The organism is Paenibacillus sp. 1-8, from assembly GCF_056316205.1.
This window is the reverse complement of record NZ_CM149995.1, coordinates 4,657,804-4,715,474: the sequence shown is the minus strand read 5'-3', so window position 1 is coordinate 4,715,474 and position 57,671 is coordinate 4,657,804. Positions and strand designations below refer to the sequence as shown.

At 49.8% G+C, this 57,671-nt stretch carries 38 protein-coding genes, 13 tRNA genes, 4 rRNA genes and 2 pseudogenes (2 of these 57 only partly in view); 53 read left to right on the top strand and 4 right to left on the bottom strand.

What is annotated here, in order from left to right:
• From AC0WRU_RS21750 to rpsI, 12 genes are all read left to right on the top strand, one after another.
• Positions 1-143: the end of an adenylate kinase gene (locus tag AC0WRU_RS21750; RefSeq protein ID WP_134912318.1), read on the top strand. The gene continues 502 nt to the left of window position 1, outside the view; only the last 143 of its 645 coding nucleotides appear in the window; the start codon falls outside the window, past its left edge; it ends in the stop codon at positions 141-143.
• 5 nt (positions 144-148) lie between these two features.
• Positions 149-688 (top strand): M24 family metallopeptidase, encoded by a 540-nt coding sequence (locus tag AC0WRU_RS21745; RefSeq protein ID WP_476126276.1) that lies wholly within the window; start codon positions 149-151, stop codon positions 686-688.
• 9 nt (positions 689-697) lie between these two features.
• A complete protein-coding gene (locus AC0WRU_RS21740) occupies positions 698-1,006 on the top strand; it encodes a KOW domain-containing RNA-binding protein (protein WP_134912322.1) in 309 nt (102 codons plus the stop codon).
• A 2-nt stretch (positions 1,007-1,008) separates the two neighbouring features.
• Entirely contained in the window at positions 1,009-1,224 is a 216-nt protein-coding gene (infA, locus tag AC0WRU_RS21735) for a translation initiation factor IF-1 (protein WP_006212898.1), read from the top strand.
• A 119-nt stretch (positions 1,225-1,343) separates the two neighbouring features.
• Positions 1,344-1,457, top strand: coding sequence for a 50S ribosomal protein L36 (rpmJ, locus tag AC0WRU_RS21730; protein WP_003333770.1), 114 nt, complete (start codon positions 1,344-1,346; stop codon positions 1,455-1,457).
• Positions 1,458-1,478: 21 nt separating this feature from the next.
• Complete coding sequence (rpsM, locus tag AC0WRU_RS21725; RefSeq protein WP_007432560.1) at positions 1,479-1,847, top strand: 30S ribosomal protein S13; 369 nt, start codon at positions 1,479-1,481, stop codon at positions 1,845-1,847.
• A gap of 19 nt (positions 1,848-1,866) precedes the next feature.
• Positions 1,867-2,262: a 30S ribosomal protein S11 gene (gene rpsK / locus AC0WRU_RS21720; protein ID WP_013312144.1), complete on the top strand. Its 396-nt coding sequence runs from the start codon at positions 1,867-1,869 to the stop codon at positions 2,260-2,262.
• Between the two features lie 135 nt (positions 2,263-2,397).
• Complete coding sequence (locus AC0WRU_RS21715) at positions 2,398-3,342, top strand: DNA-directed RNA polymerase subunit alpha (RefSeq protein ID WP_014278300.1); 945 nt, start codon at positions 2,398-2,400, stop codon at positions 3,340-3,342.
• Positions 3,343-3,376: 34 nt separating this feature from the next.
• On the top strand, positions 3,377-3,742 hold the full coding sequence (gene rplQ, locus AC0WRU_RS21710) for a 50S ribosomal protein L17 (protein WP_013312143.1): 366 nt from the start codon (positions 3,377-3,379) through the stop codon (positions 3,740-3,742).
• Positions 3,743-3,891: 149 nt separating this feature from the next.
• The gene (gene truA, locus AC0WRU_RS21705) at positions 3,892-4,677 is read left to right on the top strand and encodes a tRNA pseudouridine(38-40) synthase TruA (protein ID WP_476126275.1); all 786 of its coding nucleotides are present in this window, start codon (positions 3,892-3,894) and stop codon (positions 4,675-4,677) included.
• A gap of 183 nt (positions 4,678-4,860) precedes the next feature.
• On the top strand, positions 4,861-5,298 hold the full coding sequence (gene rplM, locus AC0WRU_RS21700) for a 50S ribosomal protein L13 (RefSeq protein WP_025685926.1): 438 nt from the start codon (positions 4,861-4,863) through the stop codon (positions 5,296-5,298).
• A 20-nt stretch (positions 5,299-5,318) separates the two neighbouring features.
• Positions 5,319-5,711, top strand: coding sequence for a 30S ribosomal protein S9 (gene rpsI / locus AC0WRU_RS21695; RefSeq protein ID WP_013312140.1), 393 nt, complete (start codon positions 5,319-5,321; stop codon positions 5,709-5,711).
• Positions 5,712-6,076: 365 nt separating this feature from the next.
• Here rpsI and AC0WRU_RS21690 read toward each other — a convergent pair.
• Positions 6,077-7,776 (bottom strand): annotated as a pseudogene (locus AC0WRU_RS21690) (NAD-dependent malic enzyme).
• A 310-nt stretch (positions 7,777-8,086) separates the two neighbouring features.
• Here AC0WRU_RS21690 and AC0WRU_RS21685 point away from each other — a divergent pair.
• The 4 genes from AC0WRU_RS21685 (at position 8,087) to AC0WRU_RS21670 (ending at position 12,013) form a co-directional block, all read left to right on the top strand.
• Positions 8,087-8,779 (top strand): phosphoadenylyl-sulfate reductase, encoded by a 693-nt coding sequence (locus tag AC0WRU_RS21685; protein ID WP_476126274.1) that lies wholly within the window; start codon positions 8,087-8,089, stop codon positions 8,777-8,779.
• A 51-nt stretch (positions 8,780-8,830) separates the two neighbouring features.
• A complete protein-coding gene (sat, locus tag AC0WRU_RS21680; protein ID WP_476126273.1) occupies positions 8,831-10,000 on the top strand; it encodes a sulfate adenylyltransferase in 1,170 nt (389 codons plus the stop codon).
• A gap of 69 nt (positions 10,001-10,069) precedes the next feature.
• Complete coding sequence (gene cwlD / locus AC0WRU_RS21675; protein ID WP_476126272.1) at positions 10,070-10,846, top strand: N-acetylmuramoyl-L-alanine amidase CwlD; 777 nt, start codon at positions 10,070-10,072, stop codon at positions 10,844-10,846.
• 60 nt (positions 10,847-10,906) lie between these two features.
• On the top strand, positions 10,907-12,013 hold the full coding sequence (locus AC0WRU_RS21670; RefSeq protein WP_476126271.1) for an Mrp/NBP35 family ATP-binding protein: 1,107 nt from the start codon (positions 10,907-10,909) through the stop codon (positions 12,011-12,013).
• 33 nt (positions 12,014-12,046) lie between these two features.
• Here the strand turns inward: AC0WRU_RS21670 and gerD are convergent, their stop codons facing one another.
• Positions 12,047-12,787 carry a spore germination lipoprotein GerD gene (gene gerD / locus AC0WRU_RS21665; protein ID WP_476126270.1) on the bottom strand — a complete coding sequence of 247 codons (741 nt, stop codon included), beginning with the start codon at positions 12,785-12,787 and terminating at the stop codon, positions 12,047-12,049.
• A gap of 106 nt (positions 12,788-12,893) precedes the next feature.
• Positions 12,894-13,673: a polysaccharide deacetylase family sporulation protein PdaB gene (gene pdaB / locus AC0WRU_RS21660; protein ID WP_476126269.1), complete on the bottom strand. Its 780-nt coding sequence runs from the start codon at positions 13,671-13,673 to the stop codon at positions 12,894-12,896.
• Positions 13,674-13,773: 100 nt separating this feature from the next.
• Here pdaB and AC0WRU_RS21655 point away from each other — a divergent pair, with 100 nt between their 5' ends.
• From AC0WRU_RS21655 to AC0WRU_RS21520, 28 genes are all read left to right on the top strand, one after another.
• Complete coding sequence (locus tag AC0WRU_RS21655; RefSeq protein WP_476126268.1) at positions 13,774-14,388, top strand: stage II sporulation protein M; 615 nt, start codon at positions 13,774-13,776, stop codon at positions 14,386-14,388.
• Positions 14,389-14,582: 194 nt separating this feature from the next.
• Positions 14,583-14,813: a hypothetical protein gene (locus tag AC0WRU_RS21650; RefSeq protein ID WP_013312131.1), complete on the top strand. Its 231-nt coding sequence runs from the start codon at positions 14,583-14,585 to the stop codon at positions 14,811-14,813.
• A gap of 438 nt (positions 14,814-15,251) precedes the next feature.
• Positions 15,252-16,809 (top strand): 16S ribosomal RNA (locus AC0WRU_RS21645).
• A gap of 118 nt (positions 16,810-16,927) precedes the next feature.
• A 5S ribosomal RNA gene (gene rrf / locus AC0WRU_RS21640) occupies positions 16,928-17,044 on the top strand.
• 38 nt (positions 17,045-17,082) lie between these two features.
• Positions 17,083-17,159 (top strand) — tRNA-Ile (locus tag AC0WRU_RS21635).
• Between the two features lie 21 nt (positions 17,160-17,180).
• A tRNA-Ala gene (locus AC0WRU_RS21630) sits at positions 17,181-17,256 on the top strand.
• Positions 17,257-17,520: 264 nt separating this feature from the next.
• Positions 17,521-20,448 (top strand): 23S ribosomal RNA (locus tag AC0WRU_RS21625).
• Between the two features lie 104 nt (positions 20,449-20,552).
• A 5S ribosomal RNA gene (rrf, locus tag AC0WRU_RS21620) occupies positions 20,553-20,669 on the top strand.
• The 16S, 23S and 5S rRNA genes sit together here with 13 tRNA genes alongside, the layout of an rRNA operon.
• Before the next feature lie 19 nt (positions 20,670-20,688).
• A tRNA-Asn gene (locus AC0WRU_RS21615) sits at positions 20,689-20,761 on the top strand.
• Between the two features lie 5 nt (positions 20,762-20,766).
• A tRNA-Thr gene (locus AC0WRU_RS21610) sits at positions 20,767-20,839 on the top strand.
• 8 nt (positions 20,840-20,847) lie between these two features.
• Positions 20,848-20,919: transfer RNA gene (locus tag AC0WRU_RS21605), tRNA-Glu, on the top strand.
• A gap of 11 nt (positions 20,920-20,930) precedes the next feature.
• Positions 20,931-21,006 (top strand) — tRNA-Val (locus AC0WRU_RS21600).
• A gap of 55 nt (positions 21,007-21,061) precedes the next feature.
• Positions 21,062-21,136 (top strand) — tRNA-Gln (locus tag AC0WRU_RS21595).
• A 4-nt stretch (positions 21,137-21,140) separates the two neighbouring features.
• A tRNA-Lys gene (locus tag AC0WRU_RS21590) sits at positions 21,141-21,216 on the top strand.
• A gap of 11 nt (positions 21,217-21,227) precedes the next feature.
• Positions 21,228-21,308: transfer RNA gene (locus tag AC0WRU_RS21585), tRNA-Leu, on the top strand.
• A 10-nt stretch (positions 21,309-21,318) separates the two neighbouring features.
• Positions 21,319-21,393: transfer RNA gene (locus AC0WRU_RS21580), tRNA-Gly, on the top strand.
• A gap of 5 nt (positions 21,394-21,398) precedes the next feature.
• A tRNA-Arg gene (locus AC0WRU_RS21575) sits at positions 21,399-21,475 on the top strand.
• A 17-nt stretch (positions 21,476-21,492) separates the two neighbouring features.
• Positions 21,493-21,566 (top strand) — tRNA-Pro (locus tag AC0WRU_RS21570).
• Positions 21,567-21,575: 9 nt separating this feature from the next.
• Positions 21,576-21,646, top strand: a tRNA-Gly gene (locus tag AC0WRU_RS21565).
• Positions 21,647-22,380: 734 nt separating this feature from the next.
• Entirely contained in the window at positions 22,381-25,173 is a 2,793-nt protein-coding gene (gene ppc, locus AC0WRU_RS21560; RefSeq protein WP_476126267.1) for a phosphoenolpyruvate carboxylase, read from the top strand.
• Between the two features lie 189 nt (positions 25,174-25,362).
• Entirely contained in the window at positions 25,363-25,929 is a 567-nt protein-coding gene (gene sigW / locus AC0WRU_RS21555) for an RNA polymerase sigma factor SigW (RefSeq protein ID WP_025684676.1), read from the top strand.
• 149 nt (positions 25,930-26,078) lie between these two features.
• Positions 26,079-26,699, top strand: coding sequence for an anti-sigma factor (locus AC0WRU_RS21550; RefSeq protein WP_025684677.1), 621 nt, complete (start codon positions 26,079-26,081; stop codon positions 26,697-26,699).
• A 225-nt stretch (positions 26,700-26,924) separates the two neighbouring features.
• Positions 26,925-27,758, top strand: a complete 834-nt coding sequence (gene cdaA, locus AC0WRU_RS21545) for a diadenylate cyclase CdaA (RefSeq protein WP_025684678.1) — start codon at positions 26,925-26,927, stop codon at positions 27,756-27,758.
• Complete coding sequence (locus tag AC0WRU_RS21540; protein WP_476126266.1) at positions 27,755-29,224, top strand: CdaR family protein; 1,470 nt, start codon at positions 27,755-27,757, stop codon at positions 29,222-29,224. The genes cdaA and AC0WRU_RS21540 overlap by 4 nt, the downstream gene beginning before the upstream one ends.
• A 59-nt stretch (positions 29,225-29,283) precedes the next feature.
• Positions 29,284-30,624: a phosphoglucosamine mutase gene (glmM, locus tag AC0WRU_RS21535; RefSeq protein WP_025684680.1), complete on the top strand. Its 1,341-nt coding sequence runs from the start codon at positions 29,284-29,286 to the stop codon at positions 30,622-30,624.
• Between the two features lie 632 nt (positions 30,625-31,256).
• Positions 31,257-33,089, top strand: a complete 1,833-nt coding sequence (gene glmS, locus AC0WRU_RS21530) for a glutamine--fructose-6-phosphate transaminase (isomerizing) (protein WP_476126265.1) — start codon at positions 31,257-31,259, stop codon at positions 33,087-33,089.
• A 141-nt stretch (positions 33,090-33,230) separates the two neighbouring features.
• Complete coding sequence (locus AC0WRU_RS21525) at positions 33,231-33,569, top strand: helix-turn-helix domain-containing protein (protein WP_025683559.1); 339 nt, start codon at positions 33,231-33,233, stop codon at positions 33,567-33,569.
• Between the two features lie 160 nt (positions 33,570-33,729).
• Positions 33,730-34,050, top strand: coding sequence for a hypothetical protein (locus tag AC0WRU_RS21520; protein ID WP_476126264.1), 321 nt, complete (start codon positions 33,730-33,732; stop codon positions 34,048-34,050).
• Positions 34,051-34,143: 93 nt separating this feature from the next.
• On the opposite strand, the gene AC0WRU_RS21515 is transcribed toward AC0WRU_RS21520, so the two are convergent.
• Positions 34,144-34,572 carry a helix-turn-helix domain-containing protein gene (locus tag AC0WRU_RS21515; protein WP_476126263.1) on the bottom strand — a complete coding sequence of 143 codons (429 nt, stop codon included), beginning with the start codon at positions 34,570-34,572 and terminating at the stop codon, positions 34,144-34,146.
• Positions 34,573-34,869: 297 nt separating this feature from the next.
• On the opposite strand from AC0WRU_RS21515, the gene AC0WRU_RS21510 reads away from it, so the two are divergent.
• The 9 genes and pseudogenes from AC0WRU_RS21510 to AC0WRU_RS21470 form a co-directional block, all read left to right on the top strand.
• Positions 34,870-35,697: a TnsA endonuclease N-terminal domain-containing protein gene (locus AC0WRU_RS21510; RefSeq protein ID WP_476126262.1), complete on the top strand. Its 828-nt coding sequence runs from the start codon at positions 34,870-34,872 to the stop codon at positions 35,695-35,697.
• Positions 35,694-35,870, top strand: coding sequence for a hypothetical protein (locus AC0WRU_RS21505; protein ID WP_476126261.1), 177 nt, complete (start codon positions 35,694-35,696; stop codon positions 35,868-35,870). The genes AC0WRU_RS21510 and AC0WRU_RS21505 overlap by 4 nt, the downstream gene beginning before the upstream one ends.
• Before the next feature lie 335 nt (positions 35,871-36,205).
• Positions 36,206-36,481 (top strand): hypothetical protein, encoded by a 276-nt coding sequence (locus AC0WRU_RS21500; protein ID WP_476126260.1) that lies wholly within the window; start codon positions 36,206-36,208, stop codon positions 36,479-36,481.
• Between the two features lie 24 nt (positions 36,482-36,505).
• Positions 36,506-36,661, top strand: coding sequence for a hypothetical protein (locus tag AC0WRU_RS21495; protein ID WP_476126259.1), 156 nt, complete (start codon positions 36,506-36,508; stop codon positions 36,659-36,661).
• A 17-nt stretch (positions 36,662-36,678) separates the two neighbouring features.
• Positions 36,679-36,894: a hypothetical protein gene (locus AC0WRU_RS21490; RefSeq protein WP_476126258.1), complete on the top strand. Its 216-nt coding sequence runs from the start codon at positions 36,679-36,681 to the stop codon at positions 36,892-36,894.
• A 146-nt stretch (positions 36,895-37,040) separates the two neighbouring features.
• Complete coding sequence (locus AC0WRU_RS21485; protein ID WP_476126257.1) at positions 37,041-37,979, top strand: Mu transposase C-terminal domain-containing protein; 939 nt, start codon at positions 37,041-37,043, stop codon at positions 37,977-37,979.
• A gap of 253 nt (positions 37,980-38,232) precedes the next feature.
• Positions 38,233-38,832 (top strand): annotated as a pseudogene (locus AC0WRU_RS21480) (aminotransferase class III-fold pyridoxal phosphate-dependent enzyme); the annotation flags it as partial.
• 569 nt (positions 38,833-39,401) lie between these two features.
• Positions 39,402-54,410: an amino acid adenylation domain-containing protein gene (locus AC0WRU_RS21475; RefSeq protein ID WP_476126256.1), complete on the top strand. Its 15,009-nt coding sequence runs from the start codon at positions 39,402-39,404 to the stop codon at positions 54,408-54,410.
• Positions 54,411-54,563: 153 nt separating this feature from the next.
• Positions 54,564-57,671 carry the 5' portion of a non-ribosomal peptide synthetase gene (locus AC0WRU_RS21470; protein WP_476126255.1) on the top strand. The gene runs 174 nt beyond the window's last position, so only the first 3,108 of its 3,282 coding nucleotides appear in the window; it begins with the start codon at positions 54,564-54,566; its stop codon lies beyond the right edge, outside the window.

The window sequence follows — 57,671 nt, the reverse complement described above, 5'->3', positions numbered from 1 at the left end:
TAAGAACACGACTTGACGAATATAGTAATAAAACAGCACCACTCCTCACGTTTTATGAGAACCAGAATCTTCTGCGTCATATTGACGGAGAACAGGATATTGATGTGGTTTCCAAAAATATCGTGTCCTTGTTGCGGGGTTAGCTGTAATGATCATTTGCAAGTCGGGGACGGAATTAAGCTTTATGAGGAAAGCTGAGAGAGTGGATACGGAAACGAATCATTCCTTGGTGGAACACATCGAGCCCGGTATGACGACCGGTGAACTTGATCATTTAGCTGATCGGTATATTCGCAGTCAAGGAGCTGTGCCGTCTTTTAAAGGTTATAACGGTTTTCCTGCCAGCATTTGCGCTTCAGTCAACGAACAACTGGTGCACGGATTTCCCGGCAAACGCAAGTTAAACAAAGGCGATATCATCGCGAAGACTCGCCAGTTTACAATGTCGCATGCCATTCGGCAATATATTGAGAATCCAAACCGTGGTATTCCCGAACAGGGGCCGAGGCTGAAAACCGGCATGGTGCTGGCTATTGAACTCATGGTTCATATAGGTTCTCGCCATGTGGGGGCGCTGGAAGACAACTGGACGGTCGTAACGGTGAACGTGGCCTCTCGTGCTCGTAACGAGCAAGCGGTGACGGTCACAACGGACGGCATGGACATTTTCACGAAACTGAGTGCGTAGGTGATTTGAATGATTCAGCAAGGAAACCTGCAAATCGGTCAGCTGGTGAAGATTCTGAAAGGCAGAGATGTCGGACAGATTGCGGTTGTCGTTTCTATAGCGGACAGCAGGTTTGTATATATTGCGGATGGGGACAAACGAAAGTTTGATCAGTCGAAGAAGAAAAACGTTCTTCATCTGATGCCTCAGCCCAAGATTAGTAGCGAGGTTGTAAACAGTTTAAACGAAAGCGGTCGGGTGACAAATGGAAAGCTGCGTCATGCAGTGAAAACTTTCTTGGAGTCGTCCGAATACCAAGCTGAAGAGAAAGGAGACTGACTTTGGCCAAAGAAGATGTCATTGAGGTTGAAGGTACGGTAATCGAGCCACTGCCGAACGCTACGTTCAAGGTAGAGCTGGAGAACGGTCATCAAATTCTTGCACATGTTTCCGGAAAACTGCGGATGCACTTTATCCGTATTTTGACAGGCGACAAGGTGGTTGTACAGTTATCGCCTTACGATTTAACTAAAGGCCGTATTACGTACCGCAAGTAATTCATGCAGGTTTAATTAAACGTACGTCATTTTAAAAAAAACTTGTTTTGCTCGGCAAAACGATGTGAATGTTCATGAAGCGAGTTTTACCAGGGTAAAGCTTGGAGGAGGTAATCAACATGAAGGTAAGACCTTCTGTAAAACCTATTTGCGAGAAATGCAAAGTCATTCGCCGTAAAGGGAATGTAATGGTTATTTGCGAAAATCCGAAACACAAACAAAAACAAGGTTAATAGAAGGGGGTGTAGCGTAAAATGGCTCGTATAGCTGGTGTGGATTTGCCACGTGACAAACGCGTTGAGATCGCCTTGACTTACATTTTCGGAATCGGTAAAACGACTTCTCAGAAAATTTTGAAGGAAACAGGCATCAGTGCAAACACGCGTGTTCGTGATTTGACTGAAGATGAAGTGAGCAAATTACGTGAAACGATCGACAAAGAAGTTAAAGTAGAAGGCGATCTGCGTCGTGAAATTTCCTTAAATATTAAACGTCTGACTGAGATTGGCTGCTACCGTGGTGTTCGTCACCGTCGTGGATTGCCTGTTCGCGGACAACGTACCAAAACTAATGCTCGTACCCGCAAAGGTCCTCGTCGGACTGTAGCGAACAAAAAGAAATAAGAAGGGAGGATAACATTCAATGGCTAAACCGAAAAAAGTTGTACGTACAAAACGCCGTGACCGTAAAAATATCGAGACTGGCGTGGCACACATCCGTTCCACGTTCAACAACACGATCGTTACGATCACAGATCCACACGGTAACGCAATCTCTTGGGCCAGCTCAGGCGGCATGGGATTCCGTGGTTCCCGTAAATCTACTCCATTCGCAGCGCAAATGGCCGCAGAAACTGCTGCTAAAGCTGCAATGGAACACGGCATGAAGACTGTCGAAGTCATGGTTAAAGGACCAGGCGCAGGACGCGAAGCAGCAATCCGCTCTTTGCAAGCAGCTGGACTGGAAGTTAACCTGATTAAAGACGTAACTCCGGTACCTCATAACGGATGCCGTCCTCCAAAACGTCGTCGCGTCTAATGAGATTTCTCCTCTGCGTGTAGTATAAATCCGGCACAAACTGCCAAGAATGGATGTTTAGGTATACTGCATGATAGACTATGGATAAGGTGAATGTTTCATATAGGAGCGACGTTTTGAAGGAGGGATATTGCAGTGATAGAAATCGAAAAGCCGAAAATTGAGACGGTAGACGTCAATGATGATGGCACCTATGGAAAATTCGTAGTAGAACCGCTGGAACGCGGGTACGGTACGACGCTAGGAAACTCGCTTCGCCGTATTCTGTTATCCTCGTTACCGGGGGCAGCAGTGACATCGGTTCAGATCGATGGAGTTTTGCACGAATTTGCAACGGTTCCCGGTGTGAAGGAAGACGTAACGGAGATCATACTGAACCTGAAAGCTTTATCGCTTAAAATCCACTCGGATGAAGAGAAGGTACTCGAAATCGATGCGGAAGGCGAAGGAGTTGTAACGGCAGGAGATATCCGTGCGGACAGTGATGTGGAAATTCTTAATCCGGATCTTCACATTGCTACGCTCGGACCGGGTTCGAGACTTCACATGCGTATTTTCGCCAATCGCGGTCGCGGTTACGTTAAGCAGGATCGGAATAAACGTGATGACCAGCCGATCGGCGTCATTCCCGTCGACTCCATCTACACTCCGATTTCACGCGTGAACTATGGCATAGAAAATACGCGTGTCGGCCAGGTTACGAATTATGACAAGCTGACACTTGAGGTTTGGACTGACGGAAGTATTCGCCCTGAGGAAGCAGTAAGCCTTGGAGCAAAAATTTTGACCGAGCATGTGATGTTGTTCGTGGGTCTAACCGACGAAGCAAAAGATGCGGAAATTATGGTCGAAAAAGAAGAAGACAAGAAAGAAAAAGTTCTTGAAATGACGATCGAAGAGCTGGATCTTTCCGTCCGTTCCTATAACTGCCTTAAGCGCGCTGGTATCAATACGGTACAAGAACTCACTACTAAATCTGAAGAAGATATGATGAAGGTCCGCAACCTGGGTCGCAAATCTTTGGAAGAAGTACAAGAGAAGCTCGAGGAACTTGGTTTAGGACTTCGTACGGAAGAATAGTACAGCAACGTTTTTGTGAAGGAGGGGAAACTACATGGCATACCAAAAATTGGGCCGTAACTCCAGTGCCCGTAAAGCTTTGTTTCGTGATTTGGTAACCGATTTGTTCTTGTACGAGCGTATCCAAACTACTGAGGCTAAAGCGAAAGAAGTTCGTTCTATTGCTGAAAAACTGATCACCAAAGCGAAAAAAGGAGATCTGCACGCACGTCGTCAAGTGGCTGCGTTCGTTCGCCGTGAAACTTTGGATGGTGAGCAGGATGCAATCCAAAAGCTGTTTAGCGAATTGGCTACACGTTACACCGAGCGTCCAGGTGGATACACTCGTATCCTGAAATTGGGACCTCGTCGTGGCGATGCCGCTCCAATGGTATATCTGGAACTGGTTGACCGCGCGTAAACAGGCGAAGATGAGGGAAGGGTGGACAGAATCAGCTTGATTCTGAACAACCCTTTTTTTCTCTTGGAGGAGTCCTTGAGGGGCTTCTCCTTTGTTATGTACGGTTATTCCTTAAGGCCAGTGAATACCCCTGCAAAGGTGTGAGAAACATGCGGAACTTGTGCATGAAGGTGAACTATGACGGAACCCGCTATGATGGCTTTCAGACGCAGCCCAGTGGTAATACCATTCAGGACTATCTTGAAAATGCTATTTACTCATTGACGGGCGAACGTCTTAAAATCACAGGCTCAGGCCGCACAGACGCAGGTGTACATGCATATGGACAGGTATTCAATTTTCATACTGAATCACCGATCCCGATACAGCGCTGGTGTCTGGCACTCAATGCCTGGCTGCCTCGTGATATCATCGTTACGGATGCGAAAGAGGTGCCGTTGTCCTTTCATGCACGCCGTATGGCGAAGCGGAAGACGTATCGGTACAGCATTAATGCGAACCGGTTTCCGGACATCTTTCACCGTCGTACACAGGCACATCACCCGACGGGTTTGGATATACGAGCGATGGAGGAAGGGCTGGCCCATTTGATCGGCACTTTTGACTATACATCGTTCGCATCCCGACGTTCCCAGAAAACGAATCATGTCCGCACAATTTACGAAGCCTACATGACGGTAGACCATTCCTTTTCACGTCCGGGTTCGGATGATCAGGGAATTATTCATACGTATATTACGGGCAGCGGTTTTTTGCAGCACATGGTTCGGATCATTATGGGGACTTTGCTGGAAGTGGGAGAAGGCAAAAAATCGGCGGATGATATTCCTTCCATTTTGGAGGCTAAAAATCGCTCAAAGGCCGGTCCTACGGCTGTTGGACATGCTTTAACCCTCTGGAATGTGGAGTACGACGAAAACATCAAAAAACATTGATTTTACCCTTGCAGAATTGATGGTTATCCTGTAATATAAAAGTTGTGTTTTCTTAATGGCTTTCCCACAGCCCCAATTAAGACGATCACTTTCAAACAACATCTAATCCATCAATAATGCAGCAACTTAACGAACGAAGATAAATGATGATTTCTGTTAACGAACTTAAGGAGGAAACTTTTCATGCGTACTACGTATATGGCGAAGCCAAATGAAGTTGAGCGCAACTGGCACATCATTGATGCCGAAGGCAAAACGCTCGGCCGTCTGGCAAGCGAAGCGGCTGCGTTGATTCGCGGCAAACACAAGCCACAGTTTACACCACATGTGGACACAGGTGATTTTGTTGTTGTAATCAATGCGGAGAAAATCGTATTGACTGGTAAGAAAATGGAGAACAAAAAATACTATCGTCACTCCCTGCATCCGGGTGGTCTGAAAGTAACGGTTGCACAAGACATGGTTAAGAACAAGCCTGAGCGTATGCTGGAATTGGCTGTTCACGGTATGCTTCCTAAAACTCGTCAAGGCGAGAAAATGAAGCTGAGACTTAAAGCTTACAAAGGCACAGAGCATCCACATGCAGCACAAAAACCTGAAGTTTACGAACTTCGCGGATAATTAAAAGGGAGGACAGTTTCATGGCACAAGTACAATACTATGGGACAGGTCGTCGTAAACATTCGGTAGCTCGTGTTCGTCTCGTACCGGGTGAAGGACGCATTGTCATTAACAAGCGTGATATTAATGAATATTTCGGTTTGGAAACACTCAAACTGATCGTAAAACAACCATTGAACCTGACTGAAACAGTAGGTAGCTATGACGTACTCGTTATTGCTCATGGTGGTGGTATCTCTGGTCAAGCAGGCGCAATTCGCCACGGTATTTCCCGTGCTTTGCTGAAAGCAGATCCGGAATTCCGTCCAGCTTTGAAAAAAGCAGGCTTCCTGACTCGTGACCCACGTATGAAAGAACGTAAAAAATATGGCCTCAAAGCCGCTCGTCGTGCACCACAGTTCTCGAAACGTTAATATTTCGAATACAGAAGAACCTTTTCCTTATGGAAAGGGTTCTTTTTTTGCTGTTATAAATATTTTTTGAAAATATCCACATGTCGATAAGTGCTACAACTGCACTAACTAGAACCTTTGATTCATCCTCAACCCATGATGTAACCAGATAGTAAAGTGTAGGAATGAATTATAAACCCGTATGGACACAAAATAACCGCCTTGATTGCAAGGAACACTCGAAGATGTCCACGTTGTGATCAAAGGCAGTTATGTTATGCACAATCGTATTTGTTTATTTCAAATTCAGTTTACCCCGTTGTGTTCATAACCTGTGACTAAATACAACAAGAAGTGAATACTCAACATACTTCCGTATAATCGTCTTAGCTTAGCGCAGTTACACGTCTATAGTTCGGTTTCCACATGAGTTCACGAAGAGACTGCTCTATATGATCTGGTTTGACACTGGCTGTGCCGTCCTGTATAGCTGCTTTGGCCACGGCTAATGCTACAGCAAAGGATACCTCTTTCAGCTTGTGTACACTGGGGAGAAGGGCGCTTCCTGGCTTAGTGCTGTCCACCATCTCGGCTACAGCATTTGCAGCGGCGGTAAACATACCTCCAGTGATCGTCTTGGCCTGTACTGCAATCGTGCCAAGCCCCAATCCTGGGAATACAAATGCATTGTTCGATTGTCCAATCTCATAAACCGTCCCTTCATAGGTGACAGGCTCAAAGGGGCTTCCAGTAGCGATAAGCGCCCTACCTTGTGTCTAGCGGATCAGATCCTCTGGAATTGCCTCTGCGAGCGCTGTAGGGTTAGACATAGGCATAATGATAGGCCGTTCAACGTGGTTGGCCATTTCTTTATAATTTTATCCGAGAAAGCACCGTGGACACCTGAGGTGCCGATCAGTATAGTGGGCTTAATCTGACGAATAACCTCAAGCAGAGTAATTTTACCGTCATCGGACCGTGCCCATGAACGTACTTCCTCTTCGGAACGTAGATAGGGCTTTTGAAAATCGAATATATTCTCCATCCCCTCTGTTAACAGCCCTCGGTAATCATAAGTCCAAAAACGTTGGCTGCTTTCCTTCTCAGATAGACCTTGCTTCATCATAGCATCTCGAATCTGGTCGGCATTTCCAATTCCTGCAGCACCGGGGCCAAAAATAAGAATACGTTGCTTCTGCAACGGAATTCCCGTCACCTTTAACGCCGAAATAACAGCTGCTAATGTAACCGCACCTGTTCCTTGTTTGTCATCATTAAACGTAAGAATATGTTCTCCGTACTTTTCCATAATATTGCGGGCGTTAACATTCCCCATATCTTCCCAATGAAGGAGTGCCTTCGGGAACTGTCCCAATGTATGCTGTACAAACGCATCAATAAAACGGTCATACTGCTCTCCACGCACCCGCTGTTGTCGATTACCGATGTAGAGAGGGTCTTGTAGCAGTTTTTTATTGTTCGTCCCAACATCTAAAACGACAGGTAGCACACGCCCCGGATTAATACCAGCTGCCGCTGTATACACCGCTAACTTACCTATGGCGATGTTAATGCCTCCCACACCCCAATCCCCGATACCGAGTATGCTTTCGGAGTCAGTAACCACGATTAAGTCTACATCGTCAGCGCTCAATTACGTGTTGACAAAAGCCTGTGCGATGCCATCCACATTATTAATGGAAAGATATACCCCACCGGGACGTTGATACTCATGGCTGTATTCCTGAATAGCTTGACCTACGGTTGGTGTATAGACAATCGGAAGCATTTCGCTCAGGTGATCCGTAAGGAGACGATAGTATAAGACCACATTCCGATTATACAAGTCATTCAACGAAGCATTCTTACGCAGCGTGGTTGGTTGAGCGAGAAACTGCTTGTACGCACGTTCGGCCTGCTCTTCCAAGGTCAGGACCGTCGGAGGCAGTATACCTTCAAGCCCCAACTCCTTCCGTTCATTCGGTGTAAAGGCGACACCCTTGTTTAAAAGCGGATTGGCGAGTACATCTTTTCCTTTGAGCGGAGTAGCGAGCGAACCGTCTTTGTTGACGTAAAAGGCTTCCATTCAAGCGAACCTTCTTTCTATGACTAATTACTTTTAGTTACCAAGTAACTTTAGGATGATTTCCAAATGTATTGTATAAGAATATTTTATATAAAGTCAATGAACTTGGTCGGATGCGGAGGATAGGGTTATAGAATGCTTACAGGGCAACGATTCTGCATTTTTAGGGCCAAAGATTGTATGCATAAGGACCAATCCCTTGGATTGACAATGAATATGAAAGTTTTATACTATATTTATTCTTATTAGTTTAGTCGGTATTGGGATGCTGGAATTTATTTATGAATCTTCATATGGAGGCGCATTGATAATGAACTTGTTGGAGAAAGAAGAGTTGATCAAGGTCAAGGCAATTGAGCTGGAAGAGGCTACGCCTGAGGAAATTATTCAGTATGCTGTTCATACGTTTCCGAATCTTACCTTTGCTTGTAGCTTTGGGGCGGAGGATGTAGTGCTTGTAGATATGCTGCAAAAAATTAGTCCCTCCAGTGATATTTTTTATTTGGACACTGACTTTCATTTTCAAGAAACGTACGATACGCGTGATCAGATGAGGGAAAAATACAACATGGATTTTGTGCGGGTATCTCCCTTAATTACTCCGGAAGAGCAAGCGGCCAAGCATGGAGAAGAGCTTTGGAAATCAGATCCCAACACATGCTGTGGTATACGTAAAGTAGAGCCGCTGACACGTATTTTATCGCAATACGATGCATGGATTACCGGGATCCGCCGAGATCAGGCTCCTACCCGTGCAAATGCAAAAAAGATAGAATATGACGAAAAATTCGGTCTCGTTAAATTCAACCCGTTGGCGAGCTGGACATCAGAGGACGTGTGGAACTATATTCATACACATAAAGTGCTGTATAATCCGCTACATGATCGTAACTATCCCAGCATTGGTTGTGAGCAATGTACGCGTAAAGTCCTTCCAGGCGAAAATCCTCGTGCTGGTCGCTGGTCAGGCAGTGAGAAAACGGAATGTGGACTCCATCAATAACGATAAACAAGTAGCTGTCAATCTCATTTATGAACAGAAAGGAAGTGCATTATGGCTGCAATTCTTCCGCATGGTGGAACGCTTGTCGATAGAATCATTACAGGCCCAGAGCAAAAAACACTTTTGCAGGCCGCCCGTGAATTGTTTCCTATCCGTGTAAATTCGTGGACTATTTCCGATCTGGATTTGATTGGAGTGGGGGCATTTTCTCCGCTGACAGGGTTTATGAACGAAGCCGACTATCGGTCGGTGGTAGCGGATATGCGTCTTGCCGATGGTACAGTCTGGAGTATCCCCATTACGCTTGCGGTTACGGAGATCATAGCCGGGGAACTTACATTGGGTCAACAGGTCGCTTTAGTGGGTGAAACGGACGGTACCATATATGCTGTACTTGATATTGAGAGTATATATCAGGTTGATCAGGCAGAAGAGGCCAGACGTGTATTCAAGACAAATGATCCGGCGCATCCTGGTGTTAAAAAACTTTTGGAGCGACCAGCTACTTATGTAGGGGGATCTGTGCAGGTGCTGAATCGGCCAGAACCCGCGCAATTTGGTGAGTTTTATTACACACCGGTGCAGACACGCAATCATTTTGCTGAAAAAGGCTGGAAAACAGTAGTCGGGTTCCAAACACGTAATCCCGTACATCGGGCGCATGAGTACATCCAAAAAAGCGCGATGGAGATTGTCGATGCGTTATTTCTGAATCCGCTCGTGGGTGAAACCAAGTCAGATGACGTTCCGGCAGATGTGCGTATGAAGAGCTATCTGGTGCTGCTGGACAACTATTATCCGGCTGACCGTACCTTTTTGGGTGTGTTTCCTGCTGCCATGCGATATGCTGGTCCGAGAGAGGCTATTTTTCATGCCATTGTGCGGAAGAACTACGGGTGTACCCATTTTATTGTAGGAAGGGACCATGCGGGTGTAGGAGACTACTATGGTACGTACGAAGCTCAGGATATTTTCAAAAACTTCACACCTGAGGAACTGGAGATTACCCCGTTGTTCTTCGAACACAGCTTTTATTGTACCCGATGTGGAAATATGGCCTCTAGCAAAACATGCCCTCATCCCAAGGAACATCATTTGACGCTTTCGGGCACCAAAGTTCGGGAATTGTTACGTTCGGGGGTTTGCCCGCCGCCTGAATTTACACGACCGGAAGTCGCCCAGGTGTTGATTGAAGGTATGAAAGAATTTGTTCATTCCTGAGTAGTACTATTTACACGCCTCGTCCCATATAGATCATTAGTATCTGTATAGGGACGGAGGCGTTTTGTTATGCAAAAAAACAATCGTAAACACGAGGTTACACTGTGGATTCGCTATCGGACGCTGAAAAAAATACTGCTGGGCTGCTGTCTCGCCGTTCTGTTTATCACGCTGGCTCTATATGAGATACCCGCTTCGAGAGCCTGGACCCATTGGAGTCTTCCGCTTACCGGTAAAGTAATTGCCATAGATGCAGGACATGGAGGACCAGATGGAGGGGCTGTCAGCAAGGAAGGCGTCATTGAGAAGGACATTAATCTGGCGATTGCCTTTTATTTGCGAGATTATTTGCAACAAGCAGGAGCCGTTGTCGTCATGACTCGGGAGGCAGACCGTGATCTGGCACAGCAAGAAACCAAGGGCTATGCTAAAAGAAAAACGGAGGACCTGAAACAGCGTGTACGCATGATTGAGGAGCATAAAGCGGATCTCTTTTTAAGTATTCACATGAACAGCATCCCGTCGAGCCGCTGGAGTGGAGCCCAAACCTTTTACGTCCCTAATCATGCGGACAACGAAAATTTGGCCTCCCTCATTCAGGAGGAGATTAAACGCAACCTGGAGAATACAGACAGAGTGGCCAAGACGGTGAACACGGTATATTTACTCAAGGCCCTCAAAATGCCATCAGCTCTCGTAGAAGTCGGCTTTTTGTCCCATCCGGAGGAAGCCAGACGACTGAGTGATGAAACCTATCAGAGACAGGTGGCAGCAGCGATTTATAAGGGAGTGCTGCGTTATAGCGCTGGGGAAAAGGGAGCCTCGTCAGCACCTAAGGCCAGATAGTGGTATACTGTAAGTGTTTACAACTACGTAAATTCATTGAAGCAGAGGTGCTGATTATTCATGCAATCCAGAGAGCAAGTTATAGAGCTACTTCAACAGGTACGAGAGCCTCATACAGGTCATCGTTTGGTCGAGCTTCATTTTATTCGGGATGTTGTTATTAAAGAGGATCGTGTATCCTTGACCGCGATTAGTCTAAATCTAGAGGAAGGAGCACGGGCAGAGCTGGAGCGGGAAATCAGGCAGACGTTGGAAGAAGCGGGGCTGAGCCATATTCATATTCGTATTCGTGAAGCGTCCGAGCATGAAAGATCCGCCATTCAGACGGGAGAGAATACGAAGGAAGCGGCTGACCCGGTTTTAACCAAGGGACATGCTGCTGGTATGGAAGAACATGAGCTGCTGAATCCGGCATCTGGCGTACGGTTTATTGCCATTGCCAGCGGAAAAGGCGGTGTCGGTAAATCGACAGTGGCTGTAAATCTAGCGGCTGCCTTGGCTAGACAGGGCAAACGTGTGGGTTTAATTGATGCCGACATTTATGGATTTAGCGTACCGGATATGATCGGAGCCGAGGACGTTCCTACCGTAGAAGACGGCATTATTCAGCCGGTGGAGCGATTTGGCATCAAGATTATGTCTATGGGTTTTTTTGTCAGGGAGAACAACCCCGTGATTTGGAGAGGTCCCATGCTGGGAAGAATGCTCAGACAGTTTTTTAGTGATGTCGAATGGGGCAAGCTGGACTATATGATTCTTGATCTACCGCCGGGAACCGGGGATGTAGCGCTTGATGTACACCAAATGATCCCGCAGAGTGAAGAAATCATTGTGACTACTCCTCATGCAACCGCAGCCTTTGTGGCCGCCCGTGCAGGAGCAATGGCGCTCCAAACGGATCATAAGGTCATTGGCGTTGTCGAGAACATGTCCTATTATGTATCTTCTACTGGAGAGAAGGACTATGTTTTTGGCCGTGGGGGTGGGGCTATGCTGGCTGACACTCTTCATACAAAGCTGCTGGCGCAAATTCCACTGGGTATTCCGGATAATCATCCGGCAGAGGCGGATTTTTCACCATCTGTATATAAATCCGAATCGGCAACGGGAGCGATCTACAACGACATCGCCACTCAAATTACGACGTTGCACGCCGAATCTGAATAAGAAAAAAGGCTGGTTCCTGAACCAGCCTTTTTATTATTGACCTTCTTGTCCACCGCTGCCGCTATCACCACCGCCGCCATCTTGTTTTCCACCGCTTGTTCCGTCCTGACCACCACTTTTTTTCTCAACCTTGGGTTGAAGCTCTTCCTGTACGACAGTTTTGAGTAAGTTCATAACCTCAAGTCGGAAAATCGGATTCTGCATCGCATCGTGCATGACCGTCATAGATTGTTTGCGGTATTCAGGGGTTTTAGTTAAGTCCATATACATTTTGGTCAGTTCTGGCGATTTGAGCATCGCCTCAATAGATTTTTGATAAGAAGGGTCTTTAATGAGTTGCATATGAAGTTGCTTACTTTGGCTGTTGATGGCCTTGGCAAACTCACCGGCAAAGCGCGGATCAGTCATGATTTTCTCGATTTCCTTTTTGTACTCCGGAGAAACCAGAGTATCCTTGACTGCGATCTTCATCTGTTCTGCTGACTGTGTGGGCATAATCATTTTCATTCCCATACTGCCGCCGGAGCCTCCGCCAGCTCCACCGCCTTCGCTGCCTTGACCGGATTGTCCATCTTTCGATGAGCTGCTTTCCCCGGTCAAAGCTTCCTCCACTGCTTTTTTCCCGTCATCGCTTTTTAAAATATCGACAACCATCGTTTTCATTTCTTTATAGCTGTTCTGGGGTGGCGCCGAGCTCTGGTCCGAACCACAGCCGGTCAGCGCAACGCCCAGTACGCATATCATGCTGACTAATCGCAAACGAGTCCAATTCATGGCCGTATTCCTCCTTCATCATGAATGTGGATAGTATGCGAATGGATGAGGTGAAATATGTCGTCTGAATTTTGGTTTTTTGTTGAGAACGTTGTAAAATAACTTCTTAAAGACCCAGGGCCTGATCACGAACCTCTTTGCCTTTTACTGTGCCCTGTTGAAGCAGTTCGGATACAGTTACAAATTCATAACCTTGCGCACGCAATTTGTCGATAATGACGGGCAGCGCTTCATGAGTTTGTTTACAGGAATCACTGGCATGCAGAAGAACAATGTCGCCGGGATGTGCTTTTTTCACAACACGGTCAATAATGACCTGAGTACCTGGGTTTTTCCAATCTAAAGAATCAGTGTCCCACTGGATTGTTTTGTAGCCGAAAGTGCTGGCGACCTGAAGAACCCTTTTGTCGAAATCACCATTAGGCATACGGATCAACTTCGGCGGCTGCCCGGTCAGCTCGGTCAACGTGGTGTGGGCTGTTGAAATCTGCTTACGAATGTCCTCATCACTTAGACTGCTGTAATTTTCATGTTTATGTCCATGGCTACCGATCTCATATCCACGATCTTTTATCTGATTCACAAGCTCCGGGTGCGTTTTGCTCCATGGAGAGGAAAGAAAGAAGGTGGACTTGTTCACTTTTTTGTCCTCAAGAACCTTTAGGATGGGTTCAGTACGCTTATCTCCCCAACTAATGTCAAAGGTAAGAGCGATCAGCTTTTTGTCTGTGGGTACACTATAAATAGCCGCTGGTACTTCCTCGGAAAAAACGGTGACATTATCGGTTTCTACATAAATGACCCCAATAGCGAAAATGGCCGCCGCCGCTACGATAAAGAACCGTTTAATTTTTTTGCCATTCAGTACATAAAAAAAAGAATTCATGGTTAATAACGCCCCTTTCATCATAGAAGTGCTTGTTTACTTAAAGCTATGCCTGGGGTTGTCAATTATGCCATTGGACTAAACAGGAGGGACTGATCTGATGGGATTAAAAGCATTTCTACATGATTTACACACGACAAGACGGTTGATTTTAGTTTCCGCATTTCTGTTTTGCATAAGTATTGTGGTGGGCTGGTTAAGTACAGGGGCTATTCAATCCATATTGGCTCAACAATTGTCAGGATTGGGGGAAGTGGCTCAGCGTTTGCAGCAGACTGAACATCCTCAATGGAGTTTTTTTGTGTTTATCTTTTTCAATAATGCTATCAAGTGTGTGCTGGTTATATTTGTAGGAGCTTTATTTGGAATCGTACCATTTGTATTTTTAATTATGAATGGGATGGTTTTGGGGTTTGTCGTACACTTACAGGCGGATACGGGCAGAAGCTTGTATGAGGTTATTGTAAAAGGATTGCTTCCGCATGGTGTAATTGAATTACCTGTTTTAATTATCGCCTGTGCTTTCGGTTTGAAGTTTGGGGGGCAAGTGATGTCCTCGATCGGTGCAGGCATAGGGTTGAAACGAAAAGGGCTTGCCCAAACATGGGAGTCGTTTATGAAACAGACGTTGAGGGTGTCTATTTGGTCCGTTGTTCTGCTGTTTATTGCTGCTGCAATCGAGAGTGGAATAACGTATCGTTTATTGTCACATTAAAATATTATGGTCGGTTATTTATATTTTTCCTGAAAATTGAACATAACAAAGGGGAGAGCCCGAAGTGAAAACATGGAATTAAATCGGAATAAGTTTGAAACCTTAACAGTTGAGTTTAAAAACAGGTAAAGACTGGAACAATAGTTGAACGAATATAAGCACTATATAATAAGCTGATAAGGGAGTATGGTCATATGCTGGGAATGCTGTTTAATGAAAAAGAATGCAAGGAACTGGATTATGTTCTTCGTAAGGAACTTGATGAAATGCTGCTTGATATGAGCGATACCCGATTGGATCAGGATATTCGTTATGCGATAGCGCTTCGGTATAAAACAGTTTTCCGCATGTATGCCCGCTTTGCACCCGCCAAGGAACTATCCAAATATGCTCGCAGAGGGCGCGTTCCCCAAACCAAACAATAAAAGATATAAGAGCCAATTATAAAATCAGAGATATCAGGAAGTTAACCCTTAAGAAGTTTATACTTTCTGATATCAAAATAAGTATTGACTCTATTTAGGATTCATGGTAAATTAATTTTCGTTCCTTTTTGAGAAATTTGCTCGAAAAAAAGAAATTAAAAAAACTCTTGCAAATCTCACAAAGTAATGATATATTATAAAGGTCGCCACTGAGACGCGGTGATGAAACAAAGCAAGAACGATAGCAAGACATAATGCAGGTTTGATCTTTGAAAACTGAACAACGAGTGAGTAAATGATTTTGTTCGCAAAATCAACCACAAAGATTTCAGCACATACCGTAAGGTTGTATGAAATCGGAGTGAAAAAGAGATATTTTATCTCGTCAGTTTCAAAATGAGCGAATCGCTCTTTCTATAAACCAGCTTCGGTTGGTCTTTAATGGAGAGTTTGATCCTGGCTCAGGACGAACGCTGGCGGCGTGCCTAATACATGCAAGTCGAGCGGGGTTGTTGTGGAAGCTTGCTTCTAGAACAACCTAGCGGCGGACGGGTGAGTAACACGTAGGCAACCTGCCCATGAGACTGGGATAACTACCGGAAACGGTAGCTAATACCGGATACATCCTTTCCCTGCATGGGGAGGGGAGGAAAGACGGAGCAATCTGTCACTGATGGATGGGCCTGCGGCGCATTAGCTAGTTGGTGGGGTAAAGGCCTACCAAGGCGACGATGCGTAGCCGACCTGAGAGGGTGATCGGCCACACTGGGACTGAGACACGGCCCAGACTCCTACGGGAGGCAGCAGTAGGGAATCTTCCGCAATGGGCGAAAGCCTGACGGAGCAACGCCGCGTGAGTGATGAAGGTTTTCGGATCGTAAAGCTCTGTTGCCAGGGAAGAACGTCTTGTAGAGTAACTGCTACAAGAGTGACGGTACCTGAGAAGAAAGCCCCGGCTAACTACGTGCCAGCAGCCGCGGTAATACGTAGGGGGCAAGCGTTGTCCGGAATTATTGGGCGTAAAGCGCGCGCAGGCGGCTCTTTAAGTCTGGTGTTTAATCCCGAGGCTCAACTTCGGGTCGCACTGGAAACTGGGGAGCTTGAGTGCAGAAGAGGAGAGTGGAATTCCACGTGTAGCGGTGAAATGCGTAGATATGTGGAGGAACACCAGTGGCGAAGGCGACTCTCTGGGCTGTAACTGACGCTGAGGCGCGAAAGCGTGGGGAGCAAACAGGATTAGATACCCTGGTAGTCCACGCCGTAAACGATGAATGCTAGGTGTTAGGGGTTTCGATACCCTTGGTGCCGAAGTTAACACATTAAGCATTCCGCCTGGGGAGTACGGTCGCAAGACTGAAACTCAAAGGAATTGACGGGGACCCGCACAAGCAGTGGAGTATGTGGTTTAATTCGAAGCAACGCGAAGAACCTTACCAGGTCTTGACATCCCCCTGATCGGTCTAGAGATAGACCTTTCCTTCGGGACAGGGGAGACAGGTGGTGCATGGTTGTCGTCAGCTCGTGTCGTGAGATGTTGGGTTAAGTCCCGCAACGAGCGCAACCCTTATGCTTAGTTGCCAGCAGGTCAAGCTGGGCACTCTAAGCAGACTGCCGGTGACAAACCGGAGGAAGGTGGGGATGACGTCAAATCATCATGCCCCTTATGACCTGGGCTACACACGTACTACAATGGCCGGTACAACGGGAAGCGAAAGAGCGATCTGGAGCGAATCCTAGAAAAGCCGGTCTCAGTTCGGATTGCAGGCTGCAACTCGCCTGCATGAAGTCGGAATTGCTAGTAATCGCGGATCAGCATGCCGCGGTGAATACGTTCCCGGGTCTTGTACACACCGCCCGTCACACCACGAGAGTTTACAACACCCGAAGTCGGTGGGGTAACCCGCAAGGGAGCCAGCCGCCGAAGGTGGGGTAGATGATTGGGGTGAAGTCGTAACAAGGTAGCCGTATCGGAAGGTGCGGCTGGATCACCTCCTTTCTATGGAGAATCGTTTCCTGCAACGGAAACATTCAAATATGAAGCGTAAGCTTCAAAACTCAGGTTTAGGCCTGTTACTCACTCGTTGCTCAGTTTTGAGAGCTTAAACTCTCAAACGTTTGGTGGCGATAGCGGAGGGGTTCCACACGTACCCATCCCGAACACGACCGTTAAGCCCTCCAGCGCCGATGGTACTTGGACCGCAGGGTCCTGGGAGAGTAGGACGTCGCCAAGCGCAACCACTAAAGGAGAACTTCTTTGGTGGTTTATTATGGGCCCTTAGCTCAGCTGGTTAGAGCGCACCCCTGATAAGGGTGAGGTCGGTGGTTCGAGTCCACTAGGGCCCACCATATAACTTTATATCACTTTTTGGGGCCATAGCTCAGCTGGGAGAGCGCCTGCCTTGCAAGCAGGAGGTCAGCGGTTCGATCCCGCTTGGCTCCACCAATTACAACTTCATCAAAAAACTGCATGATGATCATCCACTCTTCGGAGTTGGATCGATAATCACACAGGCTACAGTTTCGATGAAACTGTATTGCACCTTGAAAACTGGATACCGAAACGAAATTGCGTTTTAGAATATTCCTTTACGCTGATCTTGTGTAAACAAGTGAAATAAAGGTAGCAGGTAAGGAAAGATATTTTGCCTTTGGCAAAAATCACTCTTTATCGAACATCGACATTTTCTTTCTATGAAAGAAAAGTCTAGGTTAAGCTACAAAGAGCACACGGAGGATGCCTAGGCGCCAGGAGCCGACGAAGGACGTGGCGAACAACGATAAAGCCTCGGGGAGCTGTAAGCAAGCTTTGATCCGGGGATGTCCGAATGGGGAAACCCGGCTGTCTTCATCGACAGTCACTTTCTGCTGAATACATAGGCAGAACAGAGGCATACCAGGGGAACTGAAACATCTAAGTACCCTGAGGAAGAGAAAACAATAGTGATTCCGTCAGTAGCGGCGAGCGAACGCGGATTAGCCCAAACCAAGGAGCTTGCTCCTTGGGGTTGTGGGACGTCTCACATGGAGTTACAAAGGAATCGGTTAGATGAAGAGGTCTGGAAAGGCCCGCCAGAGAAGGTAAAAGCCCTGTAATTCAAAACCTGTTCCCTCCGAGACGGATCCCGAGTAGTGCGGGGCACGTGAAACCCCGTATGAATCCGGCAGGACCATCTGCCAAGGCTAAATACTCCCTGGCGACCGATAGTGAAGCAGTACCGTGAGGGAAAGGTGAAAAGCACCCCGGAAGGGGAGTGAAATAGATCCTGAAACCGTGTGCTTACAAGAAGTCAGAGCCCGATCTATGGGTGATGGCGTGCCTTTTGTAGAATGAACCGGCGAGTTACGTTCCCGTGCAAGGTTAAGGTGAAGAGCTGAAGCCGCAGCGAAAGCGAGTCTGAATAGGGCGACTTAGTACGTGGACGTAGACCCGAAACCGGGTGATCTACCCCTGTCCAGGGTGAAGGTGCGGTAACACGCACTGGAGGCCCGAACCCACGCATGTTGAAAAATGCGGGGATGAGGTGGGGGTAGCGGAGAAATTCCAATCGAACCCGGAGATAGCTGGTTCTCCCCGAAATAGCTTTAGGGCTAGCCTCGGAATAAGAGTCGTGGAGGTAGAGCACTGATTGGGTGCGGGGCCCGCAAGGGTTACCAAGCTCAGTCAAACTCCGAATGCCATAGACTTAGTTCCGGGAGTCAGACAGTGAGTGCTAAGATCCATTGTCGAAAGGGAAACAGCCCAGACCATCAGCTAAGGTCCCCAAGTGTGTGTTAAGTGGGAAAGGATGTGGAGTTGCACAGACAACCAGGATGTTGGCTTAGAAGCAGCCACCATTGAAAGAGTGCGTAATAGCTCACTGGTCGAGTGACTCTGCGCCGAAAATGTAACGGGGCTAAACACGCCACCGAAGCTATGGCTTGATACTTAGGTATCAGGGGTAGGGGAGCGTTGAATGCGGGTTGAAGGTGTACCGTAAGGAGCGCTGGACTGCATTCAAGTGAGAATGCCGGTATGAGTAACGAAAAGATCTGTGAGAATCAGATCCGCCGAAAGCCTAAGGGTTCCTGAGGAAGGTTCGTCCGCTCAGGGTAAGTCGGGACCTAAGGCGAGGCCGATAGGCGTAGTCGAAGGACAACAGGTCGAAATTCCTGTACCACCGTAATCCGTTATGAGCAATGGGGTGACGCAGTAGGGTAGTGACGCGGACTGATGGATGTCCGTCTAAGCAGTGAGGCTGGTGTGTAGGCAAATCCGCACATCGTAAGGCTGGGCTGTGATGGGGAGCGAAAATTGTAGTAGCGAAGGTCATGATCTCAGACTGCCAAGAAAAGCCTCTAGCCAGGAGAAGGTGCCCGTACCGCAAACCGACACAGGTAGGCGAGAAGAGAATTCTAAGGCGCGCGGAAGAACTCTCGTTAAGGAACTCGGCAAAATGACCCCGTAACTTCGGGAGAAGGGGTGCCTCGGTAGGGTGAATAGCCCGAGGGGGCCGCAGTGAAAAGGCCCAAGCGACTGTTTAGCAAAAACACAGGTCTGTGCGAAGCCGCAAGGCGAAGTATACGGGCTGACGCCTGCCCGGTGCTGGAAGGTTAAGGGGAGTGGTAAGTCCTTCGGGGCGAAGCTATGAACCGAAGCCCCAGTAAACGGCGGCCGTAACTATAACGGTCCTAAGGTAGCGAAATTCCTTGTCAGGTAAATTCTGACCCGCACGAATGGCGTAACGACTTGGGCGCTGTCTCAACGAGAGATCCGGTGAAATTTTAATACCTGTGAAGATGCAGGTTACCCGCGACAAGACGGAAAGACCCCATGGAGCTTTACTGCAGCTTGATATTGAATTTGGGTACGATCTGTACAGGATAGGTGGGAGCCTAAGAGACTTGAGCGCCAGCTTGAGAGGAGGCATCCTTGGGATACCACCCTGATCGTATCTAGGTTCTAACTTGGTACCGTGATCCGGTACGAGGACAGTGTCAGGTGGGCAGTTTGACTGGGGCGGTCGCCTCCTAAAGAGTAACGGAGGCGCCCCAAGGTTCCCTCAGAATGGTTGGAAATCATTCGAAGAGTGCAAAGGCAGAAGGGAGCTTGACTGCGAGACCTACAAGTCGAGCAGGGACGAAAGTCGGGCTTAGTGATCCGGTGGTACCGCATGGAAGGGCCATCGCTCAACGGATAAAAGCTACCCTGGGGATAACAGGCTTATCTCCCCCAAGAGTCCACATCGACGGGGAGGTTTGGCACCTCGATGTCGGCTCATCGCATCCTGGGGCTGAAGTAGGTCCCAAGGGTTGGGCTGTTCGCCCATTAAAGCGGTACGCGAGCTGGGTTCAGAACGTCGTGAGACAGTTCGGTCCCTATCTGTCGTGGGCGTAGGAAATTTGAGAGGAGCTGTCCTTAGTACGAGAGGACCGGGATGGACGTACCGCTGGTGTACCAGTTGTTCCGCCAGGAGCACCGCTGGGTAGCTATGTACGGAAGGGATAAGCGCTGAAAGCATCTAAGCGTGAAGCCCCCCTCAAGATGAGATTTCCCAGTATGTAAGACCCCTTGAAGACGACGAGGTAGATAGGTTGGGGGTGGAAGTGCAGTAATGCATGGAGCTGACCAATACTAATCGGTCGAGGGCTTATCCTAAGAATAGGACGCAATGGAGTTTCGGATCCAGTTTTCAGGGTGTAACACCTTGAAGGTATGTAGAAGATACATACGTATAGGCGAATTTACGATGTAAATTCATGTTTGGTGGCGATAGCGGAGGGGTTCCACACGTACCCATCCCGAACACGACCGTTAAGCCCTCCAGCGCCGATGGTACTTGGACCGCAGGGTCCTGGGAGAGTAGGACGTCGCCAAGCAAATCCTTATGATTACTATTCCCTGATAGCTCAGTTGGTAGAGCACTCGACTGTTAATCGAGTTGTCACAGGTTCGAGTCCTGTTCGGGGAGCCTTTGCTCTCATAGCTCAGCAGGTAGAGTGCATCCATGGTAAGGATGAGGTCACCGGTTCGAACCCGGTTGAGAGCTTGTGTTAGGGCCCGTTGGTCAAGCGGTTAAGACACCTCCCTTTCACGGAGGTAACAGGGGTTCGATTCCCCTACGGGTCATAGGATAGTATGGAGGCTTAGCTCAGCTGGGAGAGCATCTGCCTTACAAGCAGAGGGTCGGGGGTTCGAGCCCCTCAGCCTCCACCATATTTCATCCTCTTACCTGGTTGAAATGTTGGGGAATTGTGAATCATATGCATATTGGGGATTAGCCAAGCGGTAAGGCAACGGACTTTGACTCCGTCATGCATAGGTTCAAATCCTATATCCCCAGCCATTAAGAGCCATTAGCTCAGCTGGTAGAGCACCTGACTTTTAATCAGGGTGTCGAAGGTTCGAATCCTTCATGGCTCACCATTTTATTACATGCGCGTGTGGCGGAATTGGCAGACGCACTAGACTTAGGATCTAGCGTCTTTGACGTGGGGGTTCAAGTCCCTCCACGCGCATCTTGTTTTTGCGGACGTGGCTCAGCGGTAGAGCATCGCCTTGCCAAGGCGAGGGTCGCGGGTTCGATTCCCGTCGTCCGCTCCATATTTGCGCCCTTAGCTCAGCTGGATAGAGCGTTTGACTACGAATCAAAAGGCCGGGAGTTCGAATCTCTCAGGGCGCGCCATTTTTAAAATTATATGTCGGGATGTAGCTCAGCTTGGTAGAGCACCTGGTTTGGGACCAGGGGGTCGCATGTTCAAATCGTGTCATCCCGATACTAATTTGCGGGTGTAGTTCAATGGTAGAACTTCAGCCTTCCAAGCTGATAGCGTGGGTTCGATTCCCATCACCCGCTTACTGATTACCTAGAAGCCGAGAGGCTTCTTTTTATTTTGTCCACATTATAAACCTTCTCTGTGTATAGGTTACTGCGGAAATCTCCTGTCATGCACAGTTGGGGATGACTTGTGCATATTGTACATAGGCTCCAGGTACTTTAACACCCAGATCCCGAATTCTCCCTCTAATGTATCCCTTTCTCCTGCAGTAAGGCTAATTTCGTGATCAAATCCCTTCAATATAGGAATCCTATGATCGTTAACGATGCGCTTGCTGGTGATAACTCTAAGGCTGCTGTACGTAGTTGTACACAATGTATTCTATTTATGTGGGTATGCTGAGTATGGATGAAAAAATAGCTCTGAAATATTGAAACTTTGGTTGGTTTGTGTATATCTTTGTGGATAGAAGCTTATTGGGGTTCACTTTGTCAACAAATCATAAACATATGCACATAATGATGCGCGAATTTTTGTTTTGGAAATGACTCTGTTTATAACACCTGTGTATAAAGTTTCATGATTATCCAGACTATAAAAGTGATCTGGTTTATTAAATTTCATTTTTGTGCATAAAAAACCAAATTATTCTCAAAAAAAGTATTTTAAAAGGATGACTTTTTACTGTAAATTTTGCAGCTTTTCACGCGTTTTTATTGTATGATGTTAAGAAAGTGTCAATTTTCGTGTGTATACGTACCTTTGCAACAAAGCTGTATTTGGTGTGAACAGATCAGATGGGGGGAAAAGCATGACTGAGCTTACGTTAACCGCTAACAAAAACCAATCCAACAATCTGCTACGGCGGGACGTTCGTTTTCTGGGGAATATTCTTGGTGAGGTTTTGGTTCATCAGGGTGGCAACGAACTTTTGGATATCGTGGAAAAGATACGTGAGACAAGTAAATCGTTACGTGCCGGGTATCAGCCGGAGTTGTATGAGAATTTCAAACAAATCGTTAATGGACTGGATACGGACATTCGTCACCAGGTTATTCGCGCGTTTGCGATTTATTTTCAGTTAGTGAATATTGCCGAGCAAAATCATCGTATCCGCCGCAAACGGGACTATGAGCATTCTGCTGGTGAAGATGTTCAACGTGGTTCAATTGAAAATTCTGTTCAGGAGCTTAAACAGGGTGGATTTTCGGCTGAGGACGTTAGCAGTCTGCTGGAGGAGCTTTCTCTGGAGCTGGTTATGACTGCACATCCTACAGAAGCCACGCGACGGGTGATTTTGGACATTCACAAGCGCATTTCCGAGGACGTCATGCTGTTGGATAATCCTATGCTTACCTTGCGGGAGCGGGAACAGGTGCGGGAAAATCTGCTGAATGAAGTGATTACACTATGGCAGACAGACGAACTTCGTGATCGCAAGCCAACTGTGTTAGATGAAGTTAGAAACGGGATGTATTATTTTCATGAGACTTTGTTTCATGTGCTGCCGGACGTATACCAAGAACTGGAACGATGTTTAGGCAAATATTATCCTGAGCAGAAATGGCATATTCCGACCTATTTGAGATTTGGCTCCTGGATCGGTGGGGATCGGGACGGCAACCCGTCTGTTACGGCTCATGTTACTTGGGAAACGTTACGTATGCAGCGTAAGCTGGCTTTAAGAGAATATCAGCACACGCTGAAAGAATTTATGGGTTACCTGAGCTTTAGCACTAGCATTATACGTGTCTCTGATGATTTGCTGGCTTCTATTGAGGAAGACCGGACCCATATTACGCTTAAAAAGATGGAAGTGTGGCATAACGAAAAAGAGCCTTACCGCATCAAGCTGGCCTACATGATAGCCAAGGTGAATAATATCCTGGATGAAAGCAAGCAGGGCACGAAGGAACGTTATAGCTCTGCTGAAGAGCTTATTGCGGATCTGAACGTTATTGACGACAGCTTGCGTCATCATTTTGCGGATTATGTGGCAGATACTTATATTCAGAAGATGATTCGTCAGGTAGAACTGTTCGGCTTCCATACGGCTACGCTGGATGTACGTCAGCATAGCCAGGAGCATGAAAATGCAATGACTGAAATCCTCTCTAAAATGAATATTGTTGCGGATTATGGCAAGCTCCCTGAGGAAGAAAAAATAGACCTGCTGGAAAAGCTGCTGAACGAGCCACGTCCGATCACGTCGCCGTATTTGAAATATAGCGACAGCACGCAGGAATGTCTTGATGTATATCGTACGATTTATCTGGCTCAGGAGGAATTCGGCAAGCAATCCATTACAAGCTACTTGATCAGTATGACTCAGGGAGCAAGCGACTTGCTGGAAGTTATGGTTCTGTCTAAAGAAGTGGGTCTGTTCCGTATCGAGAAAGATGGCACAGTCGTATGTACACTGCAATCCGTTCCTCTGTTTGAAACGATAGATGATCTGCATGCTGCCCCTAGTATTATGAAGAGGCTGCTGAATTTGCCTGTATATCGCCAATCTGTGGCAGCAATGGATCAGCTTCAGGAGATCATGCTGGGATATTCAGATAGTAACAAGGACGGCGGTGTGGTGACGGCGAACTGGGAGCTTCGGGTTGCGATGAACAGCATTACGGAAGTGGTTAATGAGTTCGACGTAAAAGTGAAGTTTTTCCACGGACGCGGGGGAGCACTGGGACGCGGAGGAATGCCGCTTAATCGCAGCATTTTGGCCCAACCTCCTCATACGATCGGAGGCGGCATCAAGATTACGGAGCAGGGTGAGGTACTCTCATCCAGATACTCGCTCAAGGGCATCGCTTATCGAAGCCTGGAACAGGCAACGTCAGCTCTGATTACCGCAGTGGCATATAACCGGTCCGGTAAGAAGGAAGTGTTTGAGGAGAGTTGGGAAGAGATCATTGCCCGTATTTCCGAGGTATCGCTGGAGAAGTATCAGGATTTAATTTTCCGCGACCCTGATTTCTTCACCTTTTTCAAGGAATCAACACCATTGCCTGAGGTGGGCGAGCTGAATATCGGATCTCGTCCGTCCAAGCGTAAGAACAGTGAACGTTTTGAGGACTTGCGCGCTATTCCATGGGTTTTTGCATGGACGCAAAGCCGTTACTTGCTGCCTGCTTGGTACGCGGCCGGAACTGGGCTGCAAAGCTTCTATCAGAACAATGAGGATAACCTCAAGGTTTTGCAAACAATGTTTAAGGAATCAGCTTTCTTCCGCTCCCTTATTGATACACTGCAAATGGCGATTGCGAAGGCGGATTTACTGATTGCAGAGGAATATGCAGGGATGTCCGATAATGAAGAGGCTCGCCAGCGCATTTTTGGACAAATTTCAGCGGAATTCAAGCTGACGTCCGAGCTGATTTTGAAAATAACAGGACAATCGGAAATTCTGGACGATGTGCCGGTAATTCAGGAGTCCATTCGGTTGCGTAATCCTTATGTCGATCCGTTAAGCTACTTGCAGGTTCAGTTGCTTAGTGAGCTACGTGAACTGCGTGACCAGAACGGGGACGATACGGAACTGCTGCGTGAGGTGCTGTTAACCATTAACGGAATCGCCGCAGGGCTGAGAAACACGGGCTGATACAGCTTGGCGCATGAATACAGACAATCGGGCGCTTATGGGTGCCCGATTGTGCTGTCTGCATGCATATGACGGAGCAGGAGTCCTATTGGGTCAACGCTACAGTTGATTTTCCAATAAAATTGAACTACGATGAATTATCATAACAATGTAATGAGCAACCCATCAGCAAGTCTGGGGGAGTATAGAGTGGATAATATGGAAAGCCGCTTGGTTAGGCTGGTGCAGAAAGGTGATCAGCGAGCTTTTGCGGAGTTAGTCGAGTTATATAAAGATCGGATTTTTCATCTTTCCTACCGGATGCTGGGGAATCGCCATGAGGCGGAGGATCTGGTGCAGGAAACTTTTTTGCGTGTATATCGTAATTTGGAGAAATATGATCATGGGCAGAAGTTCTCCACATGGATTTACCGGATTGCGACGAATCTGTGCATTGACCGTCTGCGAAGGAGAAAGCCTACATACTCACTGGATGCTGAGATGAATGAGCAGGAAGGTGTAGATGGATATGCTATGCTCGCCAGCCAAGAGCTTACACCTGAAGGGCGTACGCTGTTGTCCGAGACACAATCCTTAATTCATGATGCCATTGACAGCCTTCCAGACAAATACAGAACGATTATGGTTTTGCGTTACTTGCAGGAGCTTTCCTTGCAGGAAATTAGCGATGTGCTTAATCTTCCGGTTACTACCATTAAGACAAGGGTTCATAGAGGCCGGGATTTTCTACGCAAAAAATTGGAGCACAAGCTGTAAATCATGTGTTCAGGATTTGGAAAGTGCGCGGACAGATGTTTTTTGTGAAACATATTGCTCGTTGTAGCGTATGTAAAGTGAGCAAAGTTTCTAAGCCGGAGCATGTTATGTAGAGAAACACGGAAGAATATTAGAAAGGATTGGCTCATATGGATTGCAAACAAGCCGTCTCTTTTATGCATGACTATCTGGATGGCGACCTGTCCGAGCAGGACAAACAGGAATTAGAGCATCACTTGTTCACCTGCCTGGAATGCCGCATGCGTTTTAAAGAGCTGGAGCGGACGGATGCGATGCTTTATGGTACACGGCATCAAGTACCGTGTGTATCGGATGAGCTGACACTTCGCATTATGAATGCTTTGCCACCGCATAGAAGAGCGCCAATGGTGCCTATGCTGACTTGGGTGAAAAGGCACCCGGCTGTTACGGCCGCTGCTTTCTTTCTTGTTATTATATGCTCAAGTATGGCAAGCTTTTCAACCACAGACCATCAATTGGTAGTCAAGGGAAGCCATCTGGATCAGGTTGTTATTCAAGGGGATACTGTAATTGTGCCTGAGGGTAAATCCATTGCTGGAGATTTGACTGTGCAAAATGGCAAGGCTCGGGTATATGGCGATGTGGAAGGCAATGTAACTGTAATTGACGGTTCTTACTATCAAGCGTCCACGGCACATATTGCAGGACAAGTCAAAAGTATTGATCAAACCTTGGACTGGATTTGGTATAAAGTTACTGATTTGTTCGGAGGTACGTTCTCTCCATAAAAGAAGCTTGAACTGGCAAGAATGATATCGAGCGCCTCTTTCGCTGGAAAAGGCGCTTTTTTTTGTATATGAAGATGGCGATTTGTACTGTATTTTACTGATTTTAGTGGTTCTTTTGTCGTGCGGCTTGCAACGCGGGCCTTATCGTTATAACCTAGATAGAGAGAACATACTGTGTACATATATTTACACTCACTCACTACAGAAAATTGCGGGGGCATGCGCATGTTGGATTATTTCGCGGACCTGACTTGGAAAGAGTCCATTAAAGATATTATCGACATCCTGATCGTAACCTATATTATGTATCAGCTTATTTTACTTGTTCGCGGAACGCGTGCAGTTCAATTGCTAAAAGGAATTCTGTTCCTGGTGGTCATTTGGGCAGTTAGCACGTGGTTTGATCTGTATACGCTCAAGTGGCTGATGAACCAGATGTTTACCTTTGGTGTGGTAGCTATTTTCATTATTTTTCAGCCTGAATTGCGTCGTGCCCTGGAACAACTGGGGCGAGGCAAGCTGTTTGGGCGTTCTTCTGCGGACAATGAGGAGATAAACAAGTTAATCGGGGAAATGATTAAGGCGCTGAATTATTTATCACGTAGAAAAATAGGGGCTTTGGTCGTATTTGAACGCGAAACAGGGCTAAACGAATACACGGAGTCCGGTATCAAGACACAGGCAGTGGTCAGTTCCGAGTTGCTGATCAATATTTTTATTCCAAATACGCCCCTGCATGATGGTGCGGTCATTATTCAAAATAATCAGATTGCTTCTGCGGCCTGCTACTTACCACTGTCGGAAAATCCATTTATCAGCAAGGAACTGGGAACTCGTCACCGGGCAGCGATTGGGGTGAGTGAGGTAACGGATGCTGTAACTGTGGTGGTATCAGAGGAGACAGGGCAAATTTCTTTGGCTATCAATGGGCAGGTCGTGCGCGATATTAAGGAAGAATCCTTAATATCCAAGCTGTATGAGGAGCTACGGCCGACACCATCTTTGAAGGAAAAACGCGGCTCATTCTGGAATCGGAGGGGAGGCCGTGGAAATTCATGATGGACAAATGGATTAACAACAATACGATTTCTAAAATATTGGCACTCGCGGTTGCCGTCTTGCTGTGGGGATTGGTTCATCTGGACACAGGCACGCCTTCGTCCACGCTGACCGTTTCTTATGATAATAAAGTAATTGATAATGTAGGTATTCAGACCAGTGGTTTGGATGAGTCAAAATATGTATTATCTACAATGGATACTGACCATATAAAGATGGAGGTTAGAGGACAGCGCTCCGTGCTGACTTCTTTTTTCGCAGATAATTACCAGGCTCAATTGGATTTGAGTGGATTAGGAGCAGGTACTAAAACCTTACCGCTTGTAGCGAATCTGCCGAATGGCTTGGAATTGGTGTCTATGACTCCTAATCGTGTTACGGTCACGATTGAGGAAAAGGCAACGAAATCATTTAATGTTTCTATTGTTTCCAAGGGTAAACCGAATACCGGCTTGCAGCTTGGAGTGCCTGTGGTTGCCCCCCAAACGGTGAAGGTCACCTTGCCTAAAAGCCAGTTGAGTACAGTGACTGCGGTGCAGGGGGCTGTGGATACGGAGGGAATCTCGGAGAAATTTGAGCAGAAGCGGGTGAAGCTGAAGGCTTACAACAAAAAGGGACAGGAACTTACAGAAGCGGTTATTGAGCCTTCCACAGTGTCTGTTGAAATCCCGGTAATCCAGCAAACGAAGTCCGTGCCTGTTAAAATTGTCTATTCCGGAGAGCTGCCGAACGGTTTGGCGCTTTCCAAAGTAAATGCAAATGTAAAAGAAGCGATCGTATACGCCTCGCAGGATGTTTTGAGCAGCCTAAGCTCCTATGTTACGGCTACACTCGATCTGAGCCAATTAACGGAAGCAGGGACCCACACAGTTCAAGCTAATTTGGCAGCGCCCGCCGGTTCTGATAAAATCGAGCCTGGCTCGATACAAATTCAGGTGACAGTTGTGCCATCTAATCAGGTGACCGATGCGGAGCGAACATTGTCAGGCATTCCGATTGTTGTGCAGGGGACAGCAGACGGGACGACTGCGACGATTACAACGCCTGCAGACAAGACGAAGGATGTTACCGTGAAGGGGCCACAGGATATGATCAGCAATTTAACCAACGATGATATTAGTTTGGTTGCAGACGTAAGTGGTCTGGAGGCTGGTCAGCATGAGGTTGCTTTGAAGGTAGGCTTGCCCAAATACATTACGCAATCCGGAAACGCCAGCCAGCTAACGGCAACGGTGAACATTGAGAGCCCTTCAACGCCGGCTGTAACAAATCCGAGCAGCGGGAATGAATCAACCCCTTCCGGCAGCGGTAATAAGGGGCAGGAGAGGCCACAGGAGGGCCAGAGCGGTCAAGGTGGCTCCTCTGATGCGAAACCCGGGGACAATGCGGCTGCGGAGGATAAAACAAATCCTCATAACGGCGCAGATTCTTCTGCCAATGGAACCCCGGAGAGCGGTCAGCCATAACTTGATTTATCTGTAGTAAATATTTAAGGTTCATTAGACAAAAAAGGGAGTCATTTTACATGGGGAAATATTTTGGTACAGATGGTGTACGAGGCATTGCTAATCAGGAACTTACAGCAGAACTGGCATATAGCATTGGCCGCTGCGGCGGATATGTTTTAGCAGGGAATGTAGAAAAACCAACAGTTGTTATCGGTATGGACACACGGGTATCCGGTCTGATGCTGGAATCGGCGCTTGTAGCCGGTTTGCTGTCTATCGGGGCTAATGTGGTTCGTCTGGGTATCGTTTCAACGCCGGGAGTCGCTTTTCTTACACGTCAATTGAAAGCGGACGCTGGTGTAATGATCTCGGCTTCCCACAATCCGGTGGAAGACAACGGCATTAAGTTTTTTGGCGGCGACGGGTTTAAACTGACAGATGAAACGGAACTGAGAATCGAAGAGCTGATGGATACGAAGGAGGATCAATTGCCTCGTCCAATTGGTGGCGGATTAGGTACGGTTGTTGTAGACGAGCATTCTCGCTACGATTATCTGGAGTTTTTGAAAACAACGATTAGCCATTCTTTTGAAGGGCTCAAAATTGTACTGGATTGTGCGAACGGAGCGGCTTATGAGCTGGCGCCGAAGCTTTTTGCGGAATTGGGAGCCGAAGTATACACCATCGGTGCGGAGCCAAACGGGCTGAATATCAACGATCATTGCGGTTCAACCCATCCTGAAAAGCTGAAAGAGGAAGTACGCCGCTTGAAAGCTGACATTGGTCTGGCCTTTGACGGCGATGCAGACCGTCTGATCGCGATTGATGAGAACGGGGAAGAGGTAGACGGAGACTATATCCTTTGTATCTGTGGGGATGCGCTGAATCGCGCTGGCAAGCTCAAGGACAGCACTATTGTATCGACTGTGATGAGTAATATTGGTTTTTACAAAGCAACGGAAAAACTGGCGCTCAAGACTGCAAAAACTGCGGTTGGTGACCGGTATGTGATGGAAGAAATGCGCCGGGGCGGCTTTAATCTGGGCGGTGAGCAGTCTGGTCACGTTATTTTCCTCGATTACAATACGACGGGCGACGGCATGCTGACCGGGATTCAACTGGTGGATACCCTGAAAGCTTCCGGCAAAAAGATGAGTGAGCTGAAATCGCTCATGAAGCAGTATCCGCAAGTGCTAGTTAATGTGCGTGTACAGGACAAACGCAATTACGAGGGCAATCCTGCCATTGCAGAAGCGATTGAGCAGGTGGAACAGCAACTGGGTGATAATGGACGCGTATTGGTTCGTGCTTCCGGTACAGAATCGCTTATTCGTGTTATGGCTGAAGGGCCGGATAAGGATGAGCTGGAGCAATTTGTAGGACAGATCGTAGATGTTGTAAAAAAAGAATTAGTTTAAAATTTTGTAAACGTCGGTTGCCTGTTCAAAGTAAGCAGGTGACCGCGTTTGCAGATATTATTTTTAATTGAATACTTACCAGAACTTGCAAATATGAATAAAGTGTCATTGCCAAATAATGCTGAGCTGAATATAATATAGGGATGTTGTGACTCAGAAAGAGAAAGCGAGGGTTGTAAGGTAATGTAATACAAGCGCCAGAGCTTGATTTTGCGCGGGGGAACTTGTTGGTGAGGCAGATCATTCAATTTGGATGATGTTGCTCACAGATGGGTTCACGGCAAAGCGAGCTGACGAGGTGAAGGTGTTCGAAACATTCGGCGGGGACCTTCCGGTGAGGCATCGACCCGTAAATCGGCAGCGGAAAATAAGCAGGTAACTGTTTACACAACGCACCGATAGATGCTTTTATTTTATAACCTAAATTATAAGATTCATTTCATGAATGTGCGGCCATCATCATTGGCGTGCGCGGTTTGGGAATTTCGTTACATTCGTGAAGAGATGCCTGTAATTTTCTATAGTTATCATTGACAACTTCATAGATGAATGAACTTTATTCCGCAATCTACCGCACACGTTAGTCCTGTGATGAGTCGTCCTGTGAAATGATGATCGGGAGGATAACGAATATGTGTGGCATTGTAGGATATATTGGTGATCAGAATACGCAAGAGATATTGATTGACGGGTTGAAAAAGCTGGAGTACCGCGGTTATGACTCTGCGGGTATTGCCGTGTTTACAGATTCAGGACTGCAAGTAGCCAAGGCTAAAGGTCGTCTGGCGAATCTGGAAGCGAAGCTGGATGGTGCGCCGCTGGTAGGCCATGCAGGCATCGGGCATACACGTTGGGCAACACACGGAAAGCCTTCAGATGAAAACTCCCATCCGCATTTGGATGAGAGTCAAAAGTTCTCCGTGGTTCATAACGGGATTATCGAGAATTATCTGGAGCTTAAAGAACAGCTGATCAGCGAAGGTCATACCTTTATTTCCGAAACGGATACGGAAGTTATTTCCCATCTGGTTGCGCGTGAATATAAAGGAGATATCGTCAAAGCGGTACAAAAAGCAATTACCTTTATGCGCGGTGCCTTTGCACTGGGTGTGCTAACAGAGCACGAGCCTAATAAGCTGGTAGCTGTTCGTCAAGCTAGCCCGCTGGTTATTGGTGTGGGAGAAGGCGGGAACTTTATCGGTTCCGACATTCCGGCTATTCTGAAATATACACGCAATGTATTTATTTTGAACGATGGCGAAATGGCTGTTTTGACCAGTGATGCTGTCGAATTAATGACAATCGAAGGCCAATTTATTTCTCGGGAAATGATTCATGTCGAATGGGATGCTGTAACAGCGGAAAAAGGCGGCTATGAGCATTTCATGTTGAAAGAAATTTACGAGCAACCTAAGGCTTACCGTGACACGATGTTGGGTCGAATCGATAAAGAAACTAAAAAAGTTGTTCTTCCTGAGCTGAAGCTGACAGAAGAACAAATTAAAAATATCCGTAACATTCAAATTGTTGCGTGTGGTACAGCTTACAATGCTGGTTTGATTGGTCGTACGATTATTGAAAGCCTGGCTCGTATTCCGGTGGAAAACGACGTGGCTTCCGAGTATCGTTATCGTTCGCCAATCGTAACACCAGAGACACTGGTAATCGTAGTGAGTCAATCCGGTGAAACTGCCGATACATTGGCAGCACTGCGTGAAGCACAAGCAAACGGCGCTCATGTACTGGCGATTACAAACGTAGTCGGCAGCTCTATTGCCCGTGATGCAAATGATGTGTTGGTTACACTGGCAGGACCGGAAATTGCCGTAGCTTCCACTAAAGCATATTCTTCGCAGTTGATTGCGTTCTATCTGTTTGGTCTGTATCTGGCTCAAGTACGTGGCACACAAACGGATGAACAAGTAGCTCATGTGTTGGCTGCTATGGAATCACTGCCAGAGCAAGTAGAAGAAATGCTGGGCAAAGCAGACGCGATTAAAGCATACGCTGAGCAAATTGCCAGCCACAAGCACCTGTTCTTTATTGGTCGCGGTCAAGACTATGCTGTAGTACAGGAAGGTTCCCTGAAACTCAAAGAAATCTCCTACATTCATTCCGAGGCTTATGCGGCGGGTGAACTGAAGCATGGTACACTGGCATTGATCGAAGACGGTATTCCGGTTATCGCTTTGGTAACACAGGAATCCGTGTTGGAGAAAACCGTGAGCAATATCAAGGAAGTGAAAGCACGTGGCGCAGATGTTCTTGCGATTACGTACGAAGAGCACGCTGTTGAGTTGTTGAAGTCCGTGGATCAGGTATTTGCAATTCCGAAGACACTTCCAATCCTGTCTGCTGCGATTTCGGTTGTATCTCTCCAACTGTTGGCTTACTACGCTTCCCTTGCACTGGGTCATGATGTTGACAAACCACGTAACCTGGCGAAAAGTGTTACCGTAGAATAAGCAAGCCTTAGTAAAATTCTAAACTGTCTGGTGATAAAAAAGTACGGAACCAGTAAAAAAAGTCTGTAACTAGTCATTTTACAAACACCAAGAAGGATCCCGATGATATATCGGGATCTTTTTTAGCTTAGGAGGGCAATTATGTCTACAATAGGCCAACGAATTCGAACTATTAGAAAAACAAACAACTTAAATCAAATAAAGTTTGCAAATATAATTGGAATTTCTCAAGGAACGTTGAGTGAGCTGGAGCAAGATAAATACAGACCCTCTCTTGATATAATTATAGCAATTAAAGAAAACTTCAATTCCCATATAGAGTGGTTAATCTTTGGAGATACGCCTGTATCAAAGAACACTATTTTTAATTTAGCCATTGAAGCTCAGGAATTAGAACTTATTTCTTTGTTTCGAGAACTTACTAAAGAAGATAGAGATGAAATTATTGATTTTATAAAACTGAAGATTGTTCGGTACTAATCTTTCACGGGAGTTCCTTAATAATATGTCTTAGAAATACTCATTTTAATTTTGGTACATAAAAGTCACGAATTATCCGTATACCGATTATTCCTGGCATTTATGCATAAAAAAATTAACAATGACTATAATATGAATAGAGAAAGGAGTGTAATAATTCATGTCACTAAATTCACTTAGCATATTTGATATTGCTTTTGTAACATCCCACGGTATCTGTTTTCAGCAAGTTTTTTATACTTGCTCAAGAGCCATACGTGAGAAATGGTTTGAAAGAGCTTTGAAAGAAGGCGGTTGGAACCTCAGCATTAGATATACCCCAACTGATCTAAAATCAATTTACATAAGAAATGAATTTGAAGATTATGAAGAATGTAGATTGGTGGTAAAAGAATCATTACAAGGTCTTAACATAGAGACCTATTTACAGAGTGTGCAACTAATGAAACTTGCAAAAGAAATATTGAAAGACTATCCCTAAAAGTAAAACTTCAGCTATCACATAGTTAATTAAATTGTAAAAGAAGGTGTGAGGCGCTACTTCTTTAAGCGAACTAATGGGTACTAAAATTTTCTATTTACTATATCTTTTCTTTAAAGGATAGACAAAATGCTCCATTAAAAAGGTAATATTTTTACCGATTAGATTCAAATCTTCTTGTTCTAATACCTGCCCATTTAATTCAATTCGAAAACCAGAATTTAGAAATGCTAAAAGATCAAAGGATTTTTTGATTTTCTCGTTATTAAGGTCCGAATGAATTGTATCAAGTGAGTCCACACAGTAGGGGAACGTCATTTGATTAGCAATACAAAGTAAATAATCGGTTGTAACATCAAAAACCTCTGCTAAAGATATTAAATGATTAATTTCAGGTCGTGCTACATTTCGCTCCCAATTAGAAACAACCTGTTTGGTTACCCCGATTTTATTAGCAAGTTCCTCTTGTGTCCATTTATGGAGTAGTCTTAAATTTCTACATCGCTTTCCCAAAGTATTCATGAGTTCACCTCTATTGAGAATATCAAATAGGTTTTAACCCGACCCATCTGCTTACTAATTATACCTACTTATAGCTCATATTATGGCTTATTCATACCCTACTGTACCCTACGAGTAGCCTATGAATAGGCTACGAAGTAAAATATAGCTAAAAAATATTACTTTGCTATTGTATAAAGCTGTGAGTTGTTATATTCTACATTTGTATTTTGAAGTAAAACTAAAATATATCTTAGGAGTAGAAAAAGATAACTGAACTTTACTCTGATTTAGTAGTTCTAAAAAAGAAGGTGAATAATGAGCAAAATTCGATCAAGTAACTCTATAGCATCTATTCAACGGAAAATCAAAGAAGGAAGAGGTCAAGGCCACTTTTCGGAATATAAACCTTGGTTGACTGTACATGATGTACCTTCAATAGGGATAGTTACTCGAATTCTTGGTTGGAAAAGTGGTCGACTTCACCATTATCTGTCTGAACACTTTGAATTGGCACATCATTACCAAATGGAGTGGTCAGAGCAAGTGATTGATATTCGCGAACAATTTCCTTTATTACCCCTAGATAAAACCCTCTATATTGCTGAAAAGTTAGGCATTAAACATCCAACTGACCCCAAGAATAAGCTTCCCATCATTATGACTACAGATATGTTACTTACAGTAAAACAAGAAGAAAGTATAAAATTTATTGCACATTCTATCAAACCCTCTAACAAGCTGACAAAACGAGTTGTAGAGAAATTACAGATTGAAAAAGAGTTCTTTAAAGACCAAAAGATAGAGTGGGCACTTATTACGGAAAGGCAGATAAACTACAATTTAGTCAGGAATGTCGAATGGCTTCATAATGCTAAAAACAACGACAAATTGTCAAATCACCATATAAATAGTCTCGAAGAAAATCTCTATTGCGCTATTCAACAAAGTGAAAAACCACTTGCGAAAGTTACAAGAGAACAAGATGAATTATTTGGTTTACCAAGTGGGTACTGCATGCAAATCGTGAAATATTTGATAGCGAATCGTTATTGGGTAGTGGATATGACTCATTTAATACAGCCTACTCTACAATCCATGATCATTCTAGAAAATAGATTCCCAACGGGAGGTATTCTCTTTTGAATATTTTTATAAATAACATTGTACAACATGCATTAGGAAGCGAGGTACTTCCTGAATGTGAAAGAATATTATGGATTGATGCGGAGAAAGATTCTGTTATAACTATATCCATTACAGAAGCAAGTGCTCTTCCACAAGTTAAAGTTCTTTCGGTTAATAGAACAATTAAATAGTGGAAAATTAATAAAACTAACTTATGATCCCTTCTCAAAGTTTATGATTACTGAAGAGAAACTGAATGACAAAGAGATAAATATAAGGGATCACGCATGGGAATGCATAAAAGAAATAGTTGGGCTCGAACCCAACATTTATAATCCTAAAGAGCGATACCAAATGATCAAGGATGTGTGTATCCGTACGAATATAAGGAAAGAAATTTATTTATAAATATCTTCGCTATTTTTGGGTTGGTGGAAAGAAAGTTAATGCATTGCTTCCAAGGTTTAGAAACTGTGGAGGACCTAATAAAAGAAAAAATCCACTAAAGAAGATGGGGAGACCGAGAATGACAACTTTGGTTGATCCTCAATTTACAGGGGTCCTTGTAGACGAAGATACTCGGAAAATTTTCGATGAGTTTATAGCAAAAGTATATTTAAGAATTAATAGGAGGGACTCTGTAAAGTATACCTATATTCAGATGCTTAAGGAACGTTTTAGTATAGGTACAAAGATGATGGGAAAAGTTGAAATTCCAATCATGCCACCTGATTATAAAATTCCAAGCATCTCACAATTTCGATATCATATCCGAACACTTATACACGTAGAAGAATACTAACGGCACGCGAAGGAAAGTCTAGCTTTGACAGAGATTTTAGACCATTACTGGGATCAGAAACAGGGCGTGCCACTGGACCGGGGCAGATTTTTGAAATTGATGCTACGGTTGCTGATGTTTATTTGGTTAGTTCGGATGATGTCAACCAAATTATTGGGAGACCAGTTGTATACATTGTAGTGGATGTTTGGAGCCATATGGTGGTGGGTATCTACATTGGCCTCGAAGGACCTTCATGGCAAGGAGCTATGATGGCCATCGAGAATACGGCAGTTAATAAAGTAGAATTTTGTGAACAGTACGATATTGAAATTAGTGAGGATGATTGGCCATGTCATCATATGCCTCAACAGTTTTATGCTGACCGGGGAGAGATGGAGAGTAAGAGTGCAGATTCACTGGGTAAGCACTAGGTATAAAAATAAAAAACACGCCTCCTTATCGAGCCGTTCTTAAGGGTATCATTGAGCAGCAATTTCATACGCTTAATATGACATTACAGCCTTGGATGCCTGGAGCTGTAAAAAAAGAATACTAGAAGCGTGGTGGTCCAGATTATGTGCTTGATGCCACACTAACATTGAAAGATTTCACCCAAATGGTAATTGAAACTATTTTATACCGAAATAATTATCATTATATGGAGCATTACCCTTTAGATAAAGCTCTTTCTAAAGTTAATGTCATGCCGATCGCGCGAGAGCTATGGAGATGGGGAATTGCTCACGATCATTTTTTGCAGGAAATTGATTCGGATATAGTACGATTAAATGTTTTACCTGAGTATGAAGTGACAGCCGATAGAGAAGGAATCCATTTTCAGAAGATGTGCTATGTTAGCGATGAACTGGCTAACCAGGGATGGTTCGTTCAAGGTAAATCAATTAAAACGGTTATTGCTTATGACAGACGATGCATGAATCATGTCTATGTAAAAGTTAAAAATGGGCATGAATTCATAAAATGCAGCCTACATGAAAAGTCATCACGATTTTACGATTTGAGCTTGGAAGAAGTGAAAACTAAACAATTAAATGAAGGTATTCAGAAGGACCTGTATAAATCCCCTAAACTTCAAGAGGAGGTTTCACTAAGTGCAAAATTAGAATTTATAAGAGAGCGTGCCATAAAACGTGCTGAAGCACAACGTGATGTCTCTCTACCGAAAACCAAACGTAAAGCAAATATCCGGTTAAACAGGTTGGAGGAACGGGAAAAATTACGTAAAATTCAGAGTTTTAATCTTGGAAAACTTGGTGGTAAAAAAGATATAAATTTAGAAAAAAATTTAGAAACTGATGAGAAAAGCACAAGGATTCGGAGCACCGGCAGAGAATGTATACAGGGAAGATCTCCCAAATCGGCCGGCACCCCGCCTGAATGTCGACACGCGTCGAATTCCTCGATTGATGGCAAACCATTCCCAACGTTTCTTCTCCATTCGCTCTTTTTAGGCAAAATATTAACAACTTATGTTGGACAGACCAAATTTAACTAAAGTTTTACTATACATTCTTCGAAATTTTGATATAATTCTACCTAGGTCACATTTCCAATTATGATAGAAAATAGAATTGGATGGTTTTTATACCTATCCAAGCTGTGCGCGAGAGACCAGTCCACTGGCTACCCAGCAAGCCGGCATGCGGGGACCGACAATTGTGGAAAATGACAGCCGAGAATATCTCGCTCCATGACGTCAGAAGGTTCCGAAGCCAACCTTATCCCAATTCCGATGGAGGATGAAGCGCGTGAGCATTTTTGAAAAGCTGGAATCCAACGTAAGATCTTACTGCAGAAGCTTTCCGGTGGTATTCGACCGGGCCAAGGGGGACCTGTTATATTCTGAGGACGGAAGAGCATATATTGATTTTTTTGCAGGTGCCGGGGCACTGAATTACGGTCATAACAACGATTATATCAAGGACCGGGTTCTCGATTACTTGACCTCCGACCGGATTATGCACGGTCTGGATATGTATACAATGGCCAAGCGCGAATTCATCCAGAGCTTCTCGGAGCGGATCCTGGAGCCGAAGAAGCTGAATTACAAGCTTCAATTCTGCGGTCCGACGGGGACGAACGCGGTGGAAGCGGCCCTTAAGCTCGCACGCAAGGCGAAGAAGAGAACCGGGATATTCGCATTCATGGGCGGCTTCCACGGCATGTCGCTCGGCAGCCTGTCGGCGACAAGCTCCAAGTCCATGAGGGAAGGGGCGGGGCTTCCTCTGGGCGGAGTTACGTTCATGCCGCACCCGAGCGGGACTTTCGCAGAAATGGATACGCTCGGCTATATCGAGAATATCCTGACTGATTCGCACTCCGAAATCGACAAGCCGGCCGCCATCCTGCCTGCGGTACCGTCAGGCAGCATGGAATTCACCGCCAATCCAAGGGCTGTCTCGTTCATGCCATACGGAGCATTCTTTGAGCCTCATGCAGCACCATCGTCACATCTAATCGTCAGGAAAAGCTCACTACCCCGCAGCCGGATCTTTACTTATCCACACAAGGCGGAGGAATATACAAATCGTACATAGAGTGTATCAATATCCCTTAAATATAGGCTTCGACAAAGGCAGCTCCGGTGCCGAATCCGGAGGTACGGCCGACTTCCTGCTGGCCGGCCGGAACCCTACAGCAAGCCTTACATCGATGGGAGGAACATCCCTTGTCCACCCCCAAATCCAATTCCGAACCCAATGTTAAACCAAAGCCCGTCTTCGGGCGGCTCGTCCGCAGCAAGCATATTGAAGCAGAGGAGCCGGAAGCAGCCGCATCTCTTGCGTAGAACGATGCTCTTTGTTGTCTTTCACGCATGGGAGCCGAGCGGGACAGCTGCTAGGCAGAGGATTGCCGCATGCGATCAACCGGGCAAGCGAAGCGGTGACCTGGCGAAAGCCATTGATATTGTTGTCACATGTTTGAAAAGGCGGGGAGCGAGGCTGGAGCGTTGCTGCGGCATATGCTCCGCCGGATTGCTTTTACCGATGAAGAGAGGGGAATGATCCAAGTGGCTTTTGAAAAAGAAACGTTGTTTTGGAACGAAAAATTCGGTAGCGACGATTATACCTTGACGCGGCTGCCTTACAGCAAAGCTCCAAGCTCCCTGGCGCCCATTGTGAAAACCGTCGGCGGTTCGCTTTCGGAGGAAGCGGCGCAGCGCGTCCTTCAAATGAGCAAGGGCGCTCCGCTGGCCGCTTTTATGATTTTGCTCGCCGGTGTTCAGTCGCTCTTGCATAAATATACAGGCGCTTCTGACATTCTGGTCGGCATGCCGGTTGTACGGAAACCGACGGAGACGCGCCGATCCGTTAATCATACGGTCATTTTGAAAAACTCGCTTTCGGCGGGTGCGACTTTTAGAACGCTTCTGAGCGAGCTGAGGACTTCCTTGCCGGAAGCGATTCAGCATCAACATATTCCGTTCTTGAAAATGACGGAGAAGTTGGACCTGCAATATGCAGGCGGGATACCCGTCGTCCATACGCTAGTATCCCTTAAGGAGCTGCATCTGGACAAAATCGGGCAAAACGTGGTCACGGATTGTTCCTTTGAATTCAGCTTAACCGGCGGGACGATACAGCTAGCGCTGTCATATAACGAGCACTTATATGACTCCGAGTTCATGACTCGGGTCGTCGGCCATCTGAATCGCCTGCTGGCCGTGGGGCTTCACGAGTTGGAGCTGGACATCGTGCGGGCGGACATGCTGTCGGAGGACGAGAAATTTCAATTGCTGCAAAGCTTTAACGATACCGAGAAGGACTATCCCCGTGATCGGACGATTCATCAGCTCGTGGAGGAGCAGGCGAAGCGGGTGCCCGAAGCGACGGCGGTTGTCTTTGAGGGGCGGCGGCTTTCGTACGCGGAGCTGAACGAACGGGCGAACCGGCTGGCGCGGACGCTGCGATCGGTCGGCGTGCTGCCCAATCAGCTGGTAGGCTTGATGGCCAGGAGATCGCTGGAGACGGTCGTTGGCATTCTGGCGGTTCTGAAAGCTGGCGGTGCCTACGTGCCGATCGACCCGGAATACCCGGAAGAACGCATCCGCTACATTCTGGAGAACTCGAACGCGCAGCTGCTGCTGACTCAAAGGGAGCTGCTGCAGCAGGTGCCGTTCGAAGGGACCGTGGTGGCGCTGGATGACGAGCAGGCCTACAGCGACGATGGCTCGAACCTGGAGCCGGCCAGCGGTCCGAACGATCTGGCTTATGTCATCTATACGTCAGGTACGACGGGCAAACCCAAAGGGGTCATGCTGGAGCATCGCGGGCTGGTCAGCCTGAAACTGACGTTTGCCCATACGCTTCACACGACCGAACAGGATCGAGTGCTGCAATTCGCCAGCCTATCGTTCGATGCGTCGTGCTGGGAGATGTTCAACGCTCTGTATTTCGGGGCGGCCTTATATATACCGTCAACCGAGACGATTTTGGATGATCAACTGTTCGAACGTTTCATGAACGAGCATGCAATTACGATCGCCACTTTGCCGCCAACTTATGCAGCTTATTTAAATTCAGACCGCCTGTCGAGTCTGAGCAGGCTCATCACGGCGGGCTCCGCCGTTTCAGCCGAATTCGTGCAGCAGTGGAAAGACAAGGTACAGTACTATAACGCGTACGGTCCGACGGAAGCCTCGATCGCCACATCCGTGTGGGCGGCGTCTACGTATGACACCGAACGCAGAGCGATACCGATCGGACGTCCGATCTGGAACCATCGCTTGTATATACTGGGCGCACAAAATCAGCTGGCGCCTATCGGAGTAGAGGGAGAATTATGCATCGCGGGCGTCGGCCTCGCCCGGGGATATTGGAACCGGCCGGATCTGACGGCGGAGAAATTCATCGAACACCCGTTTGAGCCCGGAGAGAGACTTTACCGGACGGGCGACTTGGCCCGCTGGCTGCCGGACGGAAATATTGAGTACTTGGGCCGGATTGACCATCAGGTGAAAATCCGTGGATTCCGGATCGAGATCGGCGAGATTGAAGAGCAGCTTCTGAAGATCGACTCCGTGCAGGAGACGATCGTAATCGCGCGGGAAGGCAAAAGCGGGCAAGAACTGTGCGCTTACCTGGTCGCGGGCCGCCCGCTTACGCTCGGCGAGCTGAGAAGCGCGCTGGCGCAAAAATTGCCGAATTACATGATTCCGGCGCATTTTGTTCAGCTTCTGCGGATGCCGCTCACGCCGAACGACAAAATCGACCGCAAGGCTTTGCCCGCCCCGGAAGGAAACGCGCTGACCGGCGGCGGGTACGTAGCTCCCCGCAATGAAGCCGAGCGGGCGCTTGCCGATGTGTGGCAGGCGGTATTGAGCGCCGATCGCGTTGGGGTAACGGATCATTTCTTCGAGCTGGGCGGAGACTCGATCAAGTCCATTCAAGTATCTTCGCGGCTTCATCAAGCCGGGTACAAGCTGGAAATCCGGGATTTGTTCAAATATCCGACTATCTCACAGCTCAGCCTGCATGTGAAACCGATCGGACGTACCATCGATCAAGGCGAAATAACGGGTGAAACGGCGCTGACGCCGATTCAGCATTGGTTTTTCGAGAGCTCCTTTGCGGACCCGCATCATTTCAACCAGTCGGTGATGCTGTACCGGAAGGAACGCTTCGACGAAGAGACGGTACGTCAGGTGCTGCAAAAGCTGGCCGAGCATCATGACGCCTTGCGGATGGTGTTCCGCAAGACGGAACAAGGGTTTAGCGCGCGGAACCGCGCGATTCAGGAAGGCGGGCTGTTCACGCTGGACGTGTTCGACTTCAAGGATGCGGAGAATACCGCGCAGGCTGTGGAAGCGAAGGCAACGGACATTCAAGCGGGCATCGATCTGGAGAACGGACCCCTCGTGAAGGCGGGACTGTTCCGGTGCGCGGACGGCGATCATTTGCTGCTCGCGGTTCATCATGCCGTGGTGGACGGCGTGTCTTGGCGCATTTTGATGGAGGATTTCGCTCTGGGATACGAGCAGGCCGGCAAAAGCGAGGAAATTCGTTTCCCGGCGAAAACGGATGCGTACCGCACTTGGTCCGAGCAGCTGGCCGCTTACGCGCAAAGCCCGGAGATGGCGAAGGAACGGGCCTATTGGCAGGCCGTGGAACAAATTGCGGTTCCGGCCGTGCCGAAGGATCTGGAGGCGGACGTTACGACGCAGCAGGACAGCGAATCGCTGTTCGTCCGTTTGACTCCCGAAGAAACGGAGCTGCTGCTGAAGCGGGTTCACCGGGCCTACAACACCGAAATGAACGATATTTTGGTAACGGCGCTCGGCATAGCCGTTCGCAAGTGGACGGGACACGAACGGGTGCGGATCAATCTCGAAGGACACGGACGCGAATCGATCGGAACGGATATCGATATCACGCGCACAGTCGGCTGGTTTACGACCAAGTTTCCGGTCGTCCTGGAGCCGGAAACCGACCGGGATTTGGCCTATCAGATTAAACAGGTCAAGGAAAGCTTGCGCCGCATTCCGAACAAGGGGCTTGGGTACGGCGTATGCCGCTATCTCTCCAAATCGGAGGATGGCTTTGTTTGGGGCGCAGAGCCGGAAATTAATTTTAACTACCTCGGCCAGTTCGACGATGATGTCAATCAGGACGAGATCGGCATATCTTCTTATTCCAGCGGCAGCCCGGCCAGCGACCGGCAGGCCCGCAGTTTTGTGCTGGATATCAACGGCATGGTGCTGGACGGCGCTTTATCGCTCGATCTCAGCTACAGCCGGAAGCAGTATCGCAAGGAAACGATGGAAGCCTTCGCTCAGCGGCTTGAGCAAAGTCTCCGAGAGCTCATTACCCACTGCGCAGGCAAAGAAAACACCGAATTGACGCCGAGCGACGTGCAATTTAAAGGCTTGACCATCGCGGAATTGGAGCAAATCACCCAGCGCTCGGGCCATCTCGGGGAAATCGAAAATATTTACTCGCTTACGCCGATGCAGAAGGGCATGTGGTTCCACAGCGCGTTTGACCGGCAAACGGCCGCTTACTTCGAGCAGACGCGGTTTACGATGCGGGGAGCGCTCGACGTCCAGCTTTTTGAGAGGAGCTGGATGGAGCTTGCGAAACGTCATCTGGTGCTGCGGGCGAATTTTGTGAAAGGACCGGCGGGCGAGCCGCTGCAAATCATATACCGCGACAAGCCGGTCGGCTTTGAATATGAAGAGCTGCTTCATTTGCAGGCGGACGAGAAACAAGCGTATTTGGATAAAAAGGCCGAGGATGACAAGCTTCGCGGCTTCGACATGGAACATGACGCGCTCGTTCGGGTTACGATCCTGCGCACCGAAGAGCAAAGCTATCATGTGCTGTGGAGTTTCCAGCATATTTTGATGGACGGCTGGTGCCTGCCGCAGCTGACGCAGGAGCTGTTTGAGACGTACTCGGCCTTGGCATCCGGCAAGCAGCCAGCGGGAGATAAGGGATCGGATTATGGCGCCTATATCGAATGGTTGGAGAAACAGGACGATCAGGCGGCATCCGGCTATTGGACGGCATTCCTGGCAGGTTATGAAGGGCAAACCGTACTCCCGGGGCAAAAGGAACCGGCGCCAAACGGCAGATTTACGGCTGATCACGTCACCGCCGAGCTGGGCAAGGACTTGAGCGAGCGGATGGACCGGGTGGCGAAACAGCGCCTGGTTACGGTCAATACGCTGCTGCAAGCCGCTTGGGGCGTGATGCTGCAAAAATATAACGGAACAAACGATGCCGTATTCGGCAGCGTCGTGGCCGGAAGACCGGCGGAAATCCCGGGCATCGAGTCCATGATCGGGCTGTTCATCAATACGGTGCCGGTCCGCGTCACGAGCGAAGCGGACACCGTGTTCGCCGACCTGATGGCGAAGCTCCAAGAGCGGGCGCTGGAGTCCGGGCGTTATGATTACTATCCGCTGTATGAAATTCAAGCCCGCAGCGTGCAAAAGCAGAACCTGATCAACCATATCATCGCTTTCGAGAACTATCCGGTGGACGAGCAGATGGAGCAGGCGGGCGACCAGCAGCACGGCGACCTGACGATCGCTGACGTTCAGATGGAGGAGCAGACGAACTATAACTTCAACGTGACCGTGGTGCCGGGAGTCGAGATCGAAATTCGGTTCGACTTTAACGCCGAAGTGTTCGATAAAGACAGCATCGAGCGGCTCAAGAGGCATCTCGTCCATCTGCTGGAGCAGGTGACGGATAACCCGGAAATTACAGTGGGCGAGCTGGAACTTGTGACGGAGGCAGAAAAGGCCGACCTTCTCGGACGTTTTAACGACACCACCACAAAATTTCCGCGCGGGAAGACGCTCATTCAATTGTTCGAAGAGCAGGCGGAGCGCATCCCGGATGCAGCCGCCATCTCCTTGAATGAGCAAGAGCTGACCTACCGCGAGCTGAACGAACGCGTCAACCGCCTTGCCCGTACCTTGCGTAGCCACGGGATATCCAAAGGCCGTCTGGTCGCCATTATGGCTGAGCGTTCCATCGAAATGGTGGTGGGCATGCTGGCGGCACACAAAGCCGGAGCGGCTTACGTACCGATTGACCCGGAATATCCCGAGGAGCGTATCCGTTTCTTGATCGAGGATTCGGGAGCGCAGGTCATGCTGACGCAAAGCCGCTTGCGCGAGCGCCTGGCGGGTTCGGACTCCGTGATCTTACTGGATGACGAGTCCTTCTATCACGAGGACGGCACAAATCTAAATCCGGGCACCGAAGCGACAGATCTGGCCTGCGTCATCTATACGTCAGGCACGACGGGCAAGCCGAAAGGCAACCTTGTTTCGCACCGCAACATCGTGCGGATCGTGCGAGATACGAATTATATCGACATCACCGAACGGGATCATGTCCTCCAGCTTTCGAGCTATTCGTTCGACGGAGCGATTTTCGATATTTTCGGCGCTTTGACCAACGGGGCGCGGCTGGTGCTGGTTCCCCGCGAGACTTTGCTGGAAATCGGCCGGCTGGCGGATCTCATCCAGCGCGAGCGCATCTCGGTCATGCTGATTACGACGGCTTTCTTCAACATCCTTGTAGATGTGAACGTCGACTGCCTGCGGGATGTCCGGGCGATTTTGTTCGGAGGAGAGCGCGTGTCGGTCGGACATGTGCGTAAAGCGCTCGCCCATATCGGACCGGGCAGGCTCAACCACCTGTACGGCCCGTCGGAAAGCACGGTTTATACCACGTACCTTCCGGTCGACTTCGTCGATGAGTCGGCGGTTACCGTACCCATCGGACGGCCGATCAGTAATACGACGGTGTATATCGTCGACAGCCGGAATAAGCTTCTGCCGATCGGCGTGGCCGGGGAGCTTTGCGTCGGCGGAGAAGGCTTGGTACGGGGCTACAATAACCGGCCGGAGCTGACGGCGGAGAAATTTGTGGACAATCCGTTTGTGCTGGGAGAGCGCATGTACCGGACGGGGGATTTGGCGAAATGGCTGCCGGACGGCACGATCGAATACGTGGGACGGACGGACGACCAAGTGAAAATCCGCGGCTTCCGCATTGAGCTGGGCGAGATCGAAGCTCAGCTTCAGAAAGTGGAGGGAATTCGGAAAGCGACGGTATTCGCGAGGGAAGACGCCTCCGGCGAGAAGCAGCTTTGCGCCTATTATGAAGCGGACCGCGAGCTTCCGGCGGCCGAGCTGAAGAGCGTGCTTTCCCAGGAACTGCCGGCCTATATGATTCCGGCGTACCTGATCCAGTTGGAGCGGCTCCCGCTGACGACGAACGGCAAGGTCGACCGCCGATCACTCCCGGCGCCGGAGGAGAGCTTGCAGCCGGGCGAAGAACGTACTCCGCCTCGGACTCCGCTGGAAGCCAGCTTGGCCGGAATTTGGAAAAGCGTGCTCGGACTGGTGCACATCGGCGTTCATGACAACTTCTTCGACCTGGGCGGCCATTCCCTGCGGGCGACGACACTGGTGAGCAAGGTGCATCAGGAGCTGAACGTCGAGCTGCCTCTGCGCGACGTATTCCGCTACTCGACGATCGAAGAGATGGCTCTCGCCATCTCCCGGATCGGAGAGCAGTCGTTCTCGTCGATTCCGCTGGCGGGCGCAAGAGCATATTATCCGCTTTCCTCAGCTCAGAAGCGGCTGTTTATCCTGAATCAGCTGGAAGGGGCCGATCAGAGCTACAACATGCCGGGCGTGCTGCTGCTGGAAGGATCGATTGACCGGAGCCTGCTGGAGAAGGCTTTCCGCGGACTGATCGCACGGCACGAAACGCTGCGAACCGGCTTTGAGATCGTACAAGGCGAAGCAATACAGCGCATTTACGAGAGCGTCGACTTTGCCGTCGAGTACCGTCATGCGAGCGAGGAAGAAGCGCCTGAAGTCGTGCAGGCCTTCATCCGGCCTTTCGACTTGGCGAAGCCTCCGCTGCTGCGGGCGGAGCTCGTAGAGCTGGCAGCCGAACGTTATTTGCTGATGTTCGACATGCACCATATCGTCTCCGACGGGGTTTCGATGGACGTGTTAGTCGAGGAACTCGTTCGTCTGTACGGCGGCGAGTCATTAGAGCCTTTGCGCATTCAATACAAGGACTATGCGGTATGGCAGCAGTCGGACGAGCAAAAAGTGCAGTTGAAACGCGAGGAAGCTTACTGGCTGGACCGTTACCGGGGCGAGCTGCCGGTTCTGGAAATGCCGACGGACTATCCGCGTCCTGCCGTGCAGAGCTTTGAGGGACAAACGCTGACGTCCTTCGTGGACGAGGCAACGAACGAAGGCTTGAAGCAGCTGGCCGCTCAAAGAGGAACGACGCTGTATATGGTGCTGCTTGCGGCATATACCGTGCTTTTGCATAAATACACAGGTCAGGACGATTTGATCGTCGGAACGTCGATTGCGGGCAGAACGCACGGAGACACGCAGCCTTTGATCGGAATGTTCGTCAATACGCTGGCGCTCCGCAATTATCCGGCTTCGGAGAAGACCTTCCTGTCGTATCTGGAAGAAGTGAAAGAAACGACCTTAGGCGCTTACGAGCATCAGAATTATCCGTTCGAAGAGCTCGTCGATAAAGTGCAGGTCAGCCGGGATTTGAGCCGCAACCCGCTGTTTGACACGATGTTCTCCCTGCAAAACTTGGAGGATAAAGAGTTTGAGCTGGAAGGGCTGAAATTGTCCCCGTACCCTAGCGAATACGGCACGGCCAAGTTCGACCTGAGTGTGGATGTTACGGAAGAAAACGGCGGCCTGGAGTGCAGCTTTGAATTCGCAACGGCTCTTTATAAAGAAAGCACGATCCGGCGGCTGTCGACTCATTTCGGACATTTACTTGCCGCGATCGTAAGCCGTCCGGATGCGAAGATTGCCGAGCTGAACTTGTTGACGGCAGAGGAAAAAGAGCAAATTCTCGGCGCGTTTAACCCGGCGCAGCCGGAAGCGGCTCCTGTGGCGGCGTTCCACCGGCTGTTCGAGGAACAGGCGGAGCGCACGCCGAAAGCGGCGGCCGTCGTGTACGAGAACGACCGGCTGACGTATGCGGAGCTGAACGAGCGGGCGAACCGCTTGGCGGCCACGCTGCGCGCAAGCGGCATCGGCCGGGAGACGATCGTCGGCATTCTCGCCGAGCGTTCGGTGGACTTGCTGGTGGCCGTGCTGGCCGTCTGGAAAGCGTGCGGGGCATATGTGCCGCTCGACCCGGATTATCCGGCGGACCGCGTGCGGTTCATGCTCGAAGACAGCGGAGCGAAGGTACTGCTGACGCAAACGGCGCTGCGAGAGCGTGCTGAAGCCTGGCTCGACGAAGAGGAGCTGGCGCTGGCGGCGGTGCTGTACCTGGACGACGAAGCGTCGTACAGCGAGGAGCGGGCGAATGCGTCGGTTGTCTCCGGCATTGTCTCCGGCATTGTCTCCGGCAAGCTGACGGATGCTGTGGACGACGGCGATGAGAGCCATCAGAATGTTGGCACCGACAGCTTCCATGAAGCCCGTCCAGAGGACCTGGCGTACGTGATCTACACGTCGGGAACGACGGGCAAGCCGAAGGGCGTGATGATCGAGCACCGCAGCCTGGTGAACACGGCGGCGGGCTACCGGCGGGAATACCGGTTGGATCAGTTCCCGGTGCGGCTGCTGCAGCTCGCAAGCTTCTCGTTTGACGTGTTCGTGGGAGATATCGCGCGGACGCTGTACAACGGAGGCACGATGGTGATTGTGCCGAAGGACGACCGGATCGATCCGTCTCGTCTGCACCACTGGATGGAGCGGGAGCGGGTCACCATCTTCGAATCGACGCCGGCGCTGATCGTGCCGTTCCTGGAGTACGTGCACGAGCAGGGGCTGGACATGAGCCGGTTGGAGCTGTTGATCACAAGCTCGGACAGCTGCAGCGTGGCGGATTACCGGACCTTGCAGGAACGCTTCGGCTCGTTGTTCCGGATCATCAACGCATACGGCGTGACGGAAGCGGCGATCGACTCAAGTTTCTACGACGAGCCGCTGACGAAGCTGCCGCAGACAGGCAATGTGCCGATCGGCAAAGCGTGGCTGAATGCGAAATTCTACATCGTGGATGCGCATCTGAATCCGGTGCCGGTCGGGGTGCTGGGCGAGCTGGTCATCGGCGGAGTCGGAGTGGCGCGCGGGTACTTGAACCGTCTGGAGCTGACGGAAGAGAAGTTCGTAGACAGTCCGTTCGCCGCGGGCGAGCGGCTGTACCGCACGGGAGACTTGGCGCGGTGGATGGAAGACGGCAACGTGGACTTCATCGGCCGGATCGACAACCAGGCGAAAATCCGGGGCTACCGGATCGAGACGGGCGAGATCGAGTCGCAGCTGCTGCGGGTGGAAGGCGTGCGCGAAGCGGTGGTGCTGGTTCGAAGTGACGCGAACGGGCAGAAAGCGCTGTGCGCGTACTACACGCCGGATACCGGAGCGGAGCTGGCGGTGAACGATTTGCGCAGCGCGCTGGCGCAGGAGCTGCCGGGCTACATGATCCCGTCGTACTTCGTGGAGCTGGAGCGCCTGCCTCTGACGCCGAACGGAAAGATTGACCGTAAGGCGCTGCCGGCGCCGGAAGGGGAAGCGGGAAGCGGAACGGAGTACGTCGCACCGCGCAATGAGCTGGAAACGAAGCTGGCGGCGATTTGGCAGGAGGTGCTGGGGCTTGCGAAGGTGATTGGCGTTCACGACAACTTCTTCGACATCGGCGGTCACTCCCTGCGGGCGACGACGCTGGTCAGCAAGATTCATAAAGAGTTGAACGTGGATCTGCCGCTGCGCGACGTGTTCCGCCATTCCATGATCGAGAGCATGGCGGCCGCCATTTCCCGGCTGGATGAGCAGACATTCGTTGCCATTCCGGTGGCGGATGACCGAGAGGTGTACCCGCAATCTTTTGCTCAAAAACGTCTCTTTATCCTGAATCAACTGGAAGGCGCGGAGCTTAGCTACAACATGCCGGAAGCGATGCTGCTGGAGGGTGCTTTGGACCGGGCAAGGTTCGAGGAAGCGTTCCGTAAGCTCGTGGCGCGGCATGAAATGCTGCGCACCGGGTTCGAAATGGTGGATGGCGAAGCATCGCAGCGGATTTACCAGGACGTGAATTTTGCCGTGGAGTTCTATCGAGCGGATGAGCAAGAGGCCGAAGAGACGGTTCGCCGTTTCGTCCGTCCGTTTGACTTGGCGAAGCCTCCGCTGCTCAGGGTAGGCCTTGTCGAGCTGGCTCCGGAACGCCATATTCTAATGTACGACATGCATCATATTATTTCCGACGGCGTCTCGATGGAAATCTTTGTTGAAGAATTCGTCCGCTTGTACGGCGGCGAGCAATTGGAGCCTCTGCGCATTCAGTACAAAGACTACACCGTTTGGCAGCATTCGCAGGAGCAGAAGGAACGGCTTCAGCGTCAGGAGGCGTATTGGCTGGACATGTTCCAAGGCGAGCTTCCGGTGCTGGAAATGCCGACCGACTATCCGCGTCCGGCCGTGCAGAGCTACGAAGGCCAAACGCTAGAGTTTTTCTTCGACGCTTCGAAAACCGACGGCCTGAAGCAGCTGGCCTCGGAAACGGGCACGACGCTGTTTATGGTGCTGCTTGCGGCGTATAACGTCCTTCTGCATAAATATTCAGGTCAGGAAGACGTGATCGTCGGTACGCCGATTGCCGGAAGGAATCATGGAGATGTGCAGCCGTTGATCGGGATTTTCTTAAACACGCTGGCTATCCGCAGTTATCCGGCTTCGGAGAAGACATTCCTGTCATACCTGAACGAAGTCAAAGAAACGACCCTCCACGCCTTCGAGCATCAAAACTATCCGTTCGAAGAATTGGTGGACAAGGTGCAAGTCACCCGTGATTTAAGCCGCAATCCGCTCTTCGACACGCTGTTTACGATGCAGAATACGGAGAACGAGGAATTTGAGCTGGAAGGGCTTCGCCTGATTCCTTATCCGAGCGCACTGGATACCGCGAAGTTTGATATCAGCTTGGATGTGGGCGAGGAGAACGGCGGCTTGGATTACAGCTTCGAATATGCGACGGCTCTCTACAAAAGGGAGACGATCGAACGGCTGGCGAAACATTACGAGCAGCTGCTCGTAACGATCGTAAGCCGTCCGGATGCGAAGATCGCCGAGCTGAACTTGCTGACGGCAGAGGAAAAAGAACAAATTCTCGGCGCGTTCAACCCGGCGCAGCCGGAAGCGGCTCCTGTGGCGGCGTTCCACCGGCTGTTTGAGGAACAGGCGGAGCGCACGCCGGAAGAGGCGGCCGTCGTGTACGAGAATGACCGGCTGACGTATGCGGAGCTGAACGAGCGGGCGAACCGCTTGGCGGCTACGCTGCGCGCAAGCGGCATCGGCCGGGAGACGATCGTCGGCATTCTCGCCGAGCGTTCGGTGGACTTGCTGGTGGCCGTGCTGGCCGTCTGGAAAGCGGGCGGGGCGTATGTGCCGCTCGACCCGGATTACCCGGCGGAGCGCGTGCGGTTCATGCTCGAAGACAGCGGAGCGAAGGTGCTGCTGACGCAAACGCCGCTGCGAGAGCGTGCCGAAGCATGGCTCGGCGAAGAGGAGCTGGCGCTGGCGGCGGTGCTGTACCTGGACGACGAAGCGTCGTACAGCGAGGAGCGGGCGAATGCGCCGATTGGCTCCGGCATTGTCTCCGGCAAGCTGACGGATGCTGTGGACGACGGCGATGAGAGCCATCAGAATGTTGGCACCGACAGCTTCCATGAAGCCCGTCCGGAGGATCTGGCGTACGTGATCTATACGTCGGGAACGACGGGCAAGCCGAAGGGCGTGATGATCGAGCACCGCAGCCTGGTGAACACGGCGGCGGGCTACCGGCGGGAATACCGGTTGGATCAGTTCCCGGTGCGGCTGCTGCAGCTCGCAAGCTTCTCGTTTGACGTGTTCGTGGGAGATATCGCGCGGACGCTGTATAACGGAGGCACGATGGTGATTGTGCCGAAGGACGACCGGATCGATCCGTCTCGTCTGCACCACTGGATTGAGCGGGAGCGGGTCACCATCTTCGAATCGACGCCGGCGCTGATCGTGCCGTTCCTGGAGTACGTGCACGAGCAGCAACTGGATATGAGCCGGGTGGAGCTGTTGATCACGAGCTCGGACAGCTGCAGCGTGGCGGATTACCGGACCTTGCAGGAACGCTTCGGCTCGTTGTTCCGGATCATCAACGCATACGGCGTGACGGAAGCGGCGATCGACTCAAGCTTCTACGACGAGGAGCTGACGAAGCTGTCGCAGACAGGCAATGTGCCGATCGGCAAAGCGTGGCTGAATGCGAAATTCTACATCGTGGACGCGCATCTGAACCCGGTGCCGGTCGGGGTGCTGGGCGAGCTGGTCATCGGCGGAGTCGGGGTAGCGCGCGGGTACTTGAACCGTCCGGAGCTGACGGAAGAGAAGTTCGTAGACAGCCCGTTCGCCGCGGGCGAGCGGCTGTACCGCACGGGAGACTTGGCGCGGTGGATGGAAGACGGCAACGTGGACTTCATCGGCCGGATCGACAACCAGGCGAAAATCCGGGGCTACCGGATCGAGACGGGCGAGATCGAGTCGCAGCTGCTGCGGGTGGAAGGCGTGCGCGAAGCGGTGGTGCTGGTTCGAAGTGACGCGAACGGGCAGAAAGCGCTGTGCGCGTATTACACGCCGGATACCGGAGCGGAGCTGGCGGTGAACGATTTGCGCAGCGCGCTGGCGCAGGAGCTGCCGGGCTACATGATCCCGTCGTACTTCGTGGAGCTGGAGCGCCTGCCTCTGACGCCGAACGGAAAGATTGACCGTAAGGCGCTGCCGGCGCCGGAAGGGGAAGCGGGAAGCGGAACGGAGTACGTCGCACCGCGCAATGAGCTGGAAACGAAGCTGGCGGCGATTTGGCAGGAGGTGCTGGGGCTTGCGAAGGAGATTGGCGTTCACGACAACTTCTTCGACATCGGCGGCCACTCCCTGCGAGCGACGACGCTGGCGGGCAAGGTATTTAAGGAATTAAACGTCAACCTGCCGCTGCGCGACGTATTCCGTCACTCGACGATTGCGGCGATGGCCGAGGCGATCGCCCGGATGGAACGGCGGGAGCATGAGGCCATTCCTCAAGCGGAGGAGAGAGAATACTACCCTCTGTCCTCCGCGCAGAAACGGCTGTTCATTCAGCACACGCTGGATGGAGCGGATCAGCTTTACAACATGCCGGAGCTGGTGCAGGTGGAAGGCGAGTTTGATTTAGACCGGTTGGAAGCCGCCTTGCGGAAATTGATAACACGGCATGAATCGCTGCGCACCGGTTTTGAAATCGTGAAGGGCGAAGCGGTTCAGCGGATTTACCCGCAGGTCGATTTTGCTATCGAGCATCATCAAGCGGATAAAGAGGATGCGGCTCAAATCGAGCAGATCGTCCGCAGCTTCGTTCGTCCGTTTGATCTCGGCAAGCCGCCGCTGTTGCGCGCCGGGGTCATCAAGCTGGAGCCGAACCTGCATATTCTCCTTTTCGACATGCACCATATGGTGTCCGACGGCGTATCGATGGCGATTGTGATCGATGAGTTCTCGAGTTTCTACGCCGGGGAAGAACTGCCGCCACTGCGCATTCAATACAAGGATTATGCCGTTTGGCAGCAGTCGAAGGCCCACCGAGAGCGGATCGGGCGGCAAGAAGCGTACTGGCTGCAAACCTTCGAAGGCGAGCTGCCGACGGCGGACCTGCCGATGGACTACGAACGGTCTGCGGCTCGCAGCTACGAAGGCGCGCATCTGGAGTTCGACGTCGAAGCTTCTCTCTCTGCGCGGCTGCGCGAATTGGCGGCCGAGCGTGAAAGCACACTGTTCATGGTGCTGCTTGCGGCTTATACCGTGCTGCTGTCCAAGTACAGCGGGCAGGAGGACTTGGTCGTGGGCACCTCGGTGGCGGGAAGAACGAACGCCGATTTGGAACCGGTCATCGGGATGTTTGTCAATACGCTGGCGATCCGCAATCGTCCGTCGGGCGACAAAACGTTCTTGTCCTACCTGGAAGAAGTGAAGGAAACGGCTTTGGGTGCTTTCGAGAACCAGGATTATCCATTCGAGGAGCTCGTGGAGCGTTTGAATGTGAAGCGGGAGCCGGGCCGCTTCCCGCTGTTCGATGCCGTTTTCGACTTGCAAAATATCGAAGAACGAGACGCCGAGCTGGAAGGGGTCAGCCTGAAGACTTACGAGCTTGACCATTTGGAAGAAGCGAAGTTCGATCTGACGCTGTTTATGTATGAAAACAACGGGGCGCTGAGCGGGGGCTTCTTCTACGCCACCAAGCTGTTCAAAGAAGCGATGATCCGCACCTTGACCGAGGATTACCTGCGGGTACTGTCTCAAATTGCGGAAAATCCACAACTCGAGTTAAGTTGGATTGAATGTCATAAACCGGCGGCAGGCGCAAAGAGTGCTGTCGATACGATCGAATTCGCGTTCTAATCCTACAAGCGCGCCTCCGCCGTCAAGCGAAAGCGGCGCGCATCCCAAGGAAGACGGCGAACAACGTCCAAGCCCGTAAACGCGCAGGCCGAAAGCAAGCTTTTCGGACCTGCGCCGGGGCATGCGTTCACTTCATTTTTAGGGGAGGTACAAATGAAATCTTTATTTGAAAAGGAAGAACGGTACTGGAGCGGCAAGTTTGACGCCGATGACAGCCTGAGCTTCCTTCCCTACAGTCAATCCTCCAAATTATCTGCCGACGGGGAAGCTGCGGCCGAGCTGGGCTTGCTTCACCGTACTCTGCCGAGCGAACTCTCGGAGAGAATCATTTGCCTCGCCAACGGTTCGGATTTGGCTTTGTACATGATTGTTTTGGCAGGAGTAAAAAGCCTGCTGTTCAAATATACCGGGCGGGACCAAGTGCTGGTCGGCATGCCTTCTTATAGCGCAGACCCCGACGGGACTCCGCCGCCGCATGACATCTTGGTGATCAAGACGTCCGTAAGCCGCCAGACTACGCTGAAAACGCTGCTCGGGGGCATCAAAGCCTCCATCGGCGAGGCGCTGGAGAATCAGCACCTGCCTTTTCGGAAAATGGTGGAGCCGCTCCATCTGAACTATACGGGGGACGGCCTCCCGGTCGTCAACACCGTCGCATCCTTCGCCCCGATTCATCCGGGACCGCTAGGTAACCGGGTGGCGGCCGATACGGTTTTTCGCTTCGACCGCCAAAACCACTCCATCGAGCTGGAGATAAGCTTTGACGGGCAGCGGTACGAGCGGGCATTTGTGGAACAGGCGGCCGACCATCTTGTTCGGCTGCTGTCCGTGCTTTTATTTCAGCCGGATCTGGAGCTCGGACAAGCCGATGTGCTGTCCCCAGACGAGAGGGAGACGCTGCTGAAGCGATTTAATGACACCGAAACCGAGTTCGAGCGGGGGAAAACGATTCACGGCTTGTTCGAAGAGCAGGCGGAGCATTACCCGGACAACGTGGCCGCCGTCATGAACGAGCGGCAGCTGACCTACCGCGAGCTGAACGAGCGATCCAACCGCCTTGCGCGGAAGCTGCGGGAGACGGGAGTAGAAGCGGACCAGCTGGTAGCGATTCTGGCCGAACGCTCGCTCGATATGGTCGTCGGCATTCTGGCGATTCTCAAAGCGGGCGGAGCATACGTGCCTGTCGATCCCGACTACCCGGAGGAGCGCATCCGCTTCATGATCGAGGATTCGGGCGCGCCGTTATTGCTGATTCAAAAGCATCTGCACGAGAAGACCGACTTCGCAGGAACGCGCCTCGAATTGGACGATTTCGTTTGGGGTGACAGAGGGGCGGACTCCGCCGATGCGCTGGACGCTTCGAACCTGAAGCCGGCCAGCGGTCCGAATGATCTGGCTTATGTCATCTATACGTCAGGTACGACGGGCAAACCCAAAGGGGTCATGCTGGAGCATCGCGGTTTGGTCAGCTTGAAGCTGATGTTCGCGGACAGGCTGGGCATCACGGAGCATGACCGGATCGTTCAATTCGCCAGCCTGTCGTTCGACGCGTCCTGCTGGGAAGTGTTCAAAGCGCTCTATTTTGGCGCGGCTTTGTACATCCCGACGGCCGAGACGATTCTCGACAACCGCCTGTTCGAGAGTTATATGAACGAGCATGCGATTACGGCGGCGATTTTGCCTCCGACGTACAGCGCTTATTTGAACCCGGACCGCCTTCCCAGCTTAACGAAGCTCGTAACGGGAGGCTCGGCGGTATCGGCCGAATTCGTGCAGCAGTGGAAATCGAAGGTCCACTATTTCAATGCTTACGGCCCTACCGAAGCTTCGATTGTTACGACGCTTTGGGATGCGGATGAGGAGCAGCCGGAGCGCAGAGTCATTCCGATCGGGCGCCCGCTGGCCAATCACCGGATTTTTATTTTGGATGCCCACCTGCAGCTTGTGCCTCCGGGAGTGGACGGCGAGCTGTGCGTGGCAGGCGTGGGGCTTGCGAGAGGTTACCTGAACCATCCGGAGCTAACGGCAGAGAAGTTCGTGGAACATCCGTTTGCGCCGGGAGAACGCCTTTACCGGACGGGAGATCTCGCCCGCTGGCTGCCGGACGGCAACATCGAATACCGGGGGCGGATCGACCATCAGGTCAAAATCCGCGGCTACCGGATCGAAATCGGCGAGATCGAAGAGCAGCTGCTGAAGATCGCCGCCGTGCAAGAAGCCAAGGTGCTCGACCGCGACGACGCGAACGGCCAAAAGCAGCTTGTCGCTTACTACGTCGCGGAAACGAGGCTGGCGGCGCATGAACTCAAGGAGGAGCTCGCCAAGCAGCTTCCGGGGTATATGATTCCTTCGCACCTCGTGCAGCTTTCGCGGATGCCGCTGACCCCGAACGGGAAAATCGACCGCAAAGCGCTGCCCGCGCCGGAGGAAGCCGCGGTCGGAGGAGCGGAATATGTCGCGCCGAGAACGCTGCTCGAAATGAAGATCGCCCGCGTCTGGCAGGATACGCTTGGCGTTCCGCAGGTCGGCGTAAAGGATAACTTTTTTGAGTTGGGTGGCAATTCGTTAAGTCTGATGAGGCTCGTTCAAGCCGTTTACGATGAAACGGGCATCGAGATACCGCTGAACCGCCAATTCCACAATGTAACAGTTGAAGCCATGGCTTTCGGCGAGGGGGATCTGGGCCTGGATAAAGGGGGAGACTCCTTCATTAAGCTGAATAAAGCAGGAGATCTGAACGTGTTCTGCTTCCCTCCGGGCAGCGGCTTCGGCATCGGTTACCGAGAGCTCGCAAGCAGGCTCGACGGCCGGTTCGTGCTCTACGGCATTGATTTTATCGACGATGCCGTCGATTACGAGGCCATGCTGAACCGTTATGTGGACGAGATCGTCCGCATCCAGCCGGAAGGACCTTACGTGCTGCTCGGCTACTGCTTCGGAGGCAACCTGACGTTCGAGGTAGCCAAAACGATGGAGAAAAGAGGGTATTCCGTAACGGACGTGCTCATGGTGGACTCGTGGATTAAGGACACGCTGACGCCTTCCGAAACGTCGGAGAAAGAGCTTGAAGAAACGCTTGCCGATTTCGACGAAGAAGAGAAGGAATTAATGAGCAACCCGCTCGTGCGGGAGCGGGTTCATCGGAAGGTCAAAGCGACCTTGGCGTACGAAGCGCAGCTTATTAATTCCGGCACGATCCCGGCCCGGATTTACGAACTGATTGCGAAGGACAGCGAAGCGTTCCGCCTGGAGCACCAATTG

Bases quoted from the DNA above. Each gene is read 5' to 3' on its own strand.
- rpsM (WP_007432560.1), top strand. From the start codon at position 1,479: ATGGCTCGTATAGCTGGTGTGGATTTGCCACGTGACAAACGCGTTGAG.
- pdaB (WP_476126269.1), bottom strand. From the start codon at position 13,673: ATGAATTCTTTTTTTTATGTACTGAATGGCAAAAAAATTAAACGGTTC.
- rpsI (WP_013312140.1), top strand. From the start codon at position 5,319: ATGGCACAAGTACAATACTATGGGACAGGTCGTCGTAAACATTCGGTA.
- AC0WRU_RS21550 (WP_025684677.1), top strand. From the start codon at position 26,079: ATGGATTGCAAACAAGCCGTCTCTTTTATGCATGACTATCTGGATGGC.
- AC0WRU_RS21520 (WP_476126264.1), top strand. From the start codon at position 33,730: ATGTCACTAAATTCACTTAGCATATTTGATATTGCTTTTGTAACATCC.
- rpsK (WP_013312144.1), top strand. From the start codon at position 1,867: ATGGCTAAACCGAAAAAAGTTGTACGTACAAAACGCCGTGACCGTAAA.
- AC0WRU_RS21475 (WP_476126256.1), top strand. From the start codon at position 39,402: ATGTTTGAAAAGGCGGGGAGCGAGGCTGGAGCGTTGCTGCGGCATATG.
- AC0WRU_RS21745 (WP_476126276.1), top strand. From the start codon at position 149: ATGATCATTTGCAAGTCGGGGACGGAATTAAGCTTTATGAGGAAAGCT.
- glmM (WP_025684680.1), top strand. From the start codon at position 29,284: ATGGGGAAATATTTTGGTACAGATGGTGTACGAGGCATTGCTAATCAG.
- gerD (WP_476126270.1), bottom strand. From the start codon at position 12,787: ATGAATTGGACTCGTTTGCGATTAGTCAGCATGATATGCGTACTGGGC.
- AC0WRU_RS21740 (WP_134912322.1), top strand. From the start codon at position 698: ATGATTCAGCAAGGAAACCTGCAAATCGGTCAGCTGGTGAAGATTCTG.
- rplM (WP_025685926.1), top strand. From the start codon at position 4,861: ATGCGTACTACGTATATGGCGAAGCCAAATGAAGTTGAGCGCAACTGG.
- AC0WRU_RS21670 (WP_476126271.1), top strand. From the start codon at position 10,907: ATGCAATCCAGAGAGCAAGTTATAGAGCTACTTCAACAGGTACGAGAG.
- sat (WP_476126273.1), top strand. From the start codon at position 8,831: ATGGCTGCAATTCTTCCGCATGGTGGAACGCTTGTCGATAGAATCATT.
- cdaA (WP_025684678.1), top strand. From the start codon at position 26,925: ATGTTGGATTATTTCGCGGACCTGACTTGGAAAGAGTCCATTAAAGAT.
- AC0WRU_RS21540 (WP_476126266.1), top strand. From the start codon at position 27,755: ATGATGGACAAATGGATTAACAACAATACGATTTCTAAAATATTGGCA.
- AC0WRU_RS21515 (WP_476126263.1), bottom strand. From the start codon at position 34,572: ATGAATACTTTGGGAAAGCGATGTAGAAATTTAAGACTACTCCATAAA.
- truA (WP_476126275.1), top strand. From the start codon at position 3,892: ATGCGGAACTTGTGCATGAAGGTGAACTATGACGGAACCCGCTATGAT.
- glmS (WP_476126265.1), top strand. From the start codon at position 31,257: ATGTGTGGCATTGTAGGATATATTGGTGATCAGAATACGCAAGAGATA.
- AC0WRU_RS21500 (WP_476126260.1), top strand. From the start codon at position 36,206: ATGACAACTTTGGTTGATCCTCAATTTACAGGGGTCCTTGTAGACGAA.
- rplQ (WP_013312143.1), top strand. From the start codon at position 3,377: ATGGCATACCAAAAATTGGGCCGTAACTCCAGTGCCCGTAAAGCTTTG.
- AC0WRU_RS21655 (WP_476126268.1), top strand. From the start codon at position 13,774: ATGGGATTAAAAGCATTTCTACATGATTTACACACGACAAGACGGTTG.
- AC0WRU_RS21650 (WP_013312131.1), top strand. From the start codon at position 14,583: ATGCTGGGAATGCTGTTTAATGAAAAAGAATGCAAGGAACTGGATTAT.
- ppc (WP_476126267.1), top strand. From the start codon at position 22,381: ATGACTGAGCTTACGTTAACCGCTAACAAAAACCAATCCAACAATCTG.
- AC0WRU_RS21510 (WP_476126262.1), top strand. From the start codon at position 34,870: ATGAGCAAAATTCGATCAAGTAACTCTATAGCATCTATTCAACGGAAA.
- AC0WRU_RS21490 (WP_476126258.1), top strand. From the start codon at position 36,679: ATGGTGGTGGGTATCTACATTGGCCTCGAAGGACCTTCATGGCAAGGA.
- AC0WRU_RS21685 (WP_476126274.1), top strand. From the start codon at position 8,087: ATGAACTTGTTGGAGAAAGAAGAGTTGATCAAGGTCAAGGCAATTGAG.
- cwlD (WP_476126272.1), top strand. From the start codon at position 10,070: ATGCAAAAAAACAATCGTAAACACGAGGTTACACTGTGGATTCGCTAT.
- rpmJ (WP_003333770.1), top strand. From the start codon at position 1,344: ATGAAGGTAAGACCTTCTGTAAAACCTATTTGCGAGAAATGCAAAGTC.
- AC0WRU_RS21525 (WP_025683559.1), top strand. From the start codon at position 33,231: ATGTCTACAATAGGCCAACGAATTCGAACTATTAGAAAAACAAACAAC.